Consider the following 56,602-nt stretch of genomic DNA (forward strand, 5'->3'; position numbering starts at 1 on the left):
AGGGCACATCCTCGTCGGCGTAATTCATGACCGCCGTTCCCTGAAAATCGCCGACATCCAGCGTCTGCTGTTCGAAATCGATCGTCCGCCACCCAAGCTCGCCCTCGGAATAATCGAAATAGCGATCGATCGGGCCGGTGTAGATGATCGGCAGCCCAGCCGGCAGCTGGGGCTTGATGTCGAAGAAATCGGTACCGAGCATCGTCTGGATATGCGGCGAGGCCAGCATGCGATCAAAGATGGCGGTGTAGCCGTCTTTCGGCAGGCCCTCATAGGCATCGTTGAAATAGCGGTTCTCGAAATTGTAGCGCACCGGCAGCCGGGTGATGATGTGTTCAGGCAGGTCGCGCGGGTCCGTCTGCCACTGCTTGGCCGTGTAGCCGCGAATAAATGCTTCGTAGAGCGGCCGGCCGATCAGCGAGATCGCCTTTTCCTCGAGGTTGGAAGGGTGCTTGCCTTCCATCTCAGCCGCCTGCCCGGCGATCAACGCCCGCGCTTCGTCGGGCGAGAACCGCTTGCCGAAGAACTGGCAGATGGTCGCAAGGTTGATCGGCATCGAATAGGCTTGGTCGCGGTAGCTCGTGTAGACCCGATGCTTGTAGTCGGTGAAGCCGGTGAAGCGGTTTAGGTAATTCCACACCGTCTCGTTCGGCGTGTGGAACAGGTGTGCGCCGTAGCGATGCACTTCGATCCCGGTGTCCTTGTCGAACTCGCTATAGGCGTTGCCACCGATATGATGACGGCGATCGACGATCAGCACATTCTTCTTGAGGTCAGTCGCCACCCGCTCGGCAATGGTCGCTCCATAAAATCCGGCGCCGACGATCAGCAGGTCGATATTGGAAAAATCGGTCATAGTGTCTCAGCACCTTAGCGGAAGGTCCGCATCCCTTCATCGGGGCCCCGGAGGGCTGTCGGTATGGGGGAAGCGGTCACCAGTGAAACGGGCCCCGGGTGAAGGCCAGCGGCTTTCAAATCGATCGGATCGAAGCTGCAGGCCTTCCACCTTGGCGGCTTACCAAACGCCCTGCATCTTGACGGGCGTGTAGCGGTAGGAGTTGAACAGTGCGGCTTGCTCATCGACAGCCGCCTGAACATTGTAGGTTGCACCTAGAGGCCTCGTATGGGCCACCCCTACTGCATCGATGATAGCCATGCGGTTTGCAGGGCGACCGAGGAACGCAGGCCAGAGATGGTCGAGGCCGTAGCCGGACTCCGCATCGCGCATCGAGCCGATGCAGATCTTCAGGGCAGCCTTGGAGAAGATCGGGCACATGATCTCGATGAAGCCCTCATGCCGCAGGAGGCTGTTCGGCCGCTGGATCGTGATCGGATGGTTGGGGAAGCAACCCGGACCCTGCTTGAGCGACGGCTGCGCCAGTTCCAGTCCGTGCTTGCGGGACAGATGAAACATCCGATTGACGGTATCGCCATCGCAAAGCAGGTCATCATCCGGGAGCCAGACGCGGTCGTAACCCCAGAGCGGACTTCCCTCGTAGAACAGGTCGGAAATCAGCCTGAACTTCTTGCGCTTCGGAAGGTGGGCCAGATATTCAAACGGGCTATCGACGACGGGATCTTCGGCACCGTAATAGCCGACGCACAGATCCCAACTGCGCGTCGCAGCATCCAGCCCGTCGAACCAGCGAGGATGCAGCGACTTGGAGTTGGCGGGGACAACGACGAGGTTGGGACGCTTAGGGCCGTTTGCCGGCTGCACCAGGAACTTTGCGTTGCGCTCGTCCGACAGTTGCGTCGCAAACATCGGATGCTCGGGGTGGGGTGTCGACGTGAGCATGTAGATTGCAACGACACCGTCTACCACGCCCCTGCCTGCCAGCAATGCTACCTTAGATCCCTCCATGCGGGAGACATTGAAGACGATCGAAGGCAGACCGGTCTCGTCGATGAAGCACAAGAGGCCATTGACGACTTGCCAGTAATCCGTCGACGCATTGAAAAAATTGCCAACCAATCCGCCCGGAGCCAGCACGAGGAATGGCGACAAGGTGCCGCGTTCCAGGTCGGCAAACTGCCAGAACGTTCCGGTCAGCATTTCTTCCGTTACCGGATCGGATTCGCTCAACCCAGCCAGAAAGTCTGAAGCTGTGTTTTCTCTTGTCGAAGCCAGCATATTCACTGTTTCTTCCCCTTCATGTCCCACCCCTGCTCGGTCTGTCCCGATCGTAGTTTCTTGAGTGATTTACGAAACTCGTCTCACTTCGTGGCGTTCGCCACGCATGTTGGTGATCGTCAGCGCCTTACCGTCTTCTGCGGGGTCGAGCACGTCGACCATTTTGGATTGCATCCAGCCGACAGCTGCCCTGCCGTCCGTCATCGGGAACCAAGAGGCGACGATCTGCCCCTCGATGGTCACGGAGAAGTCGTTTCCGAAGGTCACCCGCTGGCCCGAATTTGTTTGCCACGTGCCGACGACGACACCGAGATACGGAAAGTAATTCGCCGCATTCGGCACGTTGGTGATGACGCAGACGAGCTGGTCCGGACAGCCCCGCCGGGGAATGATAGCGGCGATCTCGTAGGTCGCGCTGACCGTCTTGAAGAGGCCGAGCCACTGGCCGGGATGGAGCACGGCGCAATGGCTGTGACCGTCATCGTAGCAGGCGATTACATGGTAGTTGAGACGGGCGCTGTCGTGGAGCTTGGCAATCAGGGCCGGCAGCGCATCCGGGGTGAAATGCTCGAGGACATCGGCAGAGCAGCAGATGTCGGCGCGCGGCAATGCATCCGTCAGCACGTTGGTGCTCTGGAAATGCACATTCGACGGCAACTGCCCGAGAAGCGGCGAACGCGCCCAGTCGAGGCCGATGACATTGCGGACCGATCCGGCAATAGCGCGCAGGAACCGTCCATTGCCACAACCGACTTCGGTCAGCGTTTCCGGCCGGGCCGACGCAATGACGGCTGCATGATCGACAAGCCAGTTATTGTTCTGGTAGCCGGCATCACCGTCGTGGAGACGCTGGTAGTCCGCCGCAGTAACGTTCCTGGCAGCGACATTCCGGTCGAGACCCGCCGCATATCCAGACTGCAGCAACTGGCTATCGACAAGCCGCCTGGCATCGGGATCGGCACGCAGCGAGACAGCCAATTCCGCGAATCCGGCAAATGTAGCCCGTGCGACCTTGGTCATGATGTTGTCGCCGACGCTAGCAGCCAGACCGGCGCTATGCATGACAAATGCCGTCTGCGCGGCTAGGTCGCGCTCGATGCCCTGCCCCTGTGCAGCGACACTTTTTTCAGCGGGCGAGTTCCGCCAGTTGCCAGCCTGAGCTGCATTCCTCTCGTTAGCCTCGGCCAGCTGCGATTTGACGGTACCAAGCTCTCGCCGCAACATTTCGACATTTGCATGCGTCCTAAAAAGTTCGTCGCGCTCGCCGGTGAAGATTGGCGGCACGTGCCGTACCCTGCCGAGCAGAGCCTTTTCGATGCAGCGATCGATGGTTTGACGGTCTTCGATCGAAAAACAGCAGTTGTCCAGATAGTAGGACACAAAGCGTGCTGCCCGGCCTTCCTCTGGCTGCGAGCGGTGGGTAAAGGCTGCGTCGAGGTCAGCGAGCGATCCGCACGGAAAGCCGCCCAGCTCATACTCGCTGGATGCGAAAGTAAAGACCGCCTTTTCGTAAAGCAGAGCCTCCAGTCCAACGCCTGAATTGGCGACAATGACCGCTTCGCACTGCTCCAGATGCCGATGGATGGAAGCCGTCGAGACCATCACATTGCGGTGCCGAGCCTGCACCTCATCGAGGGTTCGGATAACGAGACCATTGGTGCATTGCGGATGCCGCTTGACCACAAGCAACCGCCCGGTGACATCGGCCTGAGCCGCGGCATGGCGCAGAACCTCGAGCGGATCGATACGACAAAACTGCGCGACGGGATCCTCGAGCAACTGCATCGGGAAGTAGACAAAGGGTCTGCCTGCATCGAAAGCTTCGCCCGATTGTTCGTACTTCGAGGTATTGCCGGCCCTGAGAGCCATCACCAGCGCCTTCACGCGGCGTCGGGCGGCCTCGGTATTGACCGCGTCGATACCTTCCGCATGCAGCTCCGGAAACCGCGCAAGTGAACTCCAGCCGGAAAAACCATTCTCGTCGAAGGAATACCAGCCGACGATCGGCGTTTCCTTGATGCGCCAGATATTCGGACCATCGCCGACCGAGTGATACGAGATGGTGATACCGCCGTTCGGCGGGCGCCTTGGGGCCAGATGCGTCCCGAATGGCACGATGGAGAGATTGGTCGTCACGCGGCGGCGACCGAGGCCTGCGCAGAGTTCAGAGAACATCTTGCGATGACGGTCCCCGTCGGCTTTGACGGTAAACCAGAATTCCGGAACCTCGAGGTCCACCGGCACAGACGCAACGTCCGGCGCGAATGATCCATCCAGCAACGGCTTGTTCGGGATGCCGGTATTCCAGGCAACTGTGGTGGGCATCGAGAATCCTTTGATGTCTGATCTGTTGTCAGAGGATTCCAGCATTAGCTTGCGCCAGCCTGTTCGGCACACGCATGGAGAGTCTCGAACCCCGCCTCCAGCCCCACGAAAGCAATCGCTTCTATGCAAGCGCAAAGCCTGCTGACTGGAGAACCCGATGTCCCTCAATGAACCGCTGATCCTGTCGATATGCGTTCCGACCTATAATCGGCAGTTCCTGCTCGAGCGGAACGTCACCTTCCATCTCGATGCTTTCCGGCGGATCGGCATCCCCTTCGAGATCGTCATCGTCGACGACTGCTCGACCGATGATACTGCGGCCTACATTGCCTCGCTCGCCGACCAGCCGGAGATCTCGGCCTTCCGCCGCGCGACCAATTCCGGTTTTCTCAGCAACTATGCCTTTGCTATGCAGCGCGCCCGCGGTCGCTATGCTGTGTTTCTCGGCGATGACGACCTGCTCATTCCGGAAAAGGTCATCGAATATCTTCGGTTGATGGAGGCGGACAGCGAGATCGGCGTCGTACAAGCTCCGTGGCTGCTGGTCGATGCGCGGCCCGGCGGCGGCGATATGTCGCCATTCTACCATGTCGCCTCCCCGACCAGGCATCGCAAGGGCGACTTCCGCGCCCTCCTCGATTTCATCATCAACGGACACATCTTTCCCGAGTTCATGATCATCCGCCGGGAAGTGCTGCTGCGGTCGATCTCCAGCCCGACGCCCTTCATCTTCTGGGCCTTCCTTTACACGACACGGGCGCTGGACAAGGCCGATATCCTGTTCATGCCGGAGCCGTTCGCGCGCGTCACCGCCGTCTCGGACGATCCGCGCCTGCAGCAGGGCAACAAGGAATGCATGTTCCAGTGGGACAGCTATCGGGGGGGACTGGAATATCTCGCCTCGCAGGCGCTGCGCACGCCGGATGTGCCACCGGACTACCGCGCTTCGCTGATGTCCCGCATCACCGGCTTCATGCTGCAGCGCCAGGCGGTTGCCTTGCGCCTGCACGTGTCGGCGAAGAACTGGGTCGAGGCCTACATCATGTATCATCGCATGGCTGTCTATCAGCCGCAGCCTCTCACGGCCGATGCCTATGGCCAGATCTGCAAGCTCGCAGGCATCGTCACCGCAGCCACGGAGGCCGTCGCCTTCAACGGCGAACCAGCGATTCTCGATCCGGTTATCAACGATACGACGCTCAGCCTGCTGCCGGAATCGATCCAGCAAAAGCTTACCCGCGACCAGCCGACCGGAATGGACGGCGACCGCCCCCGCGCCTACCTGCGGTTCACACCCGAGTTTCCCGAGCACCACGGCGCGAAGGATGGTATCTTCGATATCATGAATTACATGGCGCAGTTCGTCTGACCCGCATTTCCCAGCCATTTGAGAGCATGATCACCATGACGACAGCCTTTGCCGACCGCGACGCCATCGCAGCCAGACTTGCCACCCTGGCTGACGCCGACCGCTCCGTCATCGCCCTGATCATGGAAAATCCGCTACAGGATATCAGCCTGATCGAGGGCCTGCACTGGCACCTGGATCAGGCCTCTAAAGCCAAGTTCCTCAACAGCATGAAACTCGAAACTCTCGGCGAATGGCTCGGAAATGCCGCACCGGCCCGGCTGCAGATCCGCCTGTCCGAAGTGGCAAAATCCAGCCAGCACCCGTCATATGCGGCGTTCAGGGCCGGCCTGACGCGATCGGGCGGTCTAGAGCGCGCTTTTCCGAAGGTCTGAACGGCTTTCAGTCAGGCATGACAGCTGTCACGGCGATGATCGGCCCGAGCGGAAATGCGCTGTCTTCCCTCTGCCACTCCGGCACATAGAGGCTGGAGATGCTGCCGTCCAGGAACAGGGCGTTGCGGCAGCCGAGCACGTCGCGAAACAGCGTGGCGAAATCGTGAAAGCGCACCTCGCCGTCGGACACCGCGAACACAGCTTTTCCATCCGCATCGACGCCGACGCCGTTGCGCCTTTTGAGGCTGGTGCTGTCGATCAGGAACGACGGGTGAAGCGCCCCGTCGATCACTAGCATCGGTCCCGATTGCGTGGCGTAGAGCGGCTCGATACCGGCGGCGGCAAACGCCTTTGTCTCCATGACGCCGACAGCGCCGGGCTGGATGTAGAACACGCCGTTCGGCAGCAGGCGGAAATTTCCCCAGCCTGTGCCGGTGTCGAGCGCCTTCTGCTGACTGCCGCCTTCGACATAGAGACCGACCGGGCTCTGGTCAGGCTCGTACATGCCACCGTTCATGGCAAAGCGCAGCGACAGCCGGTCACGCGCCAGTGCATCGCGCAGCGCCGCGAACGAGCCGTATGGCTTTCCGGCACTATTGTTGGAAAACAGGCGGATGTTGTCTTTTGCTGGGTCGAAGCTGCAGACGATGTAGCTCGCCCCGAGATGCTCCACCTTGCGGCAATTCCCGCCGGTCACCGGTGTCTCGGCCATGACGGGCGTCGAGACGAGCCCTGCCAGAATAATCAACCATCGAAACAAACGTCACGCTCCCCGGCAACAATCAAATTCAAGACAAGAGATGCGGCGGGAGGAAGGTGACTTCAAGGGTTGGCCCGGTGCACATAGTGGCGAGCCCGAATAGTGACCCGGATAATGAAGAGGTAAAAATAGTAAGATGTCGGCCGCGACACGCCTCGCAGCCGACAGAATTCTTCAGTTTACTGAGCTGCCTTTTTGACAGTGTGGCCAGCCGTCTGGGTTGCGTTGACCGTGTTGGCAGTGTCCTTGCCCATGCCTTTAATGGTATTGGCGCAGGATGCGAGAAGCATCAGGGAAATGCAGGCGACGCCGACTTTTGCGATGACGGAAGAAGACATGATTAGCGGTCCTTCGTGAATGGGTTTTTGACGACAATAAGGCAGAAAGTAAACCTTCCGTGCCCAAAACGCGCCACATTGAAAAAGGTTCACATAAATAACGACGTGGATGCGGCGCCAGCCAAAAGCCTGTGAGACAGGGCCTCAGGCCGCCCGCGCCATCTCGCCGAAAGCATGCCGGATGCTTTCCGCGACAGCCGCTATTGGTCCCGTGACTTCGCGCGCAGTCAGCAACCGGATATCGAAAGTCGTCAATTCCGGCAGCCCTTCTTTCGCGCCGAGTATAGCCATGTCTTCGGTGACGTAGGAGCGGGGCAAAGGCGCCACGGCGAGATCGGACACGACGGCCGCGCGTTGGGCAGTGGTATGGGCGCTGAGGAAGGCTACGCGATAGTTCCTTTTCGCCTGCTGCAGCTGGTGGATCGCATCGGAGCGCCAGATGCAGCCGTCCTCCCAGATCGATATCGGCAGAGGATCCCGGCGATGGGCCGTGCCGCATTTCGCACCGGCCCAGACAAGCCGCTCGGTGTAGATGACGTCACCCTCCGTCGGGAATGGCCGCGTCGAACAATTGATAAGCGCCAGATCGAGTCGTTGTTCCGCGAAGCGCTTCTTGAGGGCTAGGCTCATGTCGACCACGACGTCGACCATGATGCTGGGATAGCTTTGCGAGAACCGCTTCAGGATGCTCGGCAGCAACCGCTCGCCTATGTCGTCCGGCGCTCCGAGCCTGACGACGCCGCTCAGTTCCGGCATGATGAAACGCGACACCGCTTCGTTGGACAGCGCCAGCATGTTGCGCGCGTAGGACAGCAGCATTTCACCATGTTCGGTGAGGCTGACGGAACGGGCATCGCGCAGGAACAGGACGACACCGAGTTGCTCCTCGAGCTTCTTGATCTGCATGGACACCGCTGATGGCGTGCGATGGACGGCCTCGGCTGCCGTTGAGAAGTTGCCGGTCTCGGCAATCGCCACGAAGGTGCGAAGGACATCGTTGTCGAGCAACGGCACGGATCGGCGCAGCGGAACGTTCATCGACGCATCTTTCAATTTTTCTGATTTATATAGCGATATCATTTCGTTTTGCTGACTGTCAATAAGCTTCTATAGCATCGGTCTCACCACCACCTTGAACAGCAGAGGAACGAGCCATGATCCGCTCATACCTATCCGATGTCATCGATCACTGGACCAACAGTCGAGACCGCGCGCTGCGCCAAACCAACGCTGCGACCCTCAGACAAATGTCCCACCTGCCCCCACATCTTGTAGCTGACGTCAACGCGCGCGGCTTTCCACCCGACACCGCCCTTCCACAAACCGGAACAACGGCAACCGTCAACTTTTCTTATGGATGCTATAAAATCTATTCGTTTGAATGATGAGTGACACAGGCCCATATCAGCGTGACCAACATCAACACAACCAAAAGGAGATCAATCATGACCACCATCAGCTATAGACGCCCTTCCCACGGGCGCCCGTCGTTTATCCTCTTCAGCGGCACGCTTTCCCGCCTGTCCGCCTACGTTCTTTCGCTGGCCGATCGCTGGTCTGAGCATCAGGCTGCCAGGCAGATCGAAGCGATGCCATTCGACATGCGCAAGGACTTCGGCTGGCCTGCTGCCGACATTTCGAGCGACCGCAAATGATGCGACAAAATACGACATTTCCGGTCGATTTCAGGGCGACGCTCGGCTGATTAGCAGCGTCGCCAATCCAACCTTCAGTAATATATTAATCGTTATATTTCATGGACTTATGAGTCTTACCAGATCCTATATCGTAAGCTTCTGCCTTGACTTTTTTTGACAAATCATAAATCTTTGACGTGACGCAAATAAGCCTTTGTGGCCATCATCTTCCATGAGACTGTCGCTTTCAGACTAATTTTCTGCTGAAATCGATATGAGGAACGCGGGCATGGTGGTAGCGCAGCATCAGGTGGAGCAAGGCAAGACGCCCGGCAAGAAACGCTCGATCGTTTTCTTCCTTATCCCGCACTTTACGATGCTGCCATTTGCGGCAGCGATCGAGACATTGCGCATTGCCAACCGTATGCTTGGCTATACTGCCTACAGCTGGCGACTTGCCTCGACCGACGGCGACAAGATCTATTCATCGAGCGGCATTGGCATCGAGGTCAACTCGTCGCTGGCCGATGAGCGACGTTATCTGGGCGGAGAGAGCCGGCCCAGTATGGTGCTCGTCGCCTCCGGCATCTATGTCGAGGAGTTCCAGAACAAATCTGTCAATGCCTGGCTAAGAGAATCCTACAACCGCGGCGTCGCCGTCGGAAGTCTCTGTACGGGCGCCCATGTGCTCGCCCAGGCGGGTCTCCTGAACGGCAAGCGCTGCGCAATCCACTGGGAAAACCTGCCGGGCTTTGCAGAAGCCTTTCCTCAGGCCGAAGTCTATGCCGACCTGTACGAAGTCGACAGCAATCTCTACACCTGCGCCGGCGGCACGGCCTCGCTCGACATGATGCTCAACCTGATCGGCCAGGATTTTGGCGAGAACCTGGTCAACCGCGTCTGCGAACAGGCGCTCACAGACCGCGTCCGCAGCCCGCACGATCGCCAGCGCCTGCCGCTCCGCGCACGGCTCGGTGTGCAGAATGCCAAGGTGCTGGAAATCATCGAGGTGATGGAAAGCCACCTGTCGGAACCCTTGTCGCTGCTCGACATCGCCGACGACGCCGGCCTGTCGCGTCGCCAGATCGAGCGGCTGTTCCGACAGGAAATGGGCCGTTCCCCTGCCCGCTACTATCTCGAGATCCGCCTCGATCGAGCAAGGCACCTTCTGGTGCAGTCGTCGATGCCGGTGGTCGAAGTCGCCGTCGCCTGTGGCTTCGTCTCCGCCTCGCACTTCTCGAAGTGTTATCGCGAACTCTACAACCGCTCGCCGCAGCAGGAGCGGGCCGAGCGCAAGCTGACCATGTCGAACGTCCGCACCGGCGTCGTCATCTGAAGCCGGATAACGGCTACCGTCCCTCTTCCGCCGCCATCCTGGTATCGGAGAAGACGCGATTGCGCCCGCGGTGCTTGGCCATATAGAGAAACTGGTCGGCAGCGTTGAGGTAATTCTCGAACGTCTCCTGGGCGTTGATCGACGCTATGCCGATTGACACGGTCACCGACAACGCCTCGCCGTCTGCCTGGATTTTCAGGCCAGAGATATTTTCGCGCAGTTCCTCGCAGAACTCGGTTGCGACGGATGAGTCCATGTCCGCGAACAGGATGGCAAATTCTTCGCCGCCGATCCGCGACAAGAGGTTGCGGCTGCCTTCCAGAAACGTCTGCAGCCGTGTCGCGACCGCCTTCAGCACCTGGTCACCGATCTCGTGACCGTAGGTGTCGTTCAACCGCTTGAAATGGTCGATATCGAGGATACCGATGGATGGTCGTGTCTCCAGCCTGAGACAGTCATTGGCAAGGCGCGGACCCTGATCGAAGAAGTAACGCCTGTTATAGAGGCCGGTGAGATAATCGACGGAGGCGGCGGCGCGCAGCTGGCGCATTTGCGACAGCGTGTCGATCACCCGGCTGATCCGGTATTTAAGCTCTTCGGCAACGAACGGCCGACGCAGGAAATCCGTGGCACCAGCTTTCAGGTACGCCGTTGCGGCCAATCGGTCGTCCGACGCAGATAGGCCGATGACCCGCAGGCGATCGGAATTCCGCCTATGGGTGATCTGCCGTGTCAGTTCCCATCCCGTCCCGTCCGGCAGCGCATCGTCGATCAGGACCAGCTCGATCTCGGAATACTGATCCAGCGCCTGGATAGCGGCAGCACCGCTCGCTGCTTCATAGACCTCGAAGCGCTGCATCTCGAGACTGTCGACGAGCATCTTCCGGGCCACGGGCATCGCGTCCACGACGAGCACCCTCGTCTTGCTGTTGGTAATCGAACGACGCACAGAAGCCACGAGATTGTCCGCCGCCTGCGTATTGTCCTTCAGTACGTAGTCGATAATGCTGCGCTCCATCAACCGGTCGCGCATGTCGATATCGGCCGCTGCGGTAAAGACGATGCTCGGCACCCTTTGGTCGAGGAGCATGTCGAGTGCTTCGCCGTAGGCAGCATCCGGCAGATTGAGATTGACGATGGCCAGGCTGAAACCGTGATCGCTGGCGCGAATCGTCGTTTCCAGCGTCTTCATGGATGTACAGAGCGTGACATCGAGATTGAGCTCGATGCGGAAACGTTGGGAGAGCATCGAGCCGAACATGCGCGAATCCTCGACCAGGAGAACCTTCTGGCCGCGTCTCGCCGCAGGGCTCAGGTCCCGCGAGAATTTTTCGAACAACAGGTCGCTCATTGCCGGCAGTCCCTCCGGCAATGGGACAGGCCCACGTTCTGCGTGGGCAGCGGGACAGTCAGCAGATTACGACAGGGATTTATGAACACCGGGGTCCAACAGTTTGTAACTAGTCACCGCGAAGTGGGCATGAACGGGCCCCGAAGCGCCCGTTCTTTCTCAGGCATAGGCCTTTTGCTGGCGCATCGACTGGATCTGCAGCAGGGTATCGAGGTTCTGGTTGACCCTGCAGTAGAATTCCTCGTCGATGAACGGCCGCAATATGAAGTCGTTGCCACCGGCCTTCAGGAAGCGGGCCGACAGCAGCCGATTGGTCGACGACGACACGCCGATGATCCGCAGCTGATGCGAGCCGATGCTGGAGCGGATGCGCCGCGTCAGCTCGAATCCGTCGATGTCGGGCATGTTGTAGTCGGTGATCATCAGGCCGATGTCAGCATTGGCCTTGAGGATTTCCAGCGCCTTGGATCCGTTCTCGGCAACGCTGACGCGGAAATTGTAGCGCTTCAGGCGGCTGCTGAGAAGCGCGCGCGCTGTTGCGCTGTCATCGACGATCAACACATGGTGGCGGTGATTGGTCAGGAAGCGACAAACCGATTCTGCCAGCAGGTCGACCGCGAAGATGTTGTCTTTGAGGATGTAGTCGACGATATCCTTGGCGAGCAGCGCGTCGCGCATGCCCTCATGGAAGGTGCCTGTGAAAACGATTGTCGGGATGCTGAGGTCGGTCAAGTATTCCAGCGCCTCGCCATTCTCGGCACCCGGAAGATTGATGTTGGAGATCGCCAGCTTGATCGGCTCGGGCGACTTATCGTAGGCGAGCTGCAAATCTTCGAAGTTGCCGCAGATCTCGATCTCGATATCGAAAAGCTCTTTCAGCCTCTTGCTGATCATCGCGGTAAAGACATGCGAGTCTTCGGCCAGAAGTATGCGAGCCCCCGCAAAGGTCCCACCCGAATATTGCATTCCGGAAATGCCTAAAAATGCCATGACTAACCTTCGATGAGACCTCACTGACCGAAGAATAAGGCAAAGCATTTGAGTTTGTGTTAATTTTGCGACGACTTATGTAAATCACCATTCAGCTGCAGCAAGTCTGCAGCATTACAGAGTAGATCAGGACTGCACTTCAGGTTTGCCATCGACTTTACGCCGGCTGGGCCTGGTGCGTGTCTCCGCTGGCACCGGCGCTTCTGGCGGCTGGATCGGCGGCTCGACGATGTCATCGGCCTTTTCCGTGCTTTCAGGTAGCGTGGCTTCCACCCGCTGTCTTTCCGCGCGACGGCTGATGTGCAATTCCTGCTGCGGGTAAGGCATGTCGATGCCTTCCTTCTTAAAGCGCTTCAGGATGGCAATGCGCAGGTTGTTGCGGATAGGCATGCCATCGGAGAGGTCAGCCAGGTAGAACCGCATCTCGAAGTCCAGCGACGACGGACCGAAGCGGAGGAACTCGACGTGCGGCTCCGGGTTTTTCAGCACTTTGGGCACTGCCTTGACCAGTTCCAGCAGGATTGCCATTACCTGCTCCGGGTCGCAGTCATAGCCCACCGAAACCGGGATTTCGGAGCGCGCGAGCCTATTACGGTGCGTCCAGTTGCCGACCGACGCATTGATCAGCTCGGAATTCGGCACGATGATCGATTGCTGGCGAAAGGTCTCGATCTCCGTCGCACGGACGGAAATACGCTTGACGATACCCTCCGATGTCCCGGAAACGATCCAGTCGCCGACCTTGAACGGCCTCTCGACGAGAAGAATGAGGCCAGAGACGAAATTGGAAACGATGTTCTGCAGGCCGAAACCGATACCGACGGACAGCGCACTGGCAACCAGCGCAAGGCTCGACAGATCGATGCCGGCAGCAGAAATGCCGATGACGGCGGCAATCGCCACGCCGAGATAGCCGATGCCGGTCTTGACCGAGTTGCGGACGCCGAGATCGACCTGGCCACGCGCCATGACCGTGCCGTCCAGCCAGCGCTGGAACCAGCGGGTAACGAGGTAGCCGCCGATGAAGAACAGGATGCCGGCAAGGATACCGACGAGGGAGATCCTGATGCTGCCGAGCCTTATCTCGGTGAACAGCCGATAGAAGAAGATTTCCAGATCCTGAACGTGGAACCCCCACGACAACAGGATGAGCGGGATGCCGGTCATCAGCGCGAAGACATAGATTGCCAGTCCTGCCACGAGGCCCGCCTGGTCGAGCATCGCGGTGCTGATGCTCGCACGGCTCTGCAGAAACCGGCCGACCGATGTCTCGGGGAAATTCTCCTGATCGGACACTGCCTTGCCGAGCAGGATGCCGAGATACATGGTGACGAGGACGGCGCTGGTGACGATCAGCTGCAGCGCGATAAAGCGGGCGAGCCCGACATAGCCGATCACCGCCATGAAGATCAGCGCGGCACCGATGACCCTCAAGATGATGGCGAGTCCGTGCGGCCAGCGTCGGCCCGGAGCCTCGGGATCGCCGCTTCTCGCAAGCATCGGCTTGCCGAACGACACGGCGATGAAGATCAGGCCGATGATCATCGCTGCAGAGAAGCTCTTCGCGACGGTGACGATGACCGGCGAGCCCATCGATTCGCTGATGCGATTGAGGACGAAATCGAGGCCATTGACGATGGCAATGGCGAGCAAGCACCAGCCGACGGATCGAGCGCCCTTGTTGGAGAGCTTCACGAGCCGCCAGCTGGGCTCGAACGGCGCAAAGACGGCGTTGACGAAGCTTGCTACGAAATAGACCAGCCCGACGAAGCCGAAAACTGCTGAAAACACCGGCGCGATGTCCGGCCGCAGCACATTGAAAGTCTCGAGGAAAAAGAACGAGAGCACGAGAAAGGCAGCCACCGACAACGCCCGGATCATCGTCGACCAGAACGCGATGGAGAGCCGGCTCATATAGGAGGGAGCCTCGATCGTCTCGTCACGGAAGAAGTATCGCCCGAAAAGCCGGTACCCCCCGGCCATGAAGATCAGCGCTGCGGCAAGGGACAGGAAAACAGCTGTAAACAGCGGGATCCGTTTGAATTTCCAGACGAACGTACCCCAGCTCGAGAGAGCGTTGCGAAAGTTGACAGCCTCCTGCACGAGCGCCTGGCCGGCGTCGTCGAAGGTCGACAGCGAGAGTTCGGTACGGCGAAAGAGGGTATCGGCAAAAAGGCGCCGTCGGAGCTCGGTGATCTGACCGGACACCCGATTGGCACTGGCCGTCAGATTGTCGGCATCGCCCATCACCACGTTGATCTGCGCGATCGCAGACGTCAGCTTTTCGCGTTCCTGCGTGACGATGGGAGCCTCTGCAGGCTGGCCCTCTTTCGGCGGCGGGCCGATCTGCGTCAGTCGCGCCGTCATTTCGTCGGCCCGTGGCTTCAGGCGCCCCGAGATCTCGGCCGCGGCACGGGTGAGATCGTCAGCCTTTCCGGCAAGGACCACCAGCGCATCGTCATCGGACGCGCCCTGTTTGACACTGTCCTCGAGGGAGGAAAGCTGTTTGCGAGCCTGGGCGATCTCGGCAGCCGTTCGATCGAGGCCGTTGGCCGCAGGCGGTTGCTGTTTTTGCTGGGCATCCGCCGACGGCGCGTCCGGCTTGGTCGCATCGGGCTTCGCTGCATCGGGCTTGGGCGCGTCAGGAGCGGGCGCAGCCGCTGGCGCTGGCGTTGTCTCGGGTGACGATGTCGCCGGAGCCGCCGACTGCTGCGCGCGTGCCGGCAAGGCAACCGCAGTCGCTGACACGGCCAGTGTCAGGAAAAGGACGGAGATCGAATTCAGAAGTGGTCGCAAGCGTCTTCCCCAGGGCAACAGGTCAGTTGGCGAGATCATCGTCATCGCTTGTAAAGCAAACCAAGGCGACAGAAAGGCAACCTTCACAGCACTTGCGAGTCGCGCGCCGCATCGATCAGTCGATAGAGAAATTCAACATCGCCCGCGTGCCTTGGCGATCGGGAGCGTAGAGAATGCTGGACTTCAGGCTGGATGCCATCGCCGTCAGGATCTTGGTCCCGAGCCCTGTGCCCTTGGCCGGAGCCGTCCGGTCGAAGCCGACGCCGTCGTCTTCGACATGCACGCGGAGGCCACCCTGGCCAGTCTGGTCGACAACCACGCGGATTTCACCGGTCTGACCGGCGGGATAGGCGTACTTATAGGCGTTGGTGACGAGTTCGCTGATGATCAGGCCGAGCGTGATCACCTTGTCAGTCGACAGTATGACATCGTCGCACTCGACCTTCACACTATGCGGCCGCTGCTCGTCGCGCATGGACGCCTCGAGTTCGGCAAGCAGGCTCTCCAGATATTCCTTCACCCGGACGGTACCGACCTCGTGGCTGGTGTAGAGCCGCCGGTGGACGCTGGCGATGGCATTGATGCGGATCTGCGTTTCCTGCAGCGCATCGATGGTCACCTGATCCTTGGTGACGGAAGCCTGCATGCGGATCAGCGCGGCCACCAGGCCGAGGCTGTTGGCGATCCGATGGTTGACTTCGGAGAGCAGTAGCTCGGCGCGGTCGCGTTCATGGCGGATCACCGCCTGAGCACGCAACGTGTCACGCCGAAACCGCGCCCGCTCCAACCCTTGGGCCAACGCTGCGGCCAGCAGGTCGAAATAATCGGACGAAACACCCTTCATGACATAGTCGTCAGCGCCAGCCTTCAGAGCGGCAACCGCAACGCCGGCATCTCCCGACCCGGTCGCGTAGATGACCGGCGGGTGATCGGCACCGGAGACGATGCAGGGCAGCAGGTCCAGCCCCGTTTCCCCTTCGAGGAAATGGTCGAGGACAATCGCGTCAATGCCACCTTCGGCAAGACGCGCGAGGCCGGCAGCGCCGTCCTTCGCCAGATGAAGCTCGTAGCCGCGACGCTGCATGTTCTTGCGCGTCAGCACGCCGAGTGCTTCATCGTCGTCTATATAGAGAATATGGATCGCAGCATCCGCCGCAGCATCCAGCTCTATCATTCCACCTCCGGGATCTTCATGACGGCAACGAACATGCCGAGCTGCTGTATCGCATGCACGAACTTGTCGTATTGCATCGGTTTGCTGACATAGACATTGGCGCCGAGGTCGTAGCAACGGGCGATTTCGCGCGGGTCGTCGGTGGTCGTCAGAACGATCACCATTGCCCGCCTCGTGTGCTCGTTGGCCTTGACCTTCTGGAGAATATCCAGCCCGCTCATGTCGGGAAGGTTGAGGTCGAGCAGGATGAGGATGGGCTGCCCACGCGAAGGCTCGCCACTGCCATCCTTGCCAAGCATGAAGTCGAGCGCATCTCCGCCTGTGACAAAGGGCACAATCTCGTTGGTGACGCCGGCGCGACGGATATTCTTCTCGATCAGCCGTGCGTGGCCTTCATCGTCTTCGATCATGATGATCTTGACGGTATTCGGGGAACTCATCATTTCGAATCTTCTCTTTTCAATCGGGCCATATCGGCAGCAATCTTAACTTCGAACGTTGTCCCCTGCCCCAGCTCGGAACTAACGGTAACATCTCCGCCGAGACGCCGGGCCAGCGCACGAACATGGGCAAGGCCAACGCCGTCGCCCGGCATGTCCTGTCTGCCCGAGCGCCGGAACAGTTCGAAAATCCTCTCCTGGTCGCCTGCAGCGATTCCCCGTCCATTATCGCTGATTTCGACGCTCGCGAACATACCGTGGCGCCTGCCGGAAATGGAGATCTTACCGCGCCGTGAGGGGTCCAGGTACTTGATGGCATTGTCCAGCAGGTTGCCGACGATCTGCTGCAGAGCTAGCCGGTCGGACTGCACCTCGGGAAGCACGCCTTGTATATCGACTTCGATCTCGGCCTCGTCGAGCCTGTGACGGAGCGTACCCAACGTGTCCTCGACCAGCTCCGACAGCTTGATCCGATCGCGGTGCAGTTCGCGGTTTCCGGCCCGCGCGAGCACAAGGATCTGGTTGATCAGATTGTCCATCCGACGCATCGAAGTCCGAATGAAACCAAGCGCTTCAGGGATATCCGTGTCGACGGCCTCGATGGCCGCACGACCTTCGATCGTTGTGAGATCGGCATTGTTTTTCTCGAGGTATGACTTGAACACCTGTGCGGCACGATCGAGCTCCTCCGTGAAGCCCATGATGTTGACGAGCGGAGCGCGCAAATCGTGGCTGACGATGTAGGCGTAGGCCTGCAGCTCGTCGTTTGCCCTTTGCAGCCCTTGAGTGCGGGCTACCACGGTCTCTTCCAGCGTTTCGTTCGCACTGGCAAGCTGCAGTCGTGCCGCCTCGATCTGCCTGTGGTGATCGCGGATAAGCTTGAACGCGCCGGCGGCTAGTGCCACGAGCAAGGCCGCACTGACGGCAATGATCGCCGACAGTGACGTTGTCGATGCCCTGAGCGAGGCGATATGGTCGCCCGAATTGACGACGCCGCGCTGCTGGATAACATTGATCTCATGACGGATTTCATCCATCAGCTCGATCCCGACATTCGATTCGACCAACGCTATCGAACCGGCAGTATCGCCGGCGGAACGCAGGTCCACCGTGCGTTTCATCTCCGCGAGCTTTCGATCCATGAGGGATCTGAGATTGTCCAGCGAAGACTGGGGAACGCCGATTTCGAGCAGGCGCGGCGTGAGCGCGGCGATTTCGGCCGGGATCAACACTGCGGATTTTGTGAACGGCGCAAGATAACGCGCATCGCCGGTCAGAAGATAGCCGCGCTGTCCGGTTTCGGCGTCCTGCGCCGAACTCAGCAGGTTGAGCACGCGATTGTTGAGGCGGCTTGCATCGACAGCGCTGTCCGCCTCCTCCGCCGCACGACCGCTGAAATAAAGGGCGCCGAGGACAACAAGGAGCAGCGTTATCGCGCCAACGGTCAGGATCGCAGGGATGGAACTGGAAATCGATTTATTGAAACGTATCATCTTCGCTACGATGCACCCATGCCGACCGTTATCAGGCCAGGCCAGACGAGATGCGCCTGTAGCGACGCCACCGATCCCTTCGGGAACGCCCCTGGATTGAAATGGTTCCCAGGCCTCTGAAAAATAATCGATATTCGTGGCATCTCGTTAGGTCGCCTATTGGAAGCCCGGGTGACTTGGTCTGCCTAGCCCGTCACGGAAACGAGCGCTTCTTCAGCATCCAGCCCTTGCGTCCCGCTCGCCACGAATTGCTCAAGCGTCATATTGTCGAGGATCGTTGCGACGGCGTCGCGAACCACGGTCATCGACCTCCGTACCTGGCAGCCTGCCGGATCGGCACAGTCGTCGCAGGCTTCAAAGGCAGTACGGCTTGCACAACGGATTGGCGCCAGCGGCCCGTCAAGGGTGCGGATCACATGGCCGATACGAATTTCGGCAGCGGGACGAGACAACGAATAGCCGCCTCCCGGGCCCTTCTTCGAGCGCAGCACGCCGGAATTTCGCAACTCCAGCAAAATCGCATCGAGAAACTTCTTCGGAATGTTGTTGCGCAGAGCAACGTCGTTGATGAAGGCGGTTTCGCCCGGGCCCAGACGAGCAAGATCGACCAACGCCTTGAGACCGTATTTTCCTTTTTTTGTCAGCATGAGATTCGCTTACCTGAAGACGCACGACCGCAGCATCTCGCTGATCGGCAATCACGCAAGCTGCGTAACGCCGGGAGAGCGCGCGGGCAAGCCGATATCTCAGAAATTGCAGGCTTATAAGACGATAAAATTGCGTTTGGACGAGAGGCGGCCGCAACCCGCTAGATGCTGTGCAGGCGCTGCGTCGCTGGAAACATTGCACGGACCGTATCTGCAACGCCGGATGCGACCAAGACCGCGTGCTCCGTTACCTGCGGCAGGCCCATCAGTTCGCCGAATGTACCGCGCGCCAGCGGTCCCGATATGAACAGGGATTCCGTCGCCGTGCCGGACGCACCGATCGCTTGTGAATTTGCATTGCAGTCGAGACCGAGTCGCGTTGGGTCGTTCACCAGATAGCCCCGTTCGGCCAGACCTGCCAGGAAGGGCTGGCTGCGAAGGATGCCGCCATGCCCCGGCCCCGTTGTGACCACCACCGCATCGAAATGCCGCTCCACACGCTGGCGCGACCGCCCGAGCCGCAGCACGCAGCGGATGCGATCCTCGTCGATTGAAACTTCGGCCACGGAGCCAGCCAGCACGGTCATTCGACCCTCGGCGATTGCCTCCTCGCTGGCGGCCTCGACTTGCGGCGCGACACGGAACCGGTGGACGTCCCAGAGCGGCCGAAGGTGACGCGCGATCCGCCGCCTCTCCTCGACCGGCAGGCCGCGCCATAGCGCCTCGCCTTGGCCCCTCACCTGATCGATGACCGCATGCCAGCTAAGCCCCTCTCTGCCCGCTTCGCGAATGGCCGCCCGCACGCGTTTGAGAAGTCCTGATGCAGTCTGCGCAGGCTCGGAGGTGAAATCGCCGAACGGATCCTGCGGCATCGAAGGATGACCGCGCGATCGCAAGCCTCGGCGTGATACCGCTGTGATCTGTCCCCGATGGCCTCGCAGGCCAAGCGCTGCAACGACATCGGCCGATGTCAGCCCGTTGCCGACGATCAGCACACGGTCGTCGACACCGATCGGGTCGAGCGCGCCCCGCCGGGTAGGGTCGGCGACGAAGCGCGGATCTCCGGCAAGAACACTGGCAAGCGGCTCCGGTGCGGACGGTGCCGGATGGCTGGTCGCAATGACGAGTATATCGGCGTCGATAACATAACCGCCCTCGCCCGTCAGATGCCACCGGCCATTAAGGCGATCGGCCGAGAGCACGCGCTCGCGAACATGGCGGACGGAACCGCTCTCGACCAGCGGCCGGATCATCGCGTTCATGTAGCGCCCGAACAGACCGCGCCTCGGATAGAGGGCGCCGCTGGCTGCCAGTGCGTCGGGATCGTCGCCAAGAGCCCCGTTCGTATCGATCCAGCGCTGGAAGTGCTCTGGATCATCCGGAAACAGGCTCATGCGGGTGGATGGCACGTTGATGCGGTGGGCAGGCTCGACGGTGTCGTAGGCGAGACCTGCGCCAAGCAATGCCCGTGGTTCGAAGAGCACGATCTGTTGCCTGCCGAACAGACCTGTTCCCGCCAGATGGTAGGCAACCGCCGCCCCTGAAACACCACCTCCAACAATGGCAACAACAGGAATAGTCTCGGGCGAAGAAAGCATCAGCCAGTCCTTTTTATGCATCGCCTGCCGGAAGCCGAACTCTACTCCGGGCGTCGCGCGATCAATATACGCTGGTGGCGGCGTGACAAGGGAAGGGCTTCCCCTCATGAGACGGGCAGCGGAATGTTTTTTCGAGCTTTTCCGCAACCCTGAATTTTATTCATGACGACCCATCCAAAGAGGAGTACACTGGACGCGCTCTTGAGGAGGAGAAAAACATGGAAATCTTCAGACTGCTGACAGCATTCGACTACCTGCTGGTTGCTGTACTCTGCGGCGTATTCGCACTGGCGATGGCCAACGGAAGAAGCCATCGCTGATAAACAAAATCGGCCCGAAGATCTGAGGAGACCTTCGGACCGACATACTCTCGAGGCTCAACCGGCAAGTTTGAATGGGCTGCCGGGCCAAAATTAAAAGGCTGAAGAAACTCAGGTCCTTAAAGCGAGACCTTGGCATTTTCGCCCATGTCGGGCTTCGCGCTCGACATGGCTGCAGCAATCATTTTGACGTAGCTGACCACGGTGCCGGGGCTATCCCAGTATTCCGCATATTTCGGCGTAACTTTCAGCACGCGGATAGACGGATCTTCGGCGCTTTCCCACCAGGCCTTGGCGGGCGTCGAGAAAAGTTCGCGGATCCGCTCCCGGTCGTTAGACACTTCTGCATCGCCCGTCACGGAAACGTACTTCTGGCCCTTCGTGTCGGCAAAGGACAGGCCGACATTATGCCGGCGCTCAATTTCCTCGTCCTTGTGGCTAGCCACATCCGTCAGAAAATAGATCGCATTTTCAATCGGCTCGAAATGGGCTGCCATTGGCCGCGAACGGATGTCCTCGCCGACCCGGGTGGAAAGCATGCAGAAGAGGATCTTCTCCATCAATTCCCAGGTGCGTGCGACCTTTTCGTTTTCCTGTGTCATGACATTTCCTCTTTTGACTAGATGAACGGCTTGCCGCCGGTGACTGCAATAGTGGTACCGGACACATAGCTCGACAGCGGATCTGCAAGCATGACGTAAGCTGTTGCGAGTTCCGCCGGCTGCCCCGGCCGCTTCATTGGCGTTTGCTTGCCGAAGTTGGTAACGTTCTCTTCCGGCATGGTGGATGGGATAAGCGGCGTCCAAATCGGGCCCGGCGCAACGGCATTGGCGCGAATCCCCTTCTCGGCCAGCATCTGTGCCAATCCGCCCGTAAAGTTCTGGATGGCGCCCTTGGTCGTGGCATAGGCAAGCAACGTCGGATTTGGCATGTCGGCATTGACCGAGGTCGTATTGATGATCGAGCTGCCGGGGCTCATGTGTTCGACGGCTGCTTTTGTCAGGTAGAACATAGCGTGGATGTTGACCTTGAAGGTAAGCTCCCACTCGTCATCGGAGATCTCCGCGATATCCTTGAAGGTATTCTGGTGGGCGGCATTGTTGACGAGAATGTCGATGCCGCCGAGTTCGGATACGGCCTTGTCGATGATCGCCCGGCAATGGGCTGCATCCTGGATATCCCCGGGCACGAGAACCGCCTTCCGTCCGGCCTCTTCGACATAGTGCTTCGTCTCCGCTGCGTCCTCGTGCTCATCGAGATAGGAAACGAGTACATCCGCACCCTCCCGCGCAAATGCGATTGCGACGGCGCGACCGATGCCGCTGTCGCCGCCGGTAATTACGGCACGCTTTCCGGCCAGACGTCCGGACCCCTTGTAGGAGCTCTCCCCGTGGTCGGGCTTCGGATCCATCCGGGCCGTCTTGCCGGGGATGGACTGTGGCTGCGTGGGAAATGGCGGCTTGGGATAACCGTTCATGGCCTGTCTCCTTTTGGTCGGCTTGGACCAGACTAACCAGCGTTGCGCGTCATGGTTCCCCACCAAAGTCTCCGAATTCAATCTGAAGGATGGCGGCACTGAAGCCTGCAGGCTGCGGATGAGCGTTCGGCAATTTGTCACGCTCGCCATCGGACGGCACGGATCGGAACTTCAAGGGCCCGAATTTGTTTCTGAACATGACAATGAGAGGATCATCATGACCAACACCCTGCACAAGGCAGACGCGACCGGCAAGCTTGAGCTGGCCAACGAAACCGCGCCAGTTTCCTACAGCGTGACTGTCGCGACCGAAAAAGAGGATGGCAAGTTTGCTGTTACCCTGCTCGTCAAGGCACCCCGCGATTGGTTGCTAAAACGCGGATTCACATCGTCTGCGACCCTCGTCAGGCACGATGGAGACCAGGTCGAACTCCTTCATGATGGCGAACTCGACGTCGGGGAAGCTGTATCGGTCGAGTTATCCGCAGTCGACACCTCCTGCTCCGACGACAGCGAACTGCAGCGCAAGTATCCAGAATTGCGCGGCTGAAGCCGTGCCGAACGTAAGGACCCGCAGAAATGAGGCCAGCCGAGCGAGAGATCGTCTTCTCCAAGCGCGCACTTGCCGCAACGATAACAGGGATCGACAGCGATGACGGCGCCGACGACATGATTGTAGGCCTGTCACTGGGTGAGGCTATCCTGTTCGTCGCCGAAGAGGCAGGTATAGGCGCTTCCAACGCCCATGTTTCTTATGGCGAGAGCAGAACTCTCAGCTATACCGATTGTCTCAGTGTCTATCGAGATTTCGGGCTATCCCTCAAGGCTGACGCAAAGAGTTGAGATGGTGAAACGCAGTGCCGGCGTACTGATCTACCGCTTTGCCACACATGGGGCACCCGAAGTCCTGCTCGTCCATCCCGGCGGCCCCTTCTGGGCCCGCAAGGACGAAGGCGCCTGGTCGCTTCCAAAAGGCGGCATCGAACCGGACGAGGACGATCTCGCCGCTGCCCGCCGGGAGGTCCGCGAGGAGATCGGCACCAGCCTCGACGGTCCGTTCACGCTGCTCGGGGAAATCAGACAGCCTGGTGGCAAAGTCGTCGTCGCTTTTGCGGCCAATGCCGAGATCGATGCAGACGCGATTGTCAGCAATAGTTTCGAAATGCAATGGCCTCCGAAATCCGGCCAGATACAAAGTTTTCCGGAAGTCGACCGCGCCGGCTGGTTCGATCTCGATCAGGCGGAAATCAAGCTGCTGCGGGGGCAACGACCGTTTCTAGAGGCATTCAAGGCATTCATGGAGCGCCTTGACGTCCCTAGTCGTCGAGCGTGATCCACGCGGGAGCATGATCGCTGGCATGCGCCCAGCCGCGGACGTCCCCGTCGACCCCGGCGTCGGACAGCCGCTCGGCCAGCGAGGGACTGAGGAGGAAGTGATCTATGCGTAAACCGGCGTCGCGGGCATAGGCGTTGCGGAGATATTTCCAGAACGTATAGATCCGTTGATCGGGGTGCATCCGCCGGATCCCGTCCGTCCAGCCTTGATCGACGAGTTCCCGGAAAGCGTGGCGGACATCCGGATGAAATAGCGCATCGTCGATCCAGCGCTCCGGATTATAAACATCGAGTTCGGTCGGCATCACATTGAAATCGCCGGCTAGGACGACCGGGATTTCGAGTTCCAGAAGCTCTCGCGCGTAGTCTGCGAGGCGCTGGAACCAGGCTAGCTTGTATTCGAACTTCGGGCCCGGTTGCGGATTGCCGTTCGGAAGGTACAGGCAGCCGACCAGGACGCCGCCGATTGCCGCCTCGATATAACGGCTCTGTCCATTGTCATCACCGGGCAACCCGCGTCTGGTCTCCAGCGGCATAGCGTCCCGCGCCAGGATTGCCACGCCGTTCCAGCTTTTCTGGCCATGCCAGATCGCCCCGTAGCCCGCCCCCTCGATCTCGCGCGCCGGAAAGCGGATGTCTGGCGCTTTCAATTCCTGCAAACAGACGATGTCCGGATTGAATTCGTCGAGCCAGCGCAGCAGGTTTTCGAGCCGGCCATTCACGCCGTTTACATTGTAGGTCGCGATTTTCATCTGACAGCGTCCCTCCGCGTTGCAAGCCGCAACTCTCGCATCGCCAACGGGTCAGGCTGCAAAAGGATGCATGCGGCCTGCGATGACCTTGCAATTCCACTCCCTCGGTCGACCCGGGAAAAATCTGCTTTTATCTTTTCCGGTCCATGCTATCAGGGGGGATCGACAGGGGTGCTCCGTATTGCCGGGGCTGAGACCGAAGCGTGCATGCTTCCAAACCCTAAAAGCTGATCTGGATAATACCAGCGGAGCGAGGCGGGCTAAAATGTTTTCAGGCGCACAAATATCACTTTATCCGATGACCGACGATTTCGTCGGCGTCATCCACGGCGCGCTCGGCGCTCTGGACCCCTATCGTGACCAGATGCGGGTTTCGACCGACGATCTATCGACGCTGCTGGTCGGCTCGACGGACGTGCTTTTTCCAGCGATGCGCGACCTCTTCGTGGCGGCAGCCTCATCGGGCAAGCATTGCGTACTGCACGCCACGGTCTCGCGCGGCTGCCCCGGCGAACCCGACGATCCGATCTGCACGCCAAGCACCAGCATGGTCAGCACCCTTCCGCTCGAAGAACGCAAGCAGGCGGCTCTCGCAGCCGTTCGCAAAACGCCCCTGACGGGAGAGACTGTCTCCGCGCAATTCTCGCTCTACGTTCTCGGCATCGATCAGCACATGGACGAGATCTACGGCTGCATCGACTTCCTCAAGCACTCCGGCGTGTTCCACAGTTCGAAGAACTTCTGCACCAAGCTGCGCGGCGACGCCGGCGCCATCTTTGCGACGATCAACGAGGCCTTCTGCCGCTTTGGCCCGACCATTGGCCACGTCACGCTCGATATCACTGTATCCGCCCATAGCCCCTCGTCATCCTGACATCGACGGGGGACGCCTGCATTACTGTCGAGGATCGATGCCGAGGTCCCGCGCCGGTTTCGGTTTGGCGAATAGATAGCCCTGAACCTGCGTGCAGCCGATCTCCTGGAGGACGGCGAACTGCTCCTCGGTCTCCACGCCCTCCGCCGTCGTCGACATCCCCAGGGTCTGGGCAAGAGCGGTGATGAGCCGGACGACGGACAGTGATTCCGAATGCAGGGTCAACTCGCGGATGAACGACCGATCGATCTTGATCTTGTCGAAGGGGAAACTTCTGAGATTGGACAGCGACGAATAGCCGGTACCGAAATCATCCATAGCAATCGAGATGCCGAGTTTCTTGAGGGCCAGCAAGGTCGACGCCGTATGGGCGCCTGCATCGAGCAGGACGGATTCCGTGATTTCCAGCTCCAGCCGGCCTGCCTCGAGCCCGCTATCCGTCAGGGCCGCGACGACCGTCTGGATCAGGTTGTCGTTACGGAACTGGATCGGAGAAAGATTGACGGCGACCGTGATGTGGTCAGGCCAGCGCACGGCATCGGCGCAGGCCTGATTGAGCACCCACGCACCGAGCGCGCCGATCAGCCCAGTATCCTCGGCAATCGGGATGAAGTCCATTGGCGGGATTTGACCCATCCGGGGATGGTTCCACCGTAACAGCGCCTCATAGCCGGATACCTGACGCGTCGCGGTGTCCACGAGAGGCTGGTAGTAAACTTCCATCTCGCGCCGCTTGAGCGCTTTGCGCAGATCAACTTCCAGCGCCTTTCGCGCCAGCAGCCGCTCGTCCATGTCAGGACGGAAGACGCGCACGCGTCCCTTGCCTTCGGCCTTGGCCTCGTACATGGCCAGATCCGCGTATTTCAACAGTTCTTCCGGATCCGAGGAATGCTGGGGAAACTTTGCCACGCCAACGCTGGCGCCAATGGTCACCTCGTGATCGTCCAGCAGGTAAGGACGCGTCAGCTCTGCAACCAGCCGGATCGGCAGCTCAAGGCCCTCCTTCTCGCTGGCTTCCTCGCTCAAATCCTCGTTGGCTTTGAGAATATTGATGACAGCAAACTCATCGCCGCCGATGCGGGCGACGACATCTCGGGGGCCGACATGGGCGAGCAGGCGCTGCGATACCCGCTGCAGAAGCTCGTCTCCAACGTGGTGCCCCATCGTATCGTTGACATCCTTGAAGCCGTCGAGGTCAAGGAAACATACGGCCACCGCGTCGCCGTCGCGCTTTGCCTCCTTCAGCTTGCGCTCCAGCATCTCCATGAACAGCACCCTGTTCGCCAGATTGGTCAGCGCATCGTGATGGGCCATGTGGGCGATGCGTGCATCCAGCCGACGCCGCTCCGTGATGTCCTCGTAGGTAGCAAGCCAGCCGCCTTCCGGCAGCGGCTCGTGGGTCACCACGTAGGCCTTGCGATCGGAAGCCTCATGCATGAAGACGCCGCGTCGCGCTTCCTTGATCAGCGGAATCTGGAGGGCAAGAAGCTGTTCGAAGGTCGAAGAACCCGACCCGGACCCGGAGGTTTTGGCAATGCTGTCAATGGACGTACCGCTGGCGATGCCGCGCGGCCGCGCCGCCATTGTCGAGAAACGGTCGTTGCAGACGATCATGCGGCCGCCCTTGTCAAACATGCACAGCGCCTGCGTCATGTTGTTGAAGGCCGTCAGATAGCGGAAATTCTGCGCGTCGGTTTCCCGCGATGTGCGCTGCAGCTCTTCCGTTGCCCTGTTGAGTTTGTCGCGCGCGCGCGCAAGCAGCCGGTTGTGCTGGACAAGAAGGATGATCAGAGCGATGCCGCAGAGGATGAGGCCAGCGGTCAGGCCCGTATAGATCAGATGCAGCCGCTCCAGACCGGCCTCGTCTTCATCGATCTTCTTAGCACCGCTTTCGATTGCAGCTGAACCGAGCGCAATGACATCGGGCTCGATATCGGAGAGGATCTTCAGTGCCGGCTGGGGATCGAATGGCGCCGTATCGCTCGTCGGCATCGAACGGTCGATCGTATCAAGCGCCGTTTTCAGCTGTTCAATGGCCACCTTGTTGAAATTGTCGTTGCGGACAAAGTTTCGAAAGGTGGCATTTTCCAATACGCCGAGACGATTGAACATGATGTCCAGCCGAAGCCGCACATCTTTCAACGACACGCCGCTACCCGGGACCGAATAGGCCAGCAGCGTCTTTTCAAGCCGCAGCAATTCCGAAGACGTCTGGCTGACGCTCCAGGTCTCGTTATAGCCTGCGACCTGATGCAGGGCTTCCTGCCGCTCGATGATCACATAGGAGAGATAGGAAGAAGAAAGGACGAAAAAGCAGACCACCCCGGCGAGCACCCACTGGATCTTCCTGAACGCAACGGTGGTGCTTCGCAACGCCTGTTACTCCACGACGAGCTTGGCGAGTTGCCAGGCTGATCGGCCGTAATATGTCTGCGTCTGCAACTCGCTGTTGCTGTCGAACGGATAGACGATAAACAGCGGTCCCTTGTCGCGAACTGGCATATATTGACCGTCGCGCTTAATCGCCAGCATTGTGCCGTACTCGGCGAAATCGGAAATCGGGATGTTGATGGCGTAGTCGTTGAGTGCGACTGCGCGGACGCTTGTGCCTTTGGCGCCGACCATCTTCATCAGCTTGTCCATAGGCACGCCCTCGAACGTCACCACGCCCTCGTACCAGGGCGTCTTGGTCGACATCTTTTCCATGCCGAGGGCCTCCAGCATAGGCAGGTCGAACTGCGCAGTCCCCGCAACATTGGTGTTTGTGATGTCACCCGAAATCACCAGGATCGGCGCAGACTTCGGCGCAGCAAGAGATTGCGCCATTGAGGCCGATGACACCGCAAGACCGACGGCGACTGCGATAACCGCCCAAAATAACTGTCGCAAGAAAAGCTCCGATTCGAATAATTTTAAAATATGTGCGCTTGAAAATTCTTAATCCGGTAACCCCGAAAGGTCAGTTATCACCCGATCAATCATTTGCAACTGCTCTTGCTGCCGGGCAATCTCCCAAAGCCGGTCTTGGCCAGGCAGATCACTATCTACAGCGCGCCTGACGTGCAGGCTGGCATTTTGATCCCGGCTCAATTGCACTGAAAAGTTCTGTATTCTGCCGGCGCAACCCTTCAGCGAGCACTTTTGTTCCAGACTTTTGAAAAAGACCTGGCTTGGACAACATTAAGGGCTTGGACAGCACTAAGGGCGATCGACCTGGTGGATGGCAGAGACCTTGATCCGCCATCCGTCGAGTTCGAATGTCCCGTCCCGGCTTGTGACCGCACGGACAATATCCGCATCGGTAATTTTCGCCTTTTTCGGGGCCGTCTTGCCAACGATGGCCCGCAGGCGTGGCAGGGTGAGTACGCCATTATGCAGCGCAATGCCCCTGTAATGAACAGAAGCGTGAAAAAGCGTGGAAGCCTCGATCATCATCACCTCCCTGATCGACCATCGGCGATCCTCCTCGCAGGTCCCGATACCCATAACTTAGTAACATGACGCATTCGGCACAATGGTGGGGTTATCGGATGACGCGTTAAGCGCGAAATTCCTTAACGAATTTTATAGAATTCGCGGAAAGGTCCAGACGGGAACGTGCGTACCAAGACCGTAGGTATCCTCGAAGAATACCTACAAAAAATTGATTTTAAAGAGAATTTGGTGGGTGATGTAGGGCTCGAACCTACGACCCGCTGATTAAGAGTCAGCTGCTCTACCAACTGAGCTAATCACCCGCACCGCTTGTTCTTCCGGTGTGAGGGCGATATAAATAGGATCGCTTTCATTGTCCAGCCGATTGACGAATTTTCTTTGCCGAATTGTCAAAAAAAACCGGATAAGTCAGAAAATCCTTTAAAATCAAAGATCCAGCGTTCCGGACGCGATACGAACAGCTTGTCCGCCGATACGCGCATTGGAGATTTCGCCATTGGTGACATCGATGTGAAGATGGATGAGCGACGGCCTGCCCATCTCAACGCCCTGCTCGACGATGATCGGATGATGGCCATCCGGCAACCGGTCGAAGTGGTGGATGGCGCCGGATAGCGCAGCGACTGCGGACCCCGTTGCCGGATCCTCGACGATACCCATGCCGGCGGCAAACATCCGCGCATGGAACTTTGCGGTGTGGTTGACCGCGCCTCGGCAGTAGAGGTAGGCCGAGGCCAATGCCCCGTCGACGAAGGGCACAGTCTTCTCCCAGAGCTGCGGATCGAACTCCACACGCCCGGCGGTGCCGATGTCGCGCACGGGAATGAGCAGAAACGGCACGCCCGCCGACCACAGCGACACGACGTGATTCTCGAAGGCGAGTTCGCTCGGCTGCAATCCCAGGGCATTGGCTATACCGAGCCTGTCGAGCGGCAGGGTGATCTGCTGCGATTTGCGCGGCAGGTCGAATTCGGCAAAGCTCGCCTGTCGCTGGCGGAGGCGAACGGCGCAGCGCACCGGTCCGACCTTCTCCTCGAGCACGCACACCAGATCGAGTTCGCCGCCATTTCCGGCATGATTGCGCTCGGCAAGAGCTATAGCGGTGCCGACGGTCGGATGGCCGGCAAACGGCAGTTCACGCCCGGGCGTGAATATCCGCAAGCTGGCGCTGTGGGCAGGATTGGTCGACGAGCAGACGAAGACAGTCTCCGAAAGGTTCATCTCTCTCGCGATCGACAGCATTTCCGCGTCGCCGAGCCCGTCCCCGTCGAAGATCACGGCCAGCGGATTGCCGGCCAGTTTGCGATCGGTGAACACATCGTAGATGCCGTAACTGCGAGCCAAATCAGCCTCCTGAAATCTTCGACGACGGGCAACCTGCCCGACCGCGCTGCCAAGTGCAAGGCGACTGGCTCAAGCCTGCCGATTGAAATACCAGTCGAGGATGGTCACCATACTCCCGTGGTAGGGCTGAGCCTTCGGATCGGCCGAACGAATGACCACAGCGCCGGCAATTTCCTGCTCCTCGTCGTCAATCATGTGCCGCTCGATTGCCGCCACCAATTCTTCCGCCGTCTGCGAAAAACGGAAAATGCGAAACAGCGTGACGGTGCTGTTCTGGTGGACCCCGTAATATCCGCCATCGGCCGTCGCAAGGTCCAGATCGAGCCCGGTTTCCTCCCCTACCTCGCGACGCATATTGGAGGCTATGTCGCAGAAACCGTCGACGATATCGTGTTCGTCTAGCGAGCCGGCAGCAAAATACACCTGGCCGGGATTGGCGGTATGCGCGCCCATCCTGATTGCCACCAGCGCCCCATCGGAGCTTGCTATGACGGGATAGCCGAACAGATGAAAGCCGCCGCTGCGATCCGCCTGCTTGCGCCACCACATGAAGGACGAGAACGGCACCACGTGCCCCTCGCCGCGAATTCCGGCAGAGGTGATCTCCAGACGTCGCTGGAACACCATCCGGCCGTCGAACAGCGTCGGGTTGGCGGCAATCTCCGCTGCCCAGTTGGCCGTGATGGCATCGGCATTGGCAAGATGGACCGGATGGTCGCCGGCCAGCACCCGCAGTTCTACGGCAGGAACCGCAAAAACAGTCTTCTCAGGCGGCCATCCGGCGGTTTCTTCGATGCGTGTCGTGTTCATTATAAATTCCAGTGTCATGAGGTCGGAAAGTCGAGATGCGTGCTGCCTGTGCAAGCCACCGCATCAATGGCATCTCGATATCGGGAAATTTAGCCGGCCTTTCCTGTGACGGTCGATTTGAACTTGCCCATGAGGTAGGGGCCGGAAAGGACAGGGGCATATTTCGGGCTATCGCCTGGCGCCACGCACGATGGCAAGCAGGAGATTTCCGAAAACCAGTTCGGCTGGTGAAAGAAGGCCAATGACTGGCGACGCTGTAGCCCACCCTCCTCCGCAGACGGATTGACCACCCTGTGCATAGTCGAGACCCAGCGGTCGTTTGTCCACAGCGCCATAAGATCGCCTATGTTGATGACAAATGCACCGGGTACTGGCGGCACCGGTGTCCAGCTGCCGTCCGGTGCGATGATCTCAAGGCCTTTGGACCCCGGCTGCGGGAGCAGGATCGTCAGGCTGCCATAGTCCGTATGCGCACCCGCACGCAGTTGCCCCGGTTTGGGAGACACTGCCTGTTCCGGATAATTGAGAGCTCTGAGGGCGCTGATGGGAGCGTCGATATGGGCATCGAAAAAATGTTCGTCGAGCTGCAGTGCCGTCGCGAACACCCGCATGATCCGCGCAGCCAGGTCTTCCATTGCGGTATAGTAGTTCTTCCAGGCCTCGGTGAAACCCTGCGGCGCAGATGGCCAGATCGTCGCCGCATAGCAAAAGCTAAGCGCCTCCGTATCCGTCATACCCGGCGGTACGGCCAGCGGCCCGCCATTGAAACTCTCTTTCAGATCAGGCGGTGTCTCGACGTTACGCGATTTCGCCAGCGCTTCCGTGCCGGGCCCGAGATAACCGTAGGGGTAGCCAGGATAAGGGGCACTGGCCTGCTGTTTCTCTGCCGCGGGCAAGTCGAAGAAGGCCTTTGTCGTAGCCCAGATGTCCTGAATAATGCCGTCGCTGATGCCGTGGTTGGCGATTGCCAGGAAGCCTGTCGAGCGGCAGATATCATCGACGACATTGCCAAGCCTTCGCTTATCGGAAGCCCCTGCAGCCTCATAGGCGCCGAGATCGAAGATTGGAAAAGCTGTGCTCTGCATGGCGACTCCTTTTGAACGACACTCGACTGAAACACAGCTGGCAGAGGGCGACAACCACCTCATGAGGGAGATCGCCATTCAGTGGCTACAGCCTCCAGCCGGCGCGGATGACGACCGGTATTCGGTCGCCCGGTGATACCGAATGGCGGGTGTAGGCACGCAGGACCTGGCCATCGGGCAGAGCCAGCCGCACGGCATAGCGCTCGCCCTCGTAAAGCACCGCCTCCACGCTGCATTCGATCCCTTCGGCATCGGCGATGACGTCCTCCGGACGCACCAGAATATCGATAAATGCGCCACCACTGCTCGACGAACCCGCTATCAGAGGCGCCAGCGCCCTCCAGTCGAGGGCTCGCCCGACCGTCTCGGGCGATAGCGGCAGCGAAAGAATGCTGCCTTGGCCAATCAGGCTGCCCACCAGCTTGCCCTCGGGACGGGCATAGATATCGGCGGGTTCGGCAACTTGCAGCAAACGGCCTTCGGACATGACGGCAACATCCGTTGCCAGCGCCATCGCCTCACTCTGGTCGTGCGTCACATAGACCATCGTGGCACCGGAGCGCTGGTGAAACTCGCGGAACGTTTCCTCCATCTCTTTCTTCAGATGCCGGTCCAGATTGGCGAGTGGCTCGTCGAGCAGCACCACGTCGGGCGATGTCACCAGGCAGCGCGCCAGCGCCACCCGCTGTCGCTGGCCGCCGGAGAGGTCGGCCGGCCGACGCTCGGCATAATCACCAAGCCGCACGGTGCGCAGCGCCTCCATCACCCTGTCGCGATAGTCCGAACCGGAAATGCCACGGACCTTGAGCGGATAGCCGACATTATCGGCGACGTTCATGTGCGGCCACAGCGCATAGGACTGGAATACCATCGCCATATTGCGTTTTTCCGGCGGGAGCGCGGATGTCGCATTGGCAAGCAAACGGTCGCCGAGATGGATCGAACCTCCCGTCGGCTGCTCGAAACCGGCAATCATCCGCAGCACCGTCGTCTTGCCGCAACCGGATGGCCCGAGAAGCGCGAGGAACCCACCCTCGCGCACGGTCAGCGAAAGTCCTTCGACGGCGGCGCGACCCGTTCCGAAATCCTTGCTGAGCGTATCGAGGATCAGCTGCGCCACGGCACCACTCCCTTCGGCAGCCGATTGGCCAGAAGCTCCAGAAGCAGCATCAGGAGAACCACCATCGCAACGACCAGCACGGACATCGCAGATGCGAGGTCGGAGCTGCCGCTGTCGTCGAGATTGTAGATGACCACGCCAAGCGTCTGCGTGCCCGCCGACCAGAGCAGCGCCGACACCGTCAACTCGTTGCAGGCAATGAGAAATACGAGGATGACAGAGGCACCGGCGGCCGGCGCTATCAGCGGCACGATGATATCGACCAGGCGGCGCCGGAAGCCTGCCCCCGAGAGCCGCGCCGCTTCTTCCAGCGCCGGATCAAGCTGCAGGAACGCGCTCATCACCGGTTTGAGGCTGACTGAAAAATAGGCCGAGAAGTAGGCAAGCAGGACGATCCAGATCGTGCCGTAGAGCGTGACATGGATGAGCGGCAGGGGCGCTGCAAACAGCAGGATGAAGCAGACAGCGATGATGATCCCCGGCAGCGAATAGGGAATGTCGATCAGCCCCGCCAGCAGCCGGCTGGCAAGGTCCCGCCGCTTCGTCAGCACGTAGGCGGCAAGCACCGTCAGCACCAGCAGGCCGAGCGCTGTGGCGCCAGCGAGAAACAGCGAATTGCCAAAAGCGACCCGTGTCACCGACTGGTGAAACAGGATTTCCTCGAAGGCATGCAACGATGCCGTCTTCAACGAAAGCGGCACGCCGTAGGCAGGCACCAGCGCGCCGGCGACAAGCGCAAGGAATGGCGCCACCAGCATGATGAAGACCAGCCCCCAGAGCAGCGGTCCGGCGGCAAGTTTCCAGCGTCCAAGCGCAAAGGCAGCTGACGCACCGGAGAGACCGATGACGCGGTAATCCCGCCCTCGCAGCGCCCGGTTCTGCAACGCAAGCCCGGCAATCGAAATGACCGCGATGATCGACGACAGCACGGCGACATCCCCGAATGTGCGCGGGCCAAAGGCGGAGAACTTGGTGAAGATCAACGTCGACAGCGTGAAGATCGAGGCGGGAATGCCGAGGATCGCCGGAATGCCGAAATTGCCGATGGACGAGACGAAGGCGATCGCAGCACCGGCAACGATGCCCGGCATCGATAGCGGAAGGATGACATCGCGAAAAACCCGGAAGCCACCCGCGCCGGAAAGCCGGGCAGCCTCGACGCCATCGCGCGGCAACGCCATCAGGCCGGCCCGCAGAGCGAGATAGACCAGCGGCGCGTGCTGCACACCGTAGAGCAACGCGATACCCCCGATCGAATAGAGCGGCTGTGGCGACCCCAGCGGCGGCGCGATGTGGAGTGCTTTGAGCAGCGGGCTGGAGGGGCCGCTCATCTGCACCCAGGCGAGCGCCGTGACCTGCGGCGGGATCATCATCGGTAGCACGAAGAGGAAACTGAGAATGCCCTTTCCGGGGAGATCGGTGAGACTGAGCAGGAAGGCAAACAGGCAGCCGATGGCCACGGAAATGACAGTGCCGATCACCGCAGTCTCGACCGTGTACCAGGTGGATTGCCAAAGGCCGGGATCGGAGACGAGATCATAGGCGCCGCCGTGCAGCAACGCTGCGATGCCGGCAACGGCGAGCCGCACCAGTGGCGGGGCCGAGAGGATCAGAACGGCAAGGACGACAAGGGGAAACAGCCAGGCTGGCTGGCCGTTTCCCCGGCGAAGATAGTCTGTCATGCGTGGTCCAGGTTGATCGACAGGGTCTTTTAACTCACTTCGAACCGTAGAACGAGGAGAAGGTCTTCAGATCCTGATCGGTATTCTTGACAGCCGCAGCAGCATCCAGCGGCAGCACCTTGATCGTGCTGCGCGCCGGAAAGCCCTCTGGCATGGCAACGCCGTTGCGCGCCGGTATATAGCCGAGCTTGACGAAGCCAGCCTGCCCCTTCTCGGACAGCACGTAGTCGACGAACGCCTTGGCCGCCTCTGCATGCTTGGCGGTCGACAGTATCGCAACCGGTTCGGTGACGGCGGATACGCCTTCGGTCGGGAAGACGAAGGCGAGCGGTGCGCCCTTGGCCTTTTCGCGGATCGGCATGTAGTCGACGATCATGCCATAGGCCTTCTCGCCTGAAGCCACCGACTTCAGCACCTGGCCATTGCCGCCGGATGCTATCGCGCCATTGGCAGCGAGGCTCTTGTAGAATTCCCAGCCGAGGCTCGGCACGCCCGCAAGCGTCTGCGCATGGATGAGCGCCGCACCTGATGTCAGCGGGCTCGGCATGACCACGAGGCCCTTGGCTTCCGGCTTTGTCAAATCCTGCCAGCTGGTCGGCTTCATGGCGGCGGCGGTGTTGTAGACGATGCCGGTCGTGATCAGCTTGGTCGAATAATAGTAACCACCGGCGTCATAGAGCGACGCATCGTAGTTCACCGCTTCCGGCGACTTGTAGGCCATCAGCTTGCCGGCTTCCTTCAGCCGCTCGAGCGTGACCGTGTCGGCAATCAGCAGCACGTCGGCAACGGGATTGCCGGCGGCCATCTCGGCCTGAAGCTTGGCCATGATCTTCGGTGTGCCATCACGCACCCAGTCGACCTTGATCGATGGGTTGGCGGCCATGAAGCCATCGACGGTCGCCTGTGCATCTTCGTTCGGCTGACTGGTGTAGAGCACGAGGTCGGCAGCGGAGGCCGGCAATCCGGCGAGGCTCGCGACAAACAGCGCGGCGGCGGTAGCGATCGTCTTCATGGCTCGGTCCTCATTGGTTTGCACTTCCCATAGGGACGGCGTTTTACAGATGTGTGACAGGCCGGCGTGCAATCAACTGCATTTTGCAACGGTCGCGTGCTCAACCGATAGGAACTGCATAACAACGCCGGATGCGCCAGGCAAACGAGCTGCCCGGCCCCCAGATATAAGGATTTCAAAATCACCAACGGCAGGACAAAACGCCTACCTCGAGCAAACGCTAAGATCAGGCCGCCTCGGAGACGATCTCGTTCGCAATCAGGTCCGCCAGGCGGTGAATGCCCTCTTCGATCTGCTGGTCGTCGGCACGGGAAAAACTCATCCGGAATGTGTTGGCGCCGGATCGATCCGCAAAGAACGCCTGCCCCGGCACGAATGCGACCTTGGCCGTCTGCAGCGATTTCGCAAGCAGCGTCGCTCCATCCATGCCCTCTGGCAAGGTGACCCAGATGAACATGCCGCCTTCAGGCTTCGTCCAGTGGGTCCCTGCCGGCATGTACTTCGCAAGGGCTGCCAGCATGCAGTCCCGGCGGCGCCTGTAGACCGTTCCGATTCTGGCAACCTGGGCCGGGAAACCATGCTCGACGACCTTGTGAATGGCCATCTGGTTGATGGTGGAGGAGTGAAGATCCGCCGCCTGTTTCATCAGCACCAGCTTGCGGATTACCTGAGCGTTGGCAACAACGTATCCGACGCGCAGACCCGGTGCCATGGTCTTGGAGAAACTGCCACAATAGATCGTCCGCGTTGCTTCGATATCGCCCTTGCGGGAAATCTCCAGGGCAAGGATCGGCGGGATCGGGTTGCCGTCGTAGCGCAGCGACTGGTAGGCGGCATCTTCGACGATGGCGATATCGAGATCGTCGGCGAGGTCGATGAGCTTTTCGCGCGCCTCGAGGTCAATCGTCTCACCGGTCGGATTGGCGAAATCCGGAGACAGATAGGCAAACTTCACCCGCCCACCGGCCTTTTCCGCAGCAGCGCGATAGGAACCCGGCGTGCGGTTGCCGTTCGGCGTCAACCGGTCGTAAGTCGGCTCGTAGGCGTTGAAGGCCTGCAGCGCGCCGAGATACGTCGGCGCCGTGACGAGAGCCGTATCATCGGGAGACAGCATCAGCTTGCCGAGATAATCGAGCGCCTGCTGCGACCCGGAGACGATGAACACGTTGTCGAGGCCGCAGGCAACGCCGAGTCTGGCCATCTGCTGCACGAGCCACTCCCGCAGCGGCTTGTAACCCTCGCTGACCGAATATTGCAGGGCTGCATCGACAGTCGAACCGTCGAAGATGTCGGCGTAGGCCTGCTTGAACGCCTCCTTCGGAAACAGCTCCGGATCGGGAATCCCGCCCGCGAACGAGATGATGTCCGGCCGATCCAGCAGCTTCAGCAATTCGCGGATTTCAGAGGCGCGCATCCGGCTCGAGCGCGTCGCAAAGATGTTTTCCCAATTCAACATGGGGCTTCCTCGTAATTTTGTGTCTTTCGGGAAGCTAACCACGCAATAAAAGATAAGTCAACAATGCTGACCTATTTTTGATTATTTCAGAATATCTACTGCGAATTCGAAGGGGTTCAGGACTTGAACACCGAGCTTTATGAAATCGCCGACATTGCGTGTGACCACTATCATGTTTCGTTGTACCGCAGTCGCCGCGATCAGGGCGTCCACGAGCAAATCGGGCGCGAGACGATGCGTAAGCCCACCCCAAATGCGAAAAGTTTGGGCATCGGCGCTAATACACTGGGAAGTATTAAGGATTTGATCGAGCCACTCGGATAACTCCTGCGCTTTGACCGGATCGGAGACCGATGTACGCTCAATGCCGATTGCTATTTCGCCAATGACCACAGCAGGCAGATAGATTGTCTCGCTCGAAACCGACTTTATCCAGGCGACGACAGCACCATGAGGACGATGACGCCGCAACTCGGAGACCACGTTGGTATCGAGAAGATACATCCCGCTACTCGAAATCCGGCATCTCGCGAGACTTCCAGTTGGCGCGATCAGGGATTTCCCAATCCACACGAGGCTCAGGAGCAAGTAGAATATCTTTCAGACTGGGCTTGACCCTCTGCTGGAGGCTTTCCCAATCAGCAACGGACACAAGCACTGCTGCCGGCATACCGCGCTTGGAGACAAGCTGCGGTCCCTGGTCAAGAGAGGCCTCTAGCATCTCGCTGAACCGTGCCTTTGCATCCTGTACAGGCCACTGACGCATACCAACCTCCTGCTACGACTCCACTCTATTCCGCACATGGACAAAATCAATTTTTATTTGTCCGGTCCTGCGTCACTCCTAAGCCGTACGGATCCACCCAACATACGAAAAAGGCCGAAGCTTTCGCCCCGGCCCCCTCATCTCACCTATATCTAACAAGCTTAGTTGACGGCCTTGTCGACCAGCTTGTTCTTGCCGATCCAAGGCATCATGCCGCGCAGCTTGGCGCCGACTTCCTCGATCTGGTGGTTGTCGTTCATGCGACGGATGCCCTTGAAGCGCGAGCCGCCGGCACGGTATTCCTGCATCCAGTCCGAGGTGAACTTGCCGGTCTGGATGTCGGTCAGAACGCGCTTCATTTCAGCCTTTGTCTCGGCCGTGATGATGCGTGGGCCGGTGACGTATTCGCCCCATTCAGCTGTGTTCGAGATCGAGTAGTTCATGTTGGCGATGCCGCCTTCATAGATCAGGTCGACGATCAGCTTCACTTCGTGCAGGCACTCGAAGTAAGCCATTTCCGGTGCGTAGCCGGCTTCCGTCAGCGTTTCGAAACCGGCGCGGATCAGTTCGACCAGACCGCCGCAAAGGACGACCTGCTCGCCGAACAGGTCGGTTTCGCATTCTTCGCGGAAGTTGGTTTCGATGATGCCCGAACGGCCGCCGCCTACGCCGCAGGCGTAGGAGAGAGCCAGTTCAAGTGCGTTGCCGGAAGCATTCTGGTGAACGGCCACGAGGCAAGGAACGCCACCACCCTTCTGGTATTCGCCGCGAACCGTGTGGCCGGGGCCCTTCGGTGCAATCATGACGATGTCAAGCGACGCCTTCGGCTCGATAAGGCCAAAATGGATATTCAGGCCATGGGCAAAAGCGATAGCGGCGCCGTCGCGGATGTTTGCCTCGATGTCGGCCTTCCAGATGTCGGCCTGCAACTCGTCCGGGGTCGCCATCATCAACAGGTCGCCCCACTTGGCGGCGTCTGCGACGGTCATGACCTTGAAGCCATCGGCTTCGGCCTTCTTGATCGTCTGCGAACCGGCCTTGAGCGCGATGACCACATTGGCGGCGCCGCTGTCCTTGAGGTTCAGCGCATGGGCGCGACCCTGGGACCCGTAGCCGACGATGACTACGTTCTTGGCCTTGATGAGATTGAGATCGGCATCACGATCGTAATAGACGCGCATTTGATTTTTCCTTCCCTTGCTTGTCGATTTTGGTTTGATCCATCAGACGGATGCGGCTGCATCCGCCGAAACTTTTTCCGTGCCATAGAGCCTGAGGAAAGCACTGACCGCCCTCTCCGCCTGCTGGGCACCATCCTTGATGCTGGGTTCGCCGAGCAGCATGCGAACGTGCAGGTCGGAGACGACGAGGCCATAGAGCGTGTGGTAGGCCTCGTTGGCATCGTCGAAGCGCAACAGCCCCGCCCGCTTGCCGGCATCAATCAGGCCGCTGGCACGTCGGTCGATCTGTCGACGTCCGCGCTCGAGCAGCAGCTTCCCAAGCTTCGAGCCATCGCGGTTCGACTGGCCGATCGCCAACCTGTTCAGTGCCAGCGATACGTCGCCGGCCAGCACTTCCAGGAGGTCGCGGGCAAAGATCACCAGATGATCGTGCAGGCTCGTCGCCGTCAGCCGTTCGCCGTTGCGCTCGAAGGTACGGACCTTGCTCGCCTGGTGGGCAATCATCGCAGACAGCAATCCGTCGCGGTCGCCAAACCACTTGTAGAGACTTTCCTTGGAGCAATTGGCAGCGCGCGCCACGCCGGATGTCGTCAGCGCCTTTTCGCCACCGTCCACCAGCAATCGCAGCGCCTGCTCCAGAACGGCGTTCTGACGTGGCGAAAACTCCGATGTCTGCAGTGCGTCGCTCGGCACAATGACCACTCCCATTTGCGTACCGTACGGTACGGTTCGCAGACTTATGCCGCAGCTGGCTCAAGGCGTCAAGCAACTTTGGGCGGAGCGCCGAAGAAATTTCCGTGATCGCCGGAACGTGCACTCGGCTCCGGCGTGAGCCCTATTCGGCGGCGATGGGCCCGCGCATGCCTTCGACGTCGCGCAGCGGCGACAGGCCGTAGAGACGGCTGTATTCGCGGCTGAATTGCGACGGGCTCTGGTAGCCGACACGGTGGCCGGCGGTGCCGACATCGAGCCGCTCGATCAGCATCAGCCGCCGGGCCTCGTGCAGCCGCAGCTGCTTCTGGTACTGCACCGGCGTCATCGCTGTGATTGCCTTGAAATGATGGTGAAAGGAGGAAACGCTCATGTTGACGTGCTCGGCCAACTCCTCGATGCGCAGCGGACGAGCGAAATTCTCCCTCAGCCAGGCAACGGCGCGGGCAATGCGGTGGCCATGATTGTCGGCGACGGCGATGTTGATGAGTTGTCCACCCGCTGGTCCCGTCAGGATGCGGTAGAGGATCTCCTGCTCGAGCAGCGGCGCCATCGCCGGGATGTCACTCGGATTATCGAGCAAGCGGAGCAGCCGCACGGCAGCATCGAGCAATTCGGGCGTCGCGATGTTGACCATCATTCCGCGTTGGCCGACAGCAGGTTCGGCCGGTCGCTGGATATCCGTCCGGCTGAGCAAGTCGAGCAGCTTCTCGGGGCTGATGGCAAGCGTTATGCAGAAGTGCGGGACTTCCGGACTGGCCTCGACGACGCGCCAGGCGACAGGGAGATCGAGCGACGTCAGGAGATAGTCGCCGGCGCCGTAATTAATGATGTCGGTTCCGAGCTGCAGGCTTTTCGCCCCTTGGATGACCATCGCGAAGCACGGCCGATAGCTGGCGTGGCAGGGTGCGCTCGGCATCGAGCGACGGCTTATCCCGAGCCCTTCGATCGCTGTCTTGAACTCTCCTTCGCCGGGCGCAAAGCGGGCGGCGATCGATGCGATTTCATGATGGGGATTGAACATCAGTGTCATCAAGGCACTCTTAATCGGGGGTGCAGGGGGAGCAAGCTACCGTTCCTATGTAGGCGAAATCCCTAGCCCGGCAAATAGGCAGCGTTCACACTTTTGCAGGATCGGGCAAAAACCTGAGAGGATCGCTCTAACGCCGGTGACAGGAAACGCGGCATAAGGGATCATCACCTTGCAGCCCCCAAAGAAGGAATATCCCATGCCAATCGCAAAAGGCTATGCCGCAACGGACGCGTCCAAACCCCTCACCCCTTTCACATTCGAACGGCGCGAGCCGAATGCCGACGACGTCGTCATCGACATCAAGTTTGCCGGCATCTGCCATTCCGACATCCACACCGTTCGCAACGAGTGGAAGAACGCCGTATACCCGATCGTTCCCGGCCATGAGATTGCCGGCATCGTGTCCGCCGTCGGCGCCAACGTCACCAAGTTCAAGGTCGGCGACCATGTCGGTGTCGGCTGCTTCGTCGATAGCTGCGTCGGCTGCGCCAACCGCGATGTAGACAACGAGCAGTACATGCCCGGCCTTGTACAGACCTACAACAGCGTCGAAGCCGACGGCAAGACGCCGACCCAGGGCGGCTATTCGGACTCGATCGTCGTCAAGGAAGGCTATGTCCTCTCGATCCCGGACAATCTTCCGCTCGACGGCGCCGCCCCCCTGCTCTGCGCCGGCATCACGCTCTATTCGCCGCTGCACCACTGGAAGGCCGGCCCCGGCAAGAAGGTTGCCATCGTCGGTATGGGCGGTCTCGGCCACATGGGCGTGAAGATCGGCGCCGCCATGGGTGCCGACATTACGGTCCTGTCGCAGGGCCTTTCGAAGAAGGAAGACGGCCTGCGACTCGGCGCCAAGGAATACTACGCCACGTCGGATGCCGAAACATTCACAAAGCTGGCAGGCACCTTCGACCTGATCATCTGCACGGCCGGTGTCGCCATCGACTGGAACGCCTATCTTGGCCTGCTCAAGGTCAATGGCTCGATGGTCATCGTCGGCGCGCCTGAACATGCAATCCCGGTTCATGCCTTCTCGCTGATCCCGGGCCGCAAGAGCCTGTCGGGCTCGATGATCGGCTCGATCAAGGAAACGCAGGAAATGCTCGACTTCTGCGGCAAGCACAACATCGTCTCGGAGATCGAGAAGATCAACATCCAGGACGTCAACGAAGCCTATGAACGCGTTCTGAAGAGCGACGTGCGCTACCGCTTCGTCATCGACATCGCTTCGCTCGCAGCGTAAGTCGAAATCATCCTGAAGACATCAAGGGCGGCCCTCGCGGGTCGCCCTTTTGCGTGGCCTCAATCCTCGCGCGGCGTTTCTTTCTGCGTGATCAGCCGTGCGCTGTGCTGGCGGCTGAGATAGATCCAGAGCCAGCTCCAGGCGACGCTGAGCCGCGACCTCGTGCCGATGAGGAAATAGATGTGGGCGAGCCCCCATATCCACCAGGCGAGGCCGCCCTTCAGTTTGATCCATCCGAAATCGATGATCGCCGCGCCCTTGCCGATCGTGGCAAGGTTTCCCTGGTGGTGGTAGCGAAAGGTGTCCGGCACGGTCTTGCCGGAAAGCCGCGCCTCGATCACCCTGGCGACAAATGCGCCCTGCTGCTTGGCGGCCGGCGCAACACCGGGCACAGGCGTCCCGTCTTCGCGAAGAACCGACGCCGTATCGCCGATCACGAAGATTGCTTCGTCGCCGGGTACCGTCAGGTTCTTTTCGACAACAACACGGCCAGCGCGGTCTGCCGGCACATCGAGCCAGGCCGCCGCGGGCGACGCCTGCACACCGGCTGCCCAGACGATCGTCCGGCACGGAATGAAGCTGTCGCCGATAACGACACCGTCGGCCGTGCAGGACGTCACGGCCTTGCCGGTGCGGATCTCGACGCCACTGCTCTGCAGCTTCCTGTGGGCGTAGGCCGACAGGTCATCGACGAAGGCCGAGAGAATGCGCGGCCCGGCCTCGACGAGAACGACCTTGGTCTTCGTGGTATCGATGCGGCGGAACTCCTTCGGAAGGGTATCGTGCGCCAGTTCGGCGATGATGCCTGCAAGTTCGACACCGGTCGGTCCTGCACCGACGATGACAAAGGTCAGCAGCGCCTCGCGGATCGCCGCGTCTTCTTCCATCTCGGCCCGCTCGAAGGCCAAAAGCAGCCGGCGGCGAATGGTCGTGGCATCCTCGAGCGTCTTCAGGCCGGGTGCGACCGGCTCCCATTCGTTATGGCCGAAATAGGCGTGCGTGGCACCGGTCGCCAGCACCAGCGTATCGTAGCCAACGATGTCGCCGTTGGTAAGCGCCACGGTCTTTGCCTGCCTGTCGATGCCCTCGACTTCGGCAAGCAGCGTCGTGACATCGGGCCGCTCGCGATAAAGGCTGCGGATCGGCCAGGCGATTTCTGAGGTCGACAGCAGTGTCGTTGCGACCTGATAGAGTAACGGCTGGAAGAGGTGGTGATTGCGCCGATCGATCAGCGTGATGCGGACGGGCGCCCGCCGGAGGTCGTTGACGATCTGCAATCCCGCAAAACCGCCGCCGACCACGACGACATGATGTTCCTGCATGACGATCCTTTCCTGTGCTCACCCTCCCTCACGTGAGCCTGTTCTCGACGGACATCAACCGCCGTTTACGCATGGCTCCGTTGCACATCTTCAAATCCGCCAGCCGTCGACCAGAGCTACCTTCCCGGAAGAACAGCAATTGCGGGCCAATCCTCCACGCTAATGTCGACACCAACGTCCGCGTGCATTAAGCGTTGGGAAGCCGACGCCTGCAGTGGCGACTGGAGGAACACAGTATTGACCGTGTCGAAAAAAGATAATCCGGCTGCTGAAAAGACACTGGCCCAGCATATCCTGCCGACATCCGGCACCATGGTCGGTATCTGCACCACGCTGATCGGACTGGTGAAGGTTGTCGAGGGTCGTATCGGGCCAAGCCGGGTCGATGAATATGCAGGCTGCGCCTCGCTTCTCTTCCTCGTCAGCGCCATTACGTCCTACCTGTCGATCCGCTTTGCCAACCGGCTGAAGCTCAGCAGGACACTCGAGACCGTCGCCGACCAATGCTTCTTGTTCGGCCTGTTCGGCATCACCCTCATCGGCTTGTTGTTCGCCTATGAGGCGATCTGAGCACCCCGCCTATACCGCATACCCAACGGGGATTGCCATTCCGCTTTTGAGTTCCTCCATCGAGATAGAAGCCGCTACGTCGAACAGTTCGACCCGGCGGACGATGGTCTTGTAGATCACGTCGTAATGCTCGACGCTCGGCAGCACGATCTTGAGGATATAGTCGTGGTTGCCCGTCAGCCGGTGCGCCTCGACGATCTCCGGTATGTCGGTGATAGCCCTCTTGAAGCGCTCGATCCATTCGTCGGCGTGATGGGCGGTCTTGATCAGCGCGTAGACGGTGGTGGGCACGCCCATCTTGCGGCGGTCGAGCACGACGATCTGCCGGGCGATATGACCGCTGTCCTCCAGTCGCTGGATCCGGCGCGAACAGGCGGATACCGACAGAGCCACGGCATCGGCCAAGGCCGTGACCGATATTCCGGCATCGCCTTGCAAGATATCGAGCAATTTCCGGTCCCGTTCGTCCAGCATCAGCGTCCCTCCTCACTATCACGCCATAAATTTGCACAAATACGTCATATTGCGCAATCTCATTACATTATTTTTGTAAATCGAACGAAAAATGCAAATCACGCGCGGATGTTTCGAACGACAATGGTGACAACGGAATCACATGCGGAGACAAATTCTATGCGCACCATTGGCCTGATCGGCGGCATGAGCTTCGAAAGTTCGGCGGTCTACTACCGTCTCGTCAACGAGATGGTCCGCGATGCACATGGCGGCCTGACCTCTGCCGAGGTTCTGATGCATTCGGTCAATTTCGCCGATATCGTCGCCTTGCAGAAGGCCGGTCGCTGGACCGACGCCGCCAGACGACTCGGGGACGTCGCAGCTGGTCTGGAGCGCGCCGGTGCCGACTGCGTGCTGATCTGCACCAACACCATGCATCTGATTGCCGAGGAAGTGGCAGCCCGCATCTCCGTTCCGCTGGTCCATATCATCGATGAAACCGCAAGCGCGCTCAAGGCAGCCGGTCGCAGGAGGCCGCTGTTGCTGGCCACCCGCTACACCATGGAACACGGGTTCTATGCCGACCGCATGGCCGAACTCGGCGTCTCCGTCATGGTCCCGGACGTCGATGACCGCACGGCGGTGCACGACATCATCTTCGACGAACTCTGCGCCGGCAAAGTCCGCGATGAATCGCGTGTTAAACTGCTGGAGATCGTCGAACGGGCGAAGGCTGGTGGTGCGGACAGCGTCATCCTTGGCTGCACCGAGATTTGCCTCATTCTCGATGCTGAAAAATTGCCGCTGCCCGGTTTCGACAGCACGACGATCCACGCACAGGCAGCCGTACATTTCGCCTTAGCCCCGCTGGCCAATATCGACGCCGAAGCTGCCTGAAACACCTCAGAACGTCAGAACTGGCGCACGCCTCAGGCGCCGGGCTCGTCGAACCTGCGCCGCGCCGCCCGGACGTTGTCGTGATTGGCTTCCGCCCAGTTCAGCAAGTGCGACAGGGGCTCGTAGAGCGAGCGCCCGAGTTCGGTCATCCGGTATTCGACACTCGGCGGCTTTGTCGGAAAGACCTCGCGTTCAACATAACCGTCGCGCTGCAGGTCGCGCAGCGTCTGGGTGAGCATCCGTTGCGAGATATCAGGCACGGCGCGCTTGAGTTCGCCGAAGCGATAGGGACGCTGCGATAGCGCGTCGACAAGCAGCGTCGACCACTTTCCATGGATTTGCTGCATCACGTCCCGGATGGGGCAATTGCTCGGATCAAGTTTGGCGACATCGAACACCCGGCCATTCCCGGCCATGTCCTTGTTGCGCAGATTGACGACGGTGCCGCTCATGGCAGTTCCCTTTTGGTAACCTACGGCAGAAAAACTGCCTCCTTTACAGAACTCTCTCAATTCCTATTGTAGCGCAAGTCTCTTTTTGAGACTGCAATGCCGGTCGTGGAGCCGGTTGCCAGGAACAGAGGAAAATCCCATGACCCTTCTCGTCACCGGCGCTGCCGGCAAGCTCGGCCAGAGCGTCGTCCATCACCTGCTCGAAACCTACAAGGTCGCTCCCGGCGATATCGTCGCCGCGACCCGCAGCCCGGAAAAGCTCGGCACACTTGCAGCCAAGGGCGTCGTCACCCGCAAGGCGGATTTCGACGATGCGGCAGGCCTCGTATCGGCCTTTGCGGGCATCGACCGCCTGCTGATCATCAGCACGGATTCGCTCGATACTCCCGGCAAGCGCCTGGCTCAGCACAAGGCTGCCATCGAGGCTGCCAAGGCCGCCGGCGTCAAGCACATCCTCTACACCTCGATGCCAAACCCCGACAAATCGCTGGTGACCTTCGCCCCCGATCATCTCGGCACCGAAAATGCCATCAAGGCCAGCGGTATCGGCTACACCATCCTGCGCGACGCCTGGTACCTAGATAATTTCATGATGTCCCTGCCGCACAATCTGCAGGGCGGAAAGTGGTACACCGCGACATCAGGCGGCAAGGCGCCCTACATTTCCCGCGAAGACTGCGCGCTGGCCATTGCCGCAGCCCTTGCTTCCAGCGATACGGAAAGCAAGACATACACGCTGACGGGCTCTACTTCCTATTCGATCACGGATGTCGCCTCGACGGTCTCTGCCATCACCGGTCGCCCGCTAGAGGTCATTGACGTCACCGACGAACAGCTTGCCGCCGGTATGGCCGGCGCCGGCCTGCCGCCATTCCTGGTCGACATGCTGGTATCTGCCGACGCAAACATACGCGCCGGAAACTTCGACAGCCTGACCGCCGATTTCACGACACTGACCGGCAAGGTTCCGCAGACGTTGAGAAGTTTCTTTGAAGAACGAAAGGCTGAATTGGCAGCGTAAGCCCAAGGCCGCTAACCTGATCTCCCCCATCCGGGGGAGATTGGGCGACGGTGGCCTAAACCACCTGCCCGCACGCCCGGCGAAACCGGCGAACGGTCTCCGCCATGCCGAACTCCAGGGCATCGGCGGTGAGTGCATGACCGATCGATGCCTCGGCAAGCTGCGGGATACGCTTGATCAGGTCCGGCAGGTTGGCGACCGTCAGATCGTGACCGGCATTGATGCCCATCCCCAGCGCGATGGCTGCATCCGCCGTCTTGCCAAGACCCGCAAGCACGGCAGCCGCCCGCTCCGGCGAATTATGACATCCACCGTATGGACCGGTGTAAAGCTCGATCCGGTCGGCACCGACAGTCTTGGCAATCGCTACTGCCTCGGGATCGCCGTCGCCGTCGGCAAACAGCGAGACGCGGCAGCCCAGTTTCTTGTAGGGCGCGATGACATCGGCAAGAAACGCCTGGTGCTTGCGGAAATCCCAGCCATGGTCCGACGTCGCCTGCGACGGATGATCCGGCACCAGCGTCACCTGCTCCGGCTCGACACCGGCACAGAGATCGAAGAATTCCGGCGTCGGATAGCCCTCGATATTGAATTCTGCCTCAGGGAACTCGTCGTCGATCAGCGCCCGGATGACCGGGAGGTCCGAAAATCGCACATGTCGTTGATCAGGACGCGGATGCACCGTCAACCCGCTGGCGCCGGCTTGCAGCGCGATGCGCCCGAGCGCCGCAAGGCTCGGCCAGGGAAGGTCGCGGCGGTTGCGAAGCATGGCGATTGCATTGACATTCACGGAGAGCTTGGTGGGCATCGTCGATATCCAGTTCACGAGCAACGTGCCTGCGCTTTTAATCCGATCGTCTCGTCAACGCCAATGACATTCGCATGTGCAAGCCATGCAAAAGATTGATGCAACCGGCAGACCTCAGCGAACGATGGTCAGCGTCTCGGCAGCGCGGGTGATCGCCGTGTAGAGCCATCGTTCGCGCGTGTCGCGAAAGGCCCAGCTCTCGTCGAACAGCACAACCTTGTTCCACTGCGAGCCCTGCGCCTTGTGCACCGTCAAGGCATACCCGAAGTCGAACTCGTCATAGCGTTTGCGGGTGGTCCACGGGATTTCGCCCTGAACATCCTCGAAGGCCGTCTTCAGCACCTTGATCTTGGCCGCACCGCGATCCATGTCGTCGTCTTCGGGACGGATCAGAAGGTTGATGCCGGGCTTGGTGGTCTCTTTGGACGAGGTCATGACCTGCCAGAGCGAGCCGTTCAGCAGCCCCTTAGCCGGATCGTTACGGAGGCAGACGAGCTTGTCGCCAGACTGCGGATATTCTGTATTGAAGCCCTTCAGCTCGCGAAGGCGCTGGTTGTAGCGCTTGCGTGTCTTGTTGGTGCCGACGAGCACCTGATCGGCCTCGAGCACCAGCGGCTGCGTGACCTCGCCCTTGGAGATGACCTGCACGGTCCCGTAGTCACCGTGCATGATCTCCTTGCCTTCGCGCACCTGCATGGCGAGCTGGATGATCGGGTTGTCGCGAGCCTGGCGGTGGATATCGGTCAGCAGGTAGTCCGGCTCTTCATTGGTGAAAAACCCACCCCCGGTGATCGGCGGAAGCTGGCCCGGATCGCCGAGCACAAGGATCGGCGTGCCGAAACTCATCAGATCCTTGCCGAGCGCCTCGTCGACCATCGAGCACTCGTCGACGACGATCAGCGCAGCCTTCGACACCGGGCTCTGCCGGTTGACGGTAAACATCGGCGTCATCGAGCTTTTGCCGGTTTCCTCATCCTCGACGGACTCCTCGCCGCGCGGACGATAGATCAGCGAATGGATGGTTCGGGCATTGGTGGCGCCGCGCGACCGCAGCACCTGGGCAGCCTTGCCGGTGAAGGCGGCAAACAGCACCTCCCCATCGACATTCTCGGCGAAATGGCGGGCAAGCGTCGTCTTGCCGGTTCCGGCATAGCCGAACAGGCGAAAAAGCGGCGACCGCCCGTCCTTCAGCCATTTGGAAACGGCCTTAAGCGCTTCATCTTGTTGTGGCGCAAATTGCATCGCCGGACTTGGCAGGATTCGCCCTTTGGAGGCAACCGGAAAAATCTGCGGATACCGGGAATAAGAGGCAGAGCTACCTTCTCCCACCCCCGCAACGCACGTGAGCCTCCCCAACGCTGCCTTACTTCAGCATCGGCCAGAGACTGAGCACGAGCAGAACCGCCATGGTAATATTAAAGCACTTCAGCCGCACCGGCACCGCCAGCCACTCGCGCAGCGCCGATCCGAAGCCGGCCCAGGTGGAGACCGTCGGGATATTGACGGCGGCAAAAACCAGTCCGACGATCGTCACGCTGACAAAATATCGGTCCGCATCGGTATAGGCAGCCATCGCGGTGACGGCCATGACCCAGGCCTTCGGATTAATCCACTGAAAGGCAGCGGCTGCCAAAAACGACATCGGCCGGGCGCCGCCTTCCCTTTCACCGAGGCTGCGCGACGAGCCGATCTTCCAGGCAATCCACAGCAGATAGGCCCCGCCGGCAAATTTCAGGGCGGTGTATACCACCGGGACCGTATGCAAGATGGCGCCAAGCCCAAGACCGACGCTCAAAAGCAGCGACAGAAAGCCGACACCTATGCCGAACATGTGCGGGATCGTGCGCCGAAAGCCGAAATTTACCCCCGATGCGAACAGCATCATGTTGTTCGGCCCCGGTGTGATCGACGTGGTGAAGGCAAATAGAAGCAGGGCCAGCAACGTATCAGGCGGCATCATCGTCTCCCCGGCATGTCGCGTTTCCATCGCTCTGTGCAGGGCACGGAATATCCGTCCTCTGCGACGCGTGCATCCGATATGCACGCAATCCTCGTGATGTACGAGATGACAAATGTGACGGTGACAAAATAGCATCGGCAGCGCGTCCGTGGCTGACACCGACGACCGGGGTCACGACAGTGTTACCTTTAAAACTGTGGTGCGGAGCATACATCGCTTGGAGACAAGAAGCGTACTCTGTGAACCTCTTCCACGAACGATACGAAAGGCGACAGCCATGAGCGATGCCATCCCGTCGATTAGCTTTCCCTCCGGCATCAGCGTTCCAGCCCTTGGCCAGGGCACCTGGAACATGGGCGACGATGCCTCCGGGGCGAAGACGGAGATCGAAAGCCTCCAGGTCGGCATCGACCTCGGCATGACGATGATCGATACTGCCGAGATGTATGGCGAAGGCGCCTCGGAACGGCTTGTCGGCAAGGCAATCGAAGGTCGTCGCGACGAGGTTTTCCTTGTCAGCAAGGTCTATCCGCACAATGCCAGCAGCGAGGGCACGATCAAAGCTTGCGAGCGCAGCCTGCAACGATTAGGAACCGACCGGCTCGACCTCTACTTGCTGCATTGGCGCGGCAGCTACCCGCTGGCAGAGACAGTCGACGCCTTCGAGCGGCTGAAGGCTGCCGGCAAGATCCGCGCCTGGGGCGTCTCGAATTTCGATGTCAATGACATGGAGGAACTGTTGCGGGTGCCGTCTGGCCGAAACGTCGCCACAAACCAGGTGCTCTACAATCTCGGCCGGCGTGGAATAGAATTCGACCTGCTGCCGTGGTGCCACGACCGAAATATTCCAGTGATGGCCTATTCGCCTATCGAGCAAGGCCGGCTGACGCGTCACCCGACGCTCGTCCAGCTTGCCAAGGCCTATCAGGCAACGCCTGCCCAGGTCGCACTTGCCTTCGTGCTCAGGCGCGACGGCGTTTTCGCGATTCCGAAGACGTCCCAGCCGGCGCGCACCAGGGAAAACCGGCAGGCAGTGTCGCTCGACATTTCGAATGAGGACTGGGCAGCCCTAGACGCAGCCTTTCCGCCTCCGCAGAGGAAAACACCGCTGGAGATGCTCTGATCTCCAGCGGCACCGCGTGATTGCAGCTTACATGCCTTGCGGGCCGCGGTTCATTGCCGCGATGCCCGTGCGGCATACCTCGACCAGGCCGAGAGGCCGCATGATGGCGACGAACTGGTCGATCTTCGAGGATTTGCCGGTGATTTCCAGAATGAAATGTTCGACGGTGGCATCGACCACCTTGGCGTGGAAAGCGTCGGCCAGCCGCAGCGTCTCGGCCCGCGTCTCGCCGGTACCGGTGATCTTTATCAGGGCCACTTCGCGCTCGATCGGCCGTTCCTGGCCGAGTTCGCGGGCCCGTACCGTCAGGTCGACAACCCGGTGAACGGGAATGATACGCTCCAGCTGCGCCTTGATCTGCTCCAGCACCTGTGGCGTCCCGCGGGTCACGATGGTGATGCGTGACAGATGCGCCTGATGTTCGGTTTCCGACACGGTCAGGCTCTCGATGTTATAGCCGCGACCGGAAAAAAGACCGATGACGCGAGCAAGCGTGCCCGGCTCGTTATCGACCAGAACCGAAAGCGTGTGGTTCTCGGCCGTCGCAGTTTCCGGCGAAATGAAATAGGCGGAGCCGGTCGGTTGAAGGTGTGCATTCATGATCTTGGGTCCGTTTCCTCAGATATTTGTTCAACGCCATGCATGATTGGAGGCGCGTCCACCGCGCCTCCGCGTCGCGATCAAACCAGCGCGCGCCCCTTGGCGTCGATGGCGTTGGCGACGGCCTCATCGGTGGCTTCGTCCGGCAGCAGCATCTCGTTGTGTGCCTTGCCCGACGGGATCATCGGGAAGCAGTTGGCGAGATTGGCAACGCGGCAGTCGACGATGACGGGACGCCTGACGTCGATCATTTCCTGGATCGTCGCATCGAGATCGCCGGGTTTTTCGACGCGCAGGCCGACACCGCCATAGGCATCCGCAAGCTTGACGAAGTCAGGCATCGCCTCCGTGTAGGAGTTCGACAGGCGGTTACCATGCAGCAGTTGCTGCCACTGGCGAACCATGCCCATGTACTGGTTGTTGAGGATGAAGATCTTGATCGGCGCATCGTGCTGCACCGCCGCCGACATCTCCTGGATACACATCTGGATCGAGGCATCGCCGGCGATGTCGATGACCAGCGCATCCGGATGGGCGATCTGGACGCCGAGAGCTGCCGGCAGGCCGTAGCCCATGGTGCCGAGGCCGCCTGAAGTCATCCAGCGGTTCGGCTCCTCGAAGCCATAGAACTGGGCCGCCCACATCTGATGCTGGCCGACTTCGGTCGTGATGTAGGTGTCGCGATGCTTCGTCAGCTCATAGAGCCGCTGGATCGCATATTGCGGCATGATGACATCGTCGCTCATCTTGTAGGCGAAGGAATTGCGCGCCCGCCAGCGGTTGATGTCGTCCCACCACGCGGAGAGCTGGCCGGGCTCCTGCTTCTTGGGCAGGGCACGCCACAGGCGGACCATGTCTTCTAGGACATTGCCGACGTCGCCGACGATGCCGATGTCGACATGAACGGTCTTGTTGATCGAAGACGGATCGATATCGATGTGGATCTTCTTCGAATTCGGCGCAAAGGCGTTCAGGCGACCGGTGATGCGGTCGTCGAAACGGGCACCGATGCAGACCATGACGTCACAGTCGTGCATCGCCATGTTGGCCTCGTAGGAGCCATGCATGCCGAGCATTTTCAGCCAGTTCTTGCCGGAAGCTGGATACGAGCCGAGACCCATCAGCGTCGATGTGATGGGGAAATTGGTCAGCTCGACCAGCTCGCGCAGCAATCTGGAGGCTTCCGGACCGGCATTGACGACGCCGCCGCCCGAATAGATGACGGGACGGCGGGCAGTCGCCATCAGCTCGATAGCCTGCTTGACGCGGTTGATGTCGCCCTGGACCTGTGGCTGGTAGCTCTTCTGGACTGCATGCGCTTCCGGCGGCGTATAAGTGCCGGTGGCGAACTGAACGTCCTTGGGGATGTCGACGACGACGGGGCCCGGACGGCCGGTCTGGGCGATCCGAAAGGCTTCGTGAATGACGGCCGCAAGCTTGTTGACGTCCTTGACCAGCCAGTTGTGCTTGGTGCAAGGCCGGGTAATGCCGACCGTGTCGCATTCCTGGAAAGCATCGGAGCCGATCAGCGTCGTCGGAACCTGGCCGGTCAGGCAGACGAGCGGGATCGAATCCATCAGCGCATCCTGCAGCGGCGTGACAGCGTTGGTGGCGCCGGGGCCGGAGGTCACCAGCATGACGCCGACTTTGCCGGTCGAGCGCGCATAGCCCTCGGCCGCGTGTCCGGCGCCCTGCTCGTGGCGGACGAGGATGTGCTTGATATCGTCCTGCTGGAAGATCTCGTCGTAGATCGGCAGGATTGCGCCGCCCGGATAGCCGAAAATATGCTCGACGCCATTGTCCTTGAGCGCCCGCAGGACGATTTCTGCGCCGGTCATCCTGTTATCGCTGATCTGCTTGTCTGTGCCCGTCATTGCCAAGTTCCGTTGCCTGCTTGAGTATTCTGGAAGCGCGACGCCCGATTTCGGGCATAAAAAAAGGCTCCTTCGGGAGCCTGTTGTCTAGCGCATGGGTGGCTATCGCCGGATGGTTACACCATCCTGCCCATGCGCTGTCCCACCACAATAAGAGTTGTCGCTATGTTCATGACCGGAATTGATAGACAGAAAATTTCGTAGCGTCAACGCTTTGGGCAATAAAAAGTCAATGCACGAAAGGTCAGCTGAAAAAACAAGCACTTCGACAGGACTTTGTTAAGCGGATAACCCTATGCTCGGCCGATATCAGGAGCACCCGGTTGCTAAACAACGATTTGCAGACGTCAGGCAAAGCGGGCGAACATGACCGCCGCGACAACCTCACCCCCGGGAACCGCTTTCTTGGCCGCGTCGTCGCATGCAGCGGAGCTCGTGTCACGATCGCCGCAACCGCAGAGGCGGGCGGCACCGATCTCACAGAACTCTGGTCCGTCGGACGGCTGATCTCCATCAGCGTCGAGGGCAACCGCGTCGCCGCGCTGGTCTACTCCATGGACACCGGCAACATGGCCTGGGGTGAAGGTGAGGACAACCAGTTCCGAATTGAAGCCGAGTTGCTGGGCGAAGTGCGCGTCGATGCCGATGGCCGCGAAGAATTCTCCTCCGGCATTTCCCGCTATCCTCATCTCGGCGCCGTCGCCCATCGTATTCGCGCTCGCGACCTGATGCGCATCTATGACGCCGGCCAGGAAAGCAGCTGCGTCATCGGCAAGTTGACGCAGGACGAAACGATCGACGCCGCCATCCACATACCCTCCATGCTCTCGAAGCACTTCGCCGTTGTCGGCTCGACCGGCGTCGGCAAATCGACGGCGGTATCGCTGCTGCTGCACAAGGCCATTGCGTCCGATCCGAAATTGCGGGTGCTGATCCTCGATCCCCACAACGAATTTGCCGCCGCTTTTCCCGACCATTCCGTCGTCGTCGATACCGATACGCTCGACCTGCCCTTCTGGCTGATGCGGCTGGAGGAGTTTGCCGAGGTCATCTTCCGGGGCCGCCCGCCCGTGGCTGAAGAACTCGATATGCTGCGCGATATCATTCCGGATGCGAAGCGCGCCTTTCGGGGCAACGATTCGACGCTGATGCGCCGCCAGACCGAAAAAAGCTCGATGACGGCAGACACGCCCGTTCCTTACCGGATGGCCGATCTTCTCGCGCTGATCGACGAGCGCATTGGCAAGCTCGAGGGACGGCAGGAGAAGCCGCATCTTCGCTCGCTGAAAATCCGCGTCATCTCGGCGATCAACGATCCGCGCTATCACTTCATGTTCTCCAACAACACGATCAGCGACACGATCATGGAGACCATCGCGGAAATCTTCCGGATCCCGGGCGACGACCGGCCTATCTGCACGTTTCAATTGTCGGGAATTCCCTCGGAAGTCGTCAATTCCGTCGCCTCGGTCCTCTGCCGCATGGCATTCGAAATCGCGCTCTGGAGCGAGGGTGGCATTCACATGCTGGTTGTCTGCGAAGAAGCCCATCGCTACATTCCAGCCGATCCCAATCTCGGTTTTGTGCCCACCCGGCAGGCCATATCGCGGATAGCCAAGGAAGGGCGCAAATACGGCGTTTCCCTCGGCATCATCACGCAGCGCCCCGGCGAACTCGACCAGACGATCCTGTCGCAGTGCTCGACGCTGTTTGCCATGCGCCTTGCCAACGACCGCGACCAGGAGATCATCCGCTCCGCCATTCCGAACTCGTCCATCTCCACCACCAGCTTCCTGTCGTCGATCGGCAATGGCGAGGCTATCGCTTTCGGCGAGGCGATTGCCGTGCCGATGCGCATGCGCTTTACCAGGGTGGCGGACAATCTCATTCCGAAAGCCAACGGCCTTGCCGAACGGGCCGACGACGTGACCCCGGACACGGTCGATTTGCGCAATATCGTCAGCCGCATGCGCTCGATCTCCGGACCGGACATATCGGCGTTCCAGCAGGCCTATTCGACGGGCAGCAGCAGGACCGGCGAAGACGAGATCGAGCCGGAAGTAGCTTCGGTGCGCCACCTGTCCGAGGAAACACCACGACCCGTGCCTTTGGGTCCCGTATCGGTCGAGGCCTACAGGCCCGACATGCTGCCTCGCCCCGGCGAGCCTGCCGCCGGCCTCGCCATGCCTCCGCAGACCTCGATCGACAGCAAGCTTGCCGAATTGCGCCGCGAATACAGGCGCGATGATGCCAGCCGGGCAAACCCTACGCAGGACACCGGCGCATCTCCGCGCCGCGATCAGGCTTCGTCGATGCGTGACAGTCTTATCAGGAAGCCGCTGGGGTCGCTGTTCAGCAGGGATTAACGCCCGCCGACTTCAGCCGATCCGCTCCCAGCTTTCATCCATCTGGTTGCGAAACCAGGTCATCTGCCGCTTCGCATATTGCCGGGTCGCAGCCGAACCGAGTTCGATGACCTCCTCGCGCCCGATTTCGCCGCGTAACATCGCCGCAATCTGCGAGACGCCGATAGCCTTCATGATGGGCTGCTGCTGCGAAAGGCCGAGCGCCAGCAGATCGGCTACCTCTTTCTCCGCACCATCAGCAAGCATCGCCTCGAACCGGCGGTCGATGCGCGCGTGCAGCAACTGCCGCTCGGGCAGTACGACGATCTTGCGGGCACGGGCGGGGTCGATGATGACCGGTCCGGCAAGCCCCTGTAGCGCGGCAAGCGACTGGCCTGTTGCCAGTTTCACTTCGAGCGCCCTGACGATGCGCTGCCCGTCCTGCGGCTTGAGGGTAGCCGCCATCGCCGGGTCGCGCTGCGCCAGTTCGCGGTAGAGCGGTTCCGCCCCCTCCTCGATCAGCCGCTGGCGCAGACCCTCACGAAGTTCGGCCGGGATTTCCGGCATAGGAGAAAGTCCGCCCGTCAAAGCCTTGAAATAGAGCCCGGTTCCGCCGACGATGACCGGCATGCGGCGCTCCCGGCGGAGTTCTGCCAAAAGCTCCGAAATCTGCCTCAGCCACATCCCGGTCGAATAGGCATCCCTCGCCGGGACGTGGCCGTAGAGATGGTGGGGAATGCCCTTCGTATCCTCGATGGAAGGGCGCGCGGTGAGGA

General features: G+C 60.1%; 56 protein-coding genes, 1 tRNA gene and 1 riboswitch (2 of these 58 only partly in view). Of the genes, 15 read left to right on the forward strand and 42 right to left on the reverse strand.

Features of this window, described 5'->3' with window-relative positions; genetic code table 11:
- The 3 genes from glf to EQW76_RS03730 all read right to left on the reverse strand — a co-directional run.
- Positions 1–856 carry the 5' portion of a UDP-galactopyranose mutase gene (gene glf, locus EQW76_RS03720; RefSeq protein WP_142823101.1) on the reverse strand. Its footprint begins 320 nt before the window's first position, so only the first 856 of its 1,176 coding nucleotides appear in the window; it begins with the start codon at positions 854–856; the stop codon falls past the left edge of the window.
- Between the two features lie 159 nt (positions 857–1,015).
- Positions 1,016–2,134: a DUF707 domain-containing protein gene (locus EQW76_RS03725; RefSeq protein WP_161991059.1), complete on the reverse strand. Its 1,119-nt coding sequence runs from the start codon at positions 2,132–2,134 to the stop codon at positions 1,016–1,018.
- Positions 2,135–2,203: 69 nt separating this feature from the next.
- Positions 2,204–4,459 carry a hypothetical protein gene (locus EQW76_RS03730; protein ID WP_161991058.1) on the reverse strand — a complete coding sequence of 752 codons (2,256 nt, stop codon included), beginning with the start codon at positions 4,457–4,459 and terminating at the stop codon, positions 2,204–2,206.
- A gap of 157 nt (positions 4,460–4,616) precedes the next feature.
- Here EQW76_RS03730 and EQW76_RS03735 point away from each other — a divergent pair, with 157 nt between their 5' ends.
- Together EQW76_RS03735 and EQW76_RS03740 are read left to right on the forward strand one after the other, a co-directional pair.
- Positions 4,617–5,828 carry a glycosyltransferase family 2 protein gene (locus EQW76_RS03735; protein ID WP_142823104.1) on the forward strand — a complete coding sequence of 404 codons (1,212 nt, stop codon included), beginning with the start codon at positions 4,617–4,619 and terminating at the stop codon, positions 5,826–5,828.
- Between the two features lie 35 nt (positions 5,829–5,863).
- A complete protein-coding gene (locus EQW76_RS03740; RefSeq protein WP_202617097.1) occupies positions 5,864–6,202 on the forward strand; it encodes a hypothetical protein in 339 nt (112 codons plus the stop codon).
- A gap of 7 nt (positions 6,203–6,209) precedes the next feature.
- Here the strand turns inward: EQW76_RS03740 and EQW76_RS03745 are convergent, their stop codons facing one another.
- From EQW76_RS03745 to EQW76_RS03755, 3 genes are all read right to left on the reverse strand, one after another.
- Positions 6,210–6,914, reverse strand: coding sequence for a phosphodiester glycosidase family protein (locus EQW76_RS03745; RefSeq protein WP_202617116.1), 705 nt, complete (start codon positions 6,912–6,914; stop codon positions 6,210–6,212).
- 227 nt (positions 6,915–7,141) lie between these two features.
- Positions 7,142–7,300: an entericidin gene (locus tag EQW76_RS03750; protein WP_142823106.1), complete on the reverse strand. Its 159-nt coding sequence runs from the start codon at positions 7,298–7,300 to the stop codon at positions 7,142–7,144.
- A 144-nt stretch (positions 7,301–7,444) separates the two neighbouring features.
- Positions 7,445–8,380: a LysR family transcriptional regulator gene (locus tag EQW76_RS03755; protein ID WP_202617096.1), complete on the reverse strand. Its 936-nt coding sequence runs from the start codon at positions 8,378–8,380 to the stop codon at positions 7,445–7,447.
- A gap of 74 nt (positions 8,381–8,454) precedes the next feature.
- Here EQW76_RS03755 and EQW76_RS03760 point away from each other — a divergent pair, with 74 nt between their 5' ends.
- The 3 genes from EQW76_RS03760 to EQW76_RS03770 all read left to right on the forward strand — a co-directional run bounded on the left by EQW76_RS03760 (position 8,455) and on the right by EQW76_RS03770 (position 10,273).
- A complete protein-coding gene (locus EQW76_RS03760) occupies positions 8,455–8,685 on the forward strand; it encodes a hypothetical protein (protein WP_142823108.1) in 231 nt (76 codons plus the stop codon).
- A gap of 60 nt (positions 8,686–8,745) precedes the next feature.
- Entirely contained in the window at positions 8,746–8,955 is a 210-nt protein-coding gene (locus tag EQW76_RS03765) for a hypothetical protein (protein WP_142823109.1), read from the forward strand.
- A 271-nt stretch (positions 8,956–9,226) separates the two neighbouring features.
- The gene (locus EQW76_RS03770; RefSeq protein WP_142823110.1) at positions 9,227–10,273 is read left to right on the forward strand and encodes a GlxA family transcriptional regulator; all 1,047 of its coding nucleotides are present in this window, start codon (positions 9,227–9,229) and stop codon (positions 10,271–10,273) included.
- 13 nt (positions 10,274–10,286) lie between these two features.
- Here the strand turns inward: EQW76_RS03770 and EQW76_RS03775 are convergent, their stop codons facing one another.
- From EQW76_RS03775 to EQW76_RS03820, 10 genes are all read right to left on the reverse strand, one after another.
- A complete protein-coding gene (locus EQW76_RS03775; RefSeq protein ID WP_142823111.1) occupies positions 10,287–11,624 on the reverse strand; it encodes a diguanylate cyclase in 1,338 nt (445 codons plus the stop codon).
- Between the two features lie 159 nt (positions 11,625–11,783).
- Positions 11,784–12,614 carry a response regulator gene (locus EQW76_RS03780; protein WP_142823112.1) on the reverse strand — a complete coding sequence of 277 codons (831 nt, stop codon included), beginning with the start codon at positions 12,612–12,614 and terminating at the stop codon, positions 11,784–11,786.
- A 126-nt stretch (positions 12,615–12,740) separates the two neighbouring features.
- Positions 12,741–15,410: a mechanosensitive ion channel family protein gene (locus EQW76_RS03785; protein WP_224127722.1), complete on the reverse strand. Its 2,670-nt coding sequence runs from the start codon at positions 15,408–15,410 to the stop codon at positions 12,741–12,743.
- Between the two features lie 115 nt (positions 15,411–15,525).
- On the reverse strand, positions 15,526–16,584 hold the full coding sequence (locus EQW76_RS03790) for a histidine kinase dimerization/phosphoacceptor domain -containing protein (protein WP_142823114.1): 1,059 nt from the start codon (positions 16,582–16,584) through the stop codon (positions 15,526–15,528).
- Complete coding sequence (locus EQW76_RS03795) at positions 16,581–17,024, reverse strand: response regulator (RefSeq protein WP_202617115.1); 444 nt, start codon at positions 17,022–17,024, stop codon at positions 16,581–16,583. The genes EQW76_RS03790 and EQW76_RS03795 overlap by 4 nt, the downstream gene beginning before the upstream one ends.
- Positions 17,024–18,517, reverse strand: a complete 1,494-nt coding sequence (locus EQW76_RS03800; protein ID WP_142823115.1) for a CHASE3 domain-containing protein — start codon at positions 18,515–18,517, stop codon at positions 17,024–17,026. The genes EQW76_RS03795 and EQW76_RS03800 overlap by 1 nt, the downstream gene beginning before the upstream one ends.
- A 185-nt stretch (positions 18,518–18,702) precedes the next feature.
- Positions 18,703–19,164, reverse strand: coding sequence for an Rrf2 family transcriptional regulator (locus tag EQW76_RS03805; RefSeq protein WP_142823116.1), 462 nt, complete (start codon positions 19,162–19,164; stop codon positions 18,703–18,705).
- A gap of 161 nt (positions 19,165–19,325) precedes the next feature.
- Entirely contained in the window at positions 19,326–20,762 is a 1,437-nt protein-coding gene (locus EQW76_RS03810) for an FAD/NAD(P)-binding protein (RefSeq protein ID WP_142823117.1), read from the reverse strand.
- 439 nt (positions 20,763–21,201) lie between these two features.
- Positions 21,202–21,684, reverse strand: a complete 483-nt coding sequence (locus EQW76_RS03815) for a pyridoxamine 5'-phosphate oxidase family protein (RefSeq protein ID WP_142823118.1) — start codon at positions 21,682–21,684, stop codon at positions 21,202–21,204.
- Between the two features lie 17 nt (positions 21,685–21,701).
- Entirely contained in the window at positions 21,702–22,559 is an 858-nt protein-coding gene (locus EQW76_RS03820) for an SDR family oxidoreductase (protein WP_142823119.1), read from the reverse strand.
- On the opposite strand from EQW76_RS03820, the gene EQW76_RS03825 reads away from it, so the two are divergent.
- From EQW76_RS03825 to EQW76_RS03835, 3 genes are read left to right on the forward strand one after another with little or no spacing between them, the layout of a single operon-like run.
- Positions 22,558–23,109: a hypothetical protein gene (locus EQW76_RS03825; RefSeq protein WP_142823120.1), complete on the forward strand. Its 552-nt coding sequence runs from the start codon at positions 22,558–22,560 to the stop codon at positions 23,107–23,109. The genes EQW76_RS03820 and EQW76_RS03825 overlap by 2 nt on opposite strands.
- A gap of 29 nt (positions 23,110–23,138) precedes the next feature.
- Positions 23,139–23,402: a hypothetical protein gene (locus EQW76_RS03830; protein WP_142823121.1), complete on the forward strand. Its 264-nt coding sequence runs from the start codon at positions 23,139–23,141 to the stop codon at positions 23,400–23,402.
- A 1-nt stretch (position 23,403) separates the two neighbouring features.
- Positions 23,404–23,892: an NUDIX domain-containing protein gene (locus EQW76_RS03835; protein WP_142823122.1), complete on the forward strand. Its 489-nt coding sequence runs from the start codon at positions 23,404–23,406 to the stop codon at positions 23,890–23,892.
- Here the strand turns inward: EQW76_RS03835 and xth are convergent.
- The gene (xth, locus tag EQW76_RS03840) at positions 23,876–24,646 is read right to left on the reverse strand and encodes an exodeoxyribonuclease III (RefSeq protein ID WP_142823123.1); all 771 of its coding nucleotides are present in this window, start codon (positions 24,644–24,646) and stop codon (positions 23,876–23,878) included. The genes EQW76_RS03835 and xth overlap by 17 nt on opposite strands.
- A 157-nt stretch (positions 24,647–24,803) precedes the next feature.
- Positions 24,804–24,917: riboswitch (TPP riboswitch) on the forward strand.
- Between xth and EQW76_RS03845 the strand changes: the two genes are divergently transcribed.
- The gene (locus tag EQW76_RS03845) at positions 24,912–25,520 is read left to right on the forward strand and encodes a YkoF family thiamine/hydroxymethylpyrimidine-binding protein (protein WP_142823124.1); all 609 of its coding nucleotides are present in this window, start codon (positions 24,912–24,914) and stop codon (positions 25,518–25,520) included. (Overlaps the previous riboswitch by 6 nt.)
- 21 nt (positions 25,521–25,541) lie before the next feature.
- On the opposite strand, the gene EQW76_RS03850 is transcribed toward EQW76_RS03845, so the two are convergent.
- The 16 genes from EQW76_RS03850 to EQW76_RS03925 form a co-directional block, all read right to left on the reverse strand.
- Complete coding sequence (locus tag EQW76_RS03850; protein ID WP_142823125.1) at positions 25,542–27,893, reverse strand: EAL domain-containing protein; 2,352 nt, start codon at positions 27,891–27,893, stop codon at positions 25,542–25,544.
- Between the two features lie 6 nt (positions 27,894–27,899).
- Positions 27,900–28,346 (reverse strand): molybdopterin-dependent oxidoreductase, encoded by a 447-nt coding sequence (locus EQW76_RS03855; protein ID WP_142823601.1) that lies wholly within the window; start codon positions 28,344–28,346, stop codon positions 27,900–27,902.
- A gap of 372 nt (positions 28,347–28,718) precedes the next feature.
- The gene (locus EQW76_RS03860; RefSeq protein ID WP_142823126.1) at positions 28,719–28,952 is read right to left on the reverse strand and encodes a hypothetical protein; all 234 of its coding nucleotides are present in this window, start codon (positions 28,950–28,952) and stop codon (positions 28,719–28,721) included.
- 229 nt (positions 28,953–29,181) lie between these two features.
- Positions 29,182–29,257: transfer RNA gene (locus tag EQW76_RS03865), tRNA-Lys, on the reverse strand.
- A 124-nt stretch (positions 29,258–29,381) separates the two neighbouring features.
- Positions 29,382–30,299, reverse strand: a complete 918-nt coding sequence (locus tag EQW76_RS03870; protein ID WP_142823127.1) for a PhzF family phenazine biosynthesis protein — start codon at positions 30,297–30,299, stop codon at positions 29,382–29,384.
- Between the two features lie 69 nt (positions 30,300–30,368).
- On the reverse strand, positions 30,369–31,109 hold the full coding sequence (locus tag EQW76_RS03875) for an NUDIX hydrolase (protein ID WP_142823128.1): 741 nt from the start codon (positions 31,107–31,109) through the stop codon (positions 30,369–30,371).
- An 89-nt stretch (positions 31,110–31,198) separates the two neighbouring features.
- Positions 31,199–32,194 carry a 2OG-Fe(II) oxygenase family protein gene (locus EQW76_RS03880; protein WP_142823129.1) on the reverse strand — a complete coding sequence of 332 codons (996 nt, stop codon included), beginning with the start codon at positions 32,192–32,194 and terminating at the stop codon, positions 31,199–31,201.
- A gap of 85 nt (positions 32,195–32,279) precedes the next feature.
- On the reverse strand, positions 32,280–33,314 hold the full coding sequence (locus tag EQW76_RS03885) for an ABC transporter ATP-binding protein (RefSeq protein ID WP_142823130.1): 1,035 nt from the start codon (positions 33,312–33,314) through the stop codon (positions 32,280–32,282).
- A complete protein-coding gene (locus EQW76_RS03890; protein ID WP_142823131.1) occupies positions 33,302–34,996 on the reverse strand; it encodes an iron ABC transporter permease in 1,695 nt (564 codons plus the stop codon). The genes EQW76_RS03885 and EQW76_RS03890 overlap by 13 nt, the downstream gene beginning before the upstream one ends.
- Positions 34,997–35,030: 34 nt before the next feature.
- Positions 35,031–36,008: an ABC transporter substrate-binding protein gene (locus EQW76_RS03895; RefSeq protein ID WP_142823132.1), complete on the reverse strand. Its 978-nt coding sequence runs from the start codon at positions 36,006–36,008 to the stop codon at positions 35,031–35,033.
- A gap of 226 nt (positions 36,009–36,234) precedes the next feature.
- Positions 36,235–37,464 carry a PLP-dependent aminotransferase family protein gene (locus tag EQW76_RS03900; RefSeq protein ID WP_142823133.1) on the reverse strand — a complete coding sequence of 410 codons (1,230 nt, stop codon included), beginning with the start codon at positions 37,462–37,464 and terminating at the stop codon, positions 36,235–36,237.
- 81 nt (positions 37,465–37,545) lie between these two features.
- Positions 37,546–37,968, reverse strand: coding sequence for a type II toxin-antitoxin system VapC family toxin (locus EQW76_RS03905; protein WP_142823134.1), 423 nt, complete (start codon positions 37,966–37,968; stop codon positions 37,546–37,548).
- 4 nt (positions 37,969–37,972) lie between these two features.
- Positions 37,973–38,230 carry a type II toxin-antitoxin system Phd/YefM family antitoxin gene (locus EQW76_RS03910; protein ID WP_142823135.1) on the reverse strand — a complete coding sequence of 86 codons (258 nt, stop codon included), beginning with the start codon at positions 38,228–38,230 and terminating at the stop codon, positions 37,973–37,975.
- Positions 38,231–38,391: 161 nt separating this feature from the next.
- The gene (ilvC, locus tag EQW76_RS03915) at positions 38,392–39,411 is read right to left on the reverse strand and encodes a ketol-acid reductoisomerase (protein ID WP_111222915.1); all 1,020 of its coding nucleotides are present in this window, start codon (positions 39,409–39,411) and stop codon (positions 38,392–38,394) included.
- A 42-nt stretch (positions 39,412–39,453) separates the two neighbouring features.
- Positions 39,454–40,119, reverse strand: coding sequence for a TetR/AcrR family transcriptional regulator C-terminal domain-containing protein (locus EQW76_RS03920; protein WP_202617093.1), 666 nt, complete (start codon positions 40,117–40,119; stop codon positions 39,454–39,456).
- Positions 40,120–40,246: 127 nt separating this feature from the next.
- Positions 40,247–41,155, reverse strand: coding sequence for an AraC family transcriptional regulator (locus EQW76_RS03925; protein ID WP_142823136.1), 909 nt, complete (start codon positions 41,153–41,155; stop codon positions 40,247–40,249).
- Between the two features lie 196 nt (positions 41,156–41,351).
- Between EQW76_RS03925 and EQW76_RS03930 the strand changes: the two genes are divergently transcribed.
- Positions 41,352–42,398: an NAD(P)-dependent alcohol dehydrogenase gene (locus EQW76_RS03930; protein ID WP_142823137.1), complete on the forward strand. Its 1,047-nt coding sequence runs from the start codon at positions 41,352–41,354 to the stop codon at positions 42,396–42,398.
- A 59-nt stretch (positions 42,399–42,457) separates the two neighbouring features.
- On the opposite strand, the gene EQW76_RS03935 is transcribed toward EQW76_RS03930, so the two are convergent.
- A complete protein-coding gene (locus EQW76_RS03935; RefSeq protein WP_142823138.1) occupies positions 42,458–43,720 on the reverse strand; it encodes an NAD(P)/FAD-dependent oxidoreductase in 1,263 nt (420 codons plus the stop codon).
- 237 nt (positions 43,721–43,957) lie between these two features.
- On the opposite strand from EQW76_RS03935, the gene EQW76_RS03940 reads away from it, so the two are divergent.
- Positions 43,958–44,290 carry a hypothetical protein gene (locus EQW76_RS03940; RefSeq protein ID WP_111222911.1) on the forward strand — a complete coding sequence of 111 codons (333 nt, stop codon included), beginning with the start codon at positions 43,958–43,960 and terminating at the stop codon, positions 44,288–44,290.
- A 9-nt stretch (positions 44,291–44,299) separates the two neighbouring features.
- On the opposite strand, the gene EQW76_RS03945 is transcribed toward EQW76_RS03940, so the two are convergent.
- Positions 44,300–44,764: an Lrp/AsnC family transcriptional regulator gene (locus EQW76_RS03945; protein ID WP_142823139.1), complete on the reverse strand. Its 465-nt coding sequence runs from the start codon at positions 44,762–44,764 to the stop codon at positions 44,300–44,302.
- A 159-nt stretch (positions 44,765–44,923) separates the two neighbouring features.
- Between EQW76_RS03945 and EQW76_RS03950 the strand changes: the two genes are divergently transcribed.
- Positions 44,924–45,643 carry an aspartate/glutamate racemase family protein gene (locus tag EQW76_RS03950; protein ID WP_142823140.1) on the forward strand — a complete coding sequence of 240 codons (720 nt, stop codon included), beginning with the start codon at positions 44,924–44,926 and terminating at the stop codon, positions 45,641–45,643.
- 32 nt (positions 45,644–45,675) lie between these two features.
- Here EQW76_RS03950 and EQW76_RS03955 read toward each other — a convergent pair whose 3' ends face one another.
- Positions 45,676–46,095: a helix-turn-helix domain-containing protein gene (locus EQW76_RS03955; RefSeq protein ID WP_142823141.1), complete on the reverse strand. Its 420-nt coding sequence runs from the start codon at positions 46,093–46,095 to the stop codon at positions 45,676–45,678.
- A gap of 139 nt (positions 46,096–46,234) precedes the next feature.
- On the opposite strand from EQW76_RS03955, the gene EQW76_RS03960 reads away from it, so the two are divergent.
- Entirely contained in the window at positions 46,235–47,116 is an 882-nt protein-coding gene (locus EQW76_RS03960; protein WP_142823142.1) for an SDR family oxidoreductase, read from the forward strand.
- Between the two features lie 55 nt (positions 47,117–47,171).
- On the opposite strand, the gene EQW76_RS03965 is transcribed toward EQW76_RS03960, so the two are convergent.
- The 3 genes from EQW76_RS03965 to EQW76_RS03975 form a co-directional block, all read right to left on the reverse strand.
- On the reverse strand, positions 47,172–47,924 hold the full coding sequence (locus EQW76_RS03965; protein WP_142823143.1) for a pyridoxine 5'-phosphate synthase: 753 nt from the start codon (positions 47,922–47,924) through the stop codon (positions 47,172–47,174).
- Between the two features lie 114 nt (positions 47,925–48,038).
- Positions 48,039–49,166, reverse strand: a complete 1,128-nt coding sequence (locus EQW76_RS03970) for an ATP-dependent RecD-like DNA helicase (RefSeq protein ID WP_111222907.1) — start codon at positions 49,164–49,166, stop codon at positions 48,039–48,041.
- A 121-nt stretch (positions 49,167–49,287) separates the two neighbouring features.
- On the reverse strand, positions 49,288–49,881 hold the full coding sequence (locus EQW76_RS03975) for a LysE family translocator (RefSeq protein ID WP_142823144.1): 594 nt from the start codon (positions 49,879–49,881) through the stop codon (positions 49,288–49,290).
- Between the two features lie 280 nt (positions 49,882–50,161).
- Between EQW76_RS03975 and EQW76_RS03980 the strand changes: the two genes are divergently transcribed.
- A complete protein-coding gene (locus EQW76_RS03980; protein WP_142823145.1) occupies positions 50,162–51,007 on the forward strand; it encodes an aldo/keto reductase in 846 nt (281 codons plus the stop codon).
- 27 nt (positions 51,008–51,034) lie between these two features.
- On the opposite strand, the gene ilvN is transcribed toward EQW76_RS03980, so the two are convergent.
- Both ilvN and EQW76_RS03990 read right to left on the reverse strand, forming a co-directional pair.
- Entirely contained in the window at positions 51,035–51,607 is a 573-nt protein-coding gene (gene ilvN / locus EQW76_RS03985) for an acetolactate synthase small subunit (protein ID WP_111222904.1), read from the reverse strand.
- Between the two features lie 80 nt (positions 51,608–51,687).
- The gene (locus EQW76_RS03990) at positions 51,688–53,481 is read right to left on the reverse strand and encodes an acetolactate synthase 3 large subunit (RefSeq protein WP_142823146.1); all 1,794 of its coding nucleotides are present in this window, start codon (positions 53,479–53,481) and stop codon (positions 51,688–51,690) included.
- Between the two features lie 323 nt (positions 53,482–53,804).
- Between EQW76_RS03990 and EQW76_RS04000 the strand changes: the two genes are divergently transcribed.
- The gene (locus tag EQW76_RS04000) at positions 53,805–55,847 is read left to right on the forward strand and encodes an ATP-binding protein (RefSeq protein WP_142823147.1); all 2,043 of its coding nucleotides are present in this window, start codon (positions 53,805–53,807) and stop codon (positions 55,845–55,847) included.
- 12 nt (positions 55,848–55,859) lie between these two features.
- Here EQW76_RS04000 and miaA read toward each other — a convergent pair whose 3' ends face one another.
- Positions 55,860–56,602 carry the 3' portion of a tRNA (adenosine(37)-N6)-dimethylallyltransferase MiaA gene (gene miaA / locus EQW76_RS04005; RefSeq protein WP_142823148.1) on the reverse strand. 151 nt of this gene lie beyond the right edge of the window, so the window shows 743 of its 894 coding nt (coding positions 152–894); its start codon lies beyond the right edge, outside the window; the stop codon is at positions 55,860–55,862.

Source organism: Rhizobium sp. rho-13.1 (genome assembly GCF_007000305.1).
GTDB classification, from domain to species: Bacteria; Pseudomonadota; Alphaproteobacteria; order Rhizobiales; family Rhizobiaceae; genus Rhizobium; species Rhizobium rhododendri.

Bases quoted from the DNA above. Each gene is read 5' to 3' on its own strand.
- EQW76_RS03725 (WP_161991059.1), bottom strand. From the start codon at position 2,134: ATGCTGGCTTCGACAAGAGAAAACACAGCTTCAGACTTTCTGGCTGGG.
- EQW76_RS03730 (WP_161991058.1), bottom strand. From the start codon at position 4,459: ATGCCCACCACAGTTGCCTGGAATACCGGCATCCCGAACAAGCCGTTG.
- EQW76_RS03735 (WP_142823104.1), top strand. From the start codon at position 4,617: ATGTCCCTCAATGAACCGCTGATCCTGTCGATATGCGTTCCGACCTAT.
- EQW76_RS03740 (WP_202617097.1), top strand. From the start codon at position 5,864: ATGACGACAGCCTTTGCCGACCGCGACGCCATCGCAGCCAGACTTGCC.
- EQW76_RS03745 (WP_202617116.1), bottom strand. From the start codon at position 6,914: ATGGCCGAGACACCGGTGACCGGCGGGAATTGCCGCAAGGTGGAGCAT.
- EQW76_RS03750 (WP_142823106.1), bottom strand. From the start codon at position 7,300: ATGTCTTCTTCCGTCATCGCAAAAGTCGGCGTCGCCTGCATTTCCCTG.
- EQW76_RS03755 (WP_202617096.1), bottom strand. From the start codon at position 8,380: ATGATATCGCTATATAAATCAGAAAAATTGAAAGATGCGTCGATGAAC.
- EQW76_RS03760 (WP_142823108.1), top strand. From the start codon at position 8,455: ATGATCCGCTCATACCTATCCGATGTCATCGATCACTGGACCAACAGT.
- EQW76_RS03765 (WP_142823109.1), top strand. From the start codon at position 8,746: ATGACCACCATCAGCTATAGACGCCCTTCCCACGGGCGCCCGTCGTTT.
- EQW76_RS03770 (WP_142823110.1), top strand. From the start codon at position 9,227: ATGGTGGTAGCGCAGCATCAGGTGGAGCAAGGCAAGACGCCCGGCAAG.
- EQW76_RS03775 (WP_142823111.1), bottom strand. From the start codon at position 11,624: ATGAGCGACCTGTTGTTCGAAAAATTCTCGCGGGACCTGAGCCCTGCG.
- EQW76_RS03780 (WP_142823112.1), bottom strand. From the start codon at position 12,614: ATGGCATTTTTAGGCATTTCCGGAATGCAATATTCGGGTGGGACCTTT.
- EQW76_RS03790 (WP_142823114.1), bottom strand. From the start codon at position 16,584: ATGATAGAGCTGGATGCTGCGGCGGATGCTGCGATCCATATTCTCTAT.
- EQW76_RS03795 (WP_202617115.1), bottom strand. From the start codon at position 17,024: ATGAGTTCCCCGAATACCGTCAAGATCATCATGATCGAAGACGATGAA.
- EQW76_RS03800 (WP_142823115.1), bottom strand. From the start codon at position 18,517: ATGATACGTTTCAATAAATCGATTTCCAGTTCCATCCCTGCGATCCTG.
- EQW76_RS03805 (WP_142823116.1), bottom strand. From the start codon at position 19,164: ATGCTGACAAAAAAAGGAAAATACGGTCTCAAGGCGTTGGTCGATCTT.
- EQW76_RS03810 (WP_142823117.1), bottom strand. From the start codon at position 20,762: ATGCTTTCTTCGCCCGAGACTATTCCTGTTGTTGCCATTGTTGGAGGT.
- EQW76_RS03815 (WP_142823118.1), bottom strand. From the start codon at position 21,684: ATGACACAGGAAAACGAAAAGGTCGCACGCACCTGGGAATTGATGGAG.
- EQW76_RS03825 (WP_142823120.1), top strand. From the start codon at position 22,558: ATGGCCTGTCTCCTTTTGGTCGGCTTGGACCAGACTAACCAGCGTTGC.
- EQW76_RS03820 (WP_142823119.1), bottom strand. From the start codon at position 22,559: ATGAACGGTTATCCCAAGCCGCCATTTCCCACGCAGCCACAGTCCATC.
- EQW76_RS03830 (WP_142823121.1), top strand. From the start codon at position 23,139: ATGAGGCCAGCCGAGCGAGAGATCGTCTTCTCCAAGCGCGCACTTGCC.
- EQW76_RS03835 (WP_142823122.1), top strand. From the start codon at position 23,404: ATGGTGAAACGCAGTGCCGGCGTACTGATCTACCGCTTTGCCACACAT.
- xth (WP_142823123.1), bottom strand. From the start codon at position 24,646: ATGAAAATCGCGACCTACAATGTAAACGGCGTGAATGGCCGGCTCGAA.
- EQW76_RS03845 (WP_142823124.1), top strand. From the start codon at position 24,912: ATGTTTTCAGGCGCACAAATATCACTTTATCCGATGACCGACGATTTC.
- EQW76_RS03855 (WP_142823601.1), bottom strand. From the start codon at position 28,346: ATGGCGCAATCTCTTGCTGCGCCGAAGTCTGCGCCGATCCTGGTGATT.
- EQW76_RS03860 (WP_142823126.1), bottom strand. From the start codon at position 28,952: ATGATCGAGGCTTCCACGCTTTTTCACGCTTCTGTTCATTACAGGGGC.
- EQW76_RS03875 (WP_142823128.1), bottom strand. From the start codon at position 31,109: ATGAACACGACACGCATCGAAGAAACCGCCGGATGGCCGCCTGAGAAG.
- EQW76_RS03880 (WP_142823129.1), bottom strand. From the start codon at position 32,194: ATGCAGAGCACAGCTTTTCCAATCTTCGATCTCGGCGCCTATGAGGCT.
- EQW76_RS03890 (WP_142823131.1), bottom strand. From the start codon at position 34,996: ATGACAGACTATCTTCGCCGGGGAAACGGCCAGCCAGCCTGGCTGTTT.
- EQW76_RS03895 (WP_142823132.1), bottom strand. From the start codon at position 36,008: ATGAAGACGATCGCTACCGCCGCCGCGCTGTTTGTCGCGAGCCTCGCC.
- EQW76_RS03900 (WP_142823133.1), bottom strand. From the start codon at position 37,464: ATGTTGAATTGGGAAAACATCTTTGCGACGCGCTCGAGCCGGATGCGC.
- EQW76_RS03905 (WP_142823134.1), bottom strand. From the start codon at position 37,968: ATGTATCTTCTCGATACCAACGTGGTCTCCGAGTTGCGGCGTCATCGT.
- EQW76_RS03910 (WP_142823135.1), bottom strand. From the start codon at position 38,230: ATGCGTCAGTGGCCTGTACAGGATGCAAAGGCACGGTTCAGCGAGATG.
- ilvC (WP_111222915.1), bottom strand. From the start codon at position 39,411: ATGCGCGTCTATTACGATCGTGATGCCGATCTCAATCTCATCAAGGCC.
- EQW76_RS03920 (WP_202617093.1), bottom strand. From the start codon at position 40,119: ATGGGAGTGGTCATTGTGCCGAGCGACGCACTGCAGACATCGGAGTTT.
- EQW76_RS03925 (WP_142823136.1), bottom strand. From the start codon at position 41,155: ATGACACTGATGTTCAATCCCCATCATGAAATCGCATCGATCGCCGCC.
- EQW76_RS03930 (WP_142823137.1), top strand. From the start codon at position 41,352: ATGCCAATCGCAAAAGGCTATGCCGCAACGGACGCGTCCAAACCCCTC.
- EQW76_RS03935 (WP_142823138.1), bottom strand. From the start codon at position 43,720: ATGCAGGAACATCATGTCGTCGTGGTCGGCGGCGGTTTTGCGGGATTG.
- EQW76_RS03945 (WP_142823139.1), bottom strand. From the start codon at position 44,764: ATGCTGGACGAACGGGACCGGAAATTGCTCGATATCTTGCAAGGCGAT.
- EQW76_RS03950 (WP_142823140.1), top strand. From the start codon at position 44,924: ATGCGCACCATTGGCCTGATCGGCGGCATGAGCTTCGAAAGTTCGGCG.
- EQW76_RS03955 (WP_142823141.1), bottom strand. From the start codon at position 46,095: ATGAGCGGCACCGTCGTCAATCTGCGCAACAAGGACATGGCCGGGAAT.
- EQW76_RS03960 (WP_142823142.1), top strand. From the start codon at position 46,235: ATGACCCTTCTCGTCACCGGCGCTGCCGGCAAGCTCGGCCAGAGCGTC.
- EQW76_RS03965 (WP_142823143.1), bottom strand. From the start codon at position 47,924: ATGCCCACCAAGCTCTCCGTGAATGTCAATGCAATCGCCATGCTTCGC.
- EQW76_RS03970 (WP_111222907.1), bottom strand. From the start codon at position 49,166: ATGCAATTTGCGCCACAACAAGATGAAGCGCTTAAGGCCGTTTCCAAA.
- EQW76_RS03975 (WP_142823144.1), bottom strand. From the start codon at position 49,881: ATGCCGCCTGATACGTTGCTGGCCCTGCTTCTATTTGCCTTCACCACG.
- EQW76_RS03980 (WP_142823145.1), top strand. From the start codon at position 50,162: ATGAGCGATGCCATCCCGTCGATTAGCTTTCCCTCCGGCATCAGCGTT.
- ilvN (WP_111222904.1), bottom strand. From the start codon at position 51,607: ATGAATGCACACCTTCAACCGACCGGCTCCGCCTATTTCATTTCGCCG.
- EQW76_RS03990 (WP_142823146.1), bottom strand. From the start codon at position 53,481: ATGACGGGCACAGACAAGCAGATCAGCGATAACAGGATGACCGGCGCA.